This window comes from Limnospira indica PCC 8005 (assembly GCF_000973065.1).
GTDB classification, from domain to species: domain Bacteria; phylum Cyanobacteriota; class Cyanobacteriia; order Cyanobacteriales; family Microcoleaceae; genus Limnospira; species Limnospira fusiformis.
The window spans coordinates 3427732-3485402 of the sequence record NZ_FO818640.1; the positions used below are offsets into that span (position 1 = coordinate 3427732).

Sequence of the window (57671 nt, forward strand, 5' to 3'; positions counted from 1 at the left end):
TCGGATTTTGGGAATAGGTTTTCCCTTACGCCTTCCGTTCCCCGCTTCAATCCCAGATTTGTGATTTCTGAAACTGGGGGTAGCTATCGCCTTTACTCTTTCCCAAATCACCCCAAGTGGGTTGAAGTACTCCTCCTAAGTATACTTGGACGGTATTCTTGTGATTTCTTAAATGGGATTGACCTTGAGTTCCCTGCCTTGCTTAGTCTATACTCTAAGCGTTGGGACATATATACAGTTAAGGGGTTAGACTGGTTGAAGGTCTAATTTTCCCTCTAGGAGGTTATTTCAGGCATTGCAGCCTTATTTGACTCCTAAACGTCTCGCACATATGAGAGTATGATAACATATTTTAGCAATCAATAGCCATAAAATTTATGTTGTGGAAACCCATTGAAGATTTGCCATCCAACTGGCAAGATTTAGCTAGTAGTGAACTGCCACCTTTAGTCACCGTTTGGAACGAGCAAGCCGATCGCCTGCGTCAATCGGGAGAGTTTCAAACCTTTAGCGAAAAGCTGCGGCGGGAAATCGCCATTGAAACCGGAATTATTGAGCGTTTATACACCATAGATCGCGGCATCACTCGTTTGTTAATTGAACAGGGAATTAATGAAGCATTAATCCCTCACGGCTCTACAGATATTCCAGTTAAACAGGTCGTTTCGCTCATTAAAGATCAAGAGGCTGCCATTGAGGGATTATTTAATTTTGTTGGGGGTCAAAGAAATCTATCTACTTCTTATATCAAGGAGTTACATCAAGTTTTAACCCAGAGTCAGGAAAGCACAGAAGCCTTAAACCCACAGGGAAAAATCTTTAGGGTTCCCTTAATTAAAGGCGACTGGAAACGTCAACCCAATAACCCCCTCCGACCAGATGGCACAATTCACGAGTATTGTCCGCCGGAACAAGTAGCATCGGAAATGGATCTATTAATCACCTTACATCATCAACATCAAGAACAAAAAGTTCCCCCAGAAATTGAGGCGGCTTGGTTGCATCATCGATTTACCCAAATCCACCCTTTTCAAGATGGAAATGGTCGGGTTGCTCGTTGTTTAGCCAGTTTAGTTTGCATCCAAGCGAGTTGGTTTCCTTTAGTGATAACCCGGGACGATCGCTCCGTTTATATTGCCGCTTTGGAACAGGCAGATAGCGGTGATTTATCGAGTTTAATTAATCTTTTTGCTAAGAGTCAAAAGCAAGCATTTTTAAGAAGTCTTGGTTTGTCAGAACAAGTTTTATCAGAGACTAGAAGGACTCAAGTTATTGTCTCGGCTATTGCTGATAAATTGAAACAAAATCAGTTGGCTTCAGTCCAGGATAAATGTCAAAAAGCCGAAAGTTTCGCTACCATCTTATTTGATATTGCTTCTCAGCGATTCCAAGAAATTGCCGAGGACATTAAACTATCTGTTCAGAATATATTAACTGATGCCGCCGTTTTTACAATTGCAGCCCCAGTGGGCGACTCTCGATATTATTATCATCGCTATCAAGTGGTTGAAACTGCCAAACAATTAGGATATTTTGCCAACCTGCGGAACTATCATACTTGGATTCAATTGGTAATTAATATAGAAGCATCTATAACAGTTCTTCTTTCTTTTCATGTTCTCGGACATGAACACCGGGGGTTACTAATTTGTAGCGCCTGTGCTTATCATCGAGATCATGGTGAAGAAGGAGAACCAACTATTAGCGATCTTCAGCCTTTAACTGATTCTCCATTTCAATTTTCCTATGCTGATGAGCAAGAAAATTTAGTTCCCCGTTTCCATCAGTGGCTAGAAAATGTGATTTTCACTGGGTTAGAGTATTGGAACAAAAGCATTTAAAATTATTTTAAATAACCCCTTCCTGGATAGAACAAAATGCAAACAAATTGGCTAAGTTATAGTCTGATAACTTAGAAAAACCCGATTATTGCCCCTCCCGCCAATTATGAAAATGAACCCATGCACTCCTGATGCAATCAATGTTGCCCTGGTTGCTCTACTTTTAGCCTACTGCATAATCGCTCATTTCTCGCATAAAAGGCGGGTAAAATCCTAGCACAATATCTTGCTTGGGGACACCCAAGTTGACTAAATCTTCCGCCACATCATGCTCCGTTGAATTGCAAAAAATCCAAATTTTCTCATGGCGGATATCTAAATGGATGACACCCTGATGAATCCATCGCTGATGGTGCCAACCAAAATGGACAATTTGATAATGATTTCGTTGGGTATCAAAAATAGTCTCAACCTCAATCTCCTAATATGCTGGCTTACTTTGGGCATATTCAATCAACAATTCTTGCACAAATGGAAACTCCCCAGGAATTAGACACAGGGGGAACTCCAAAATACACAAGTTATGCTATAATTAGTTCCCAAACATGAACCTGAGTTGGGTAGGCAGGCTATGAGATTTATTAACCCCAAAACCGATTACGCTTTTAAAAAAATCTTTGGTTCGCCACAAAGCAAGAACATCTTAATCAGTTTTCTCAATGGTTTGGTCTATGATGGCAATTCGACTATTCAAGACTTAGAAATTATCGATCCTAGTTTGCCCCCTCAACTCGAAGGCTTAAAAGATACCTATCTCGATGTTAAAGCGCGGTTGAATGATGGCACATTGGTAATTATTGAAATGCAGGTGTTGAATGTGCAATCGTTTGGGAAGCGGGTTGTATTTAATGCGGCGAAAACCTATGCGTTTCAACTGCAACGGGGACAAGGATATCGATATTTAAAACCCGTAATTGCTTTAACCTTAACTGACTTTGAAATGTTTCCCGGACAAAATCAATTGATTTCCCGCTTTGTCTATCGCGAGAAGTTTGAAGGCTGGCACTACCCAGATAATGAGATGGAGTTAGTATTCGTTGAATTGCCGAAGTTTACCAAAGAACTGAACGAACTGGAAACCCTGACCGACAAATGGATTTATTTTATGAAATTTGCCCGATCGCTCTCTTCTATTCCTGAAAATATGGATGATATCCCCGAACTCAATCAAGCCTTTGAAATTGCTAATCAAGCTGGATTAACCCTAGAGGAATTGGAAGAGTTAGAGCGGCGGGAAATGTTTATTTATGACCAACAAGGCGCGATCGCATTGGGACTACAACAAGGGCGACAACAAGGGCGAGAAGAAGGGCGAGAAGAAGCAAAACGTGAGACGGCTCGCAATTTATTGGGTCAACTGAATGATGAGACGATCGCCCAAGCTACTGGATTAAGTTTAGAGGAAATTGCCACTTTACGGGAAGAGAGGTCTAGTGATTAGCTAAAGTTGAGAAAGAACCCCCAGTCTTTTGGATTTGTGACCATGAATGCTGTTGAAATCGAGGAAGCAGTTTCCCAACTCGCGGAAGCACCTTTTGACCCCGAAGCCTTCCCCTATAGCTTCCTGGAAGCCTTTGGGAATAAGGCGACCACCATCAAGCGCCTGAAAAGCGATCGCCACAGCACCAATCAATCGGACTTACCCGGTGGGGTACTTCAGCGCCACAATATCCATTTAAAAGTCTGCCCAGAGGGGGAAGTCACCGCCACCTTAACAGCCTTGCGCGAGAGTCCCGCCACCACTCGCTACAAAGTCAAGTTTATTCTCGCCACCGACGGCAAAAGTTTTGAGGCGGAAAGTTTGGTCGATGGGGAGACTGTCGCCTGTGATTACCCGGACTTTTCCGACCATTTCGGCTTTTTCCTGCCTTTGGCGGGGATTACCACCGTGCGGCAAATCCGCGAGAATGCCTTTGATATCAAAGCAACAGGTCGCCTCAATCGGCTGTATGTGGAGTTACTCAAGCTGAATCCAGACTGGGATAAAGCCGAAGGTCGCGAGAAGTTTAACCATTTCATGGCGCGGCTGATTTTCTGCTTTTTTGCGGAAGATACCAACATTTTCCACAGTGAGAAGTTATTTACAAATGCGATCGCCCAGATGAGTGCGGCCGATGCTGCCAATACCGATGAGGTGCTATCGGAGCTATTTCGGGCGATGGCGACCCCCCACAACCAGCGAGAAGCGGCTGGGATTCGCAATTGGGCGAATGTGTTTCCTTATGTGAATGGGGGGCTATTTGGCCCTCATCCCCTAACCCCTTCTCCCAAACCGGGAGAAGGGGGACAAGAAACTCTTACTCCCCTCTCCTCCTCTGGGAGAGGGGCTGGGGGTGAGGGCGCTCTGAATTTCCCTCATCCCCTAACCCCTTCTGTCAAACCGGGAGAAGGGGGACAAGAAACTCTTACTCCCCTCTCCTCCTCTGGGAGAGGGGCTGGGGGTGAGGGCGCTCTGAATTTCCCTCATCCCCTAACCCCTTCTGTCAAACCGGGAGAAGGGGGACAAGAAACTCTTACTCCCCTCTCCTCCTCTGGGAGAGGGGCTGGGGGTGAGGGCGCTCTGAATTTCCCTCATCCCCTAACCCCTTCTCCCAAACCGGGAGAAGGGGGACAAGAAACTCTTACTCCCCTCTCCTCCTCTGGGAGAGGGGCTGGGGGTGAGGACGAGATGAATTTCCCTCATCCCCTAACCCCTTCTCCCAAACCGGGAGAAGGGGGACAAGAAACTCTTACTCCCCTCTCCTCCTCTGGGAGAGGGGCTGGGGGTGAGGGCGCTCTGAATTTCCCTCATCCCCTAACCCCTTCTGTCAAACCGGGAGAAGGGGGACAAGAAACTCTTACTCCCCTCTCCTCCTCTGGGAGAGGGGCTGGGGGTGAGGGCGCTCTGAATTTCCCTCATCCCCTAACCCCTTCTGTCAAACCGGGAGAAGGGGGACAAGAAACTCTTACTCCCCTCTCCTCCTCTGGGAGAGGGGCTGGGGGTGAGGGCGCTCTGAATTTCCCTCATCCCCTAACCCCTTCTGTCAAACCGGGAGAAGGGGGACAAGAAACTCTTACTCCCCTCTCCTCCTCTGGGAGAGGGGCTGGGGGTGAGGGCGTTCCCCGTTTTAACAAAATTGCCCGGTCTTATTTGCTCCATGTCGGGAATTTGGACTGGAAAAAAATCAACCCCGATATTTTTGGCTCCATGATTCAGGCGGTGGCTGATGAGGAGGAGCGCGGCGCTTTGGGGATGCACTATACCAGTGTTCCCAATATCCTCAAGGTGCTTAATCCCTTGTTTTTGGATGATTTGCGATCGCAGTTGGAGGCGGCTGGGGAGAATCGCCGCAAGTTGTTGAATTTGCGCCAACGCCTCGCCAAAATTCGCGTCTTTGACCCCGCTTGTGGGTCCGGGAATTTTCTCGTCATTGCTTATAAGGAAATGCGGAAAATTGAGGCGGAAATTAACCGTCGGCGGGGGGAACCGGAGCGCCCTTCTCAGATTCCCTTGACCAATTTTCGGGGCATAGAAATTCGCCATTTTGCCGCAGAAATTGCCCGGTTAGCCTTGATTATTGCTGAGTATCAGTGTGATGTGTTGCATCGCGGGCAGATGTTGGCGTTGGCCGATTTTTTGCCCCTGAAAAATGATAATTGGATTACCTGTGGGAATGCCTTGCGCTTGGATTGGTTGAGTCTTTGTCCGCCCACGGGAACGGGGGTAAAGGTGCAGCGTCAAGATTTGGATTTGTGGGGGGAAACCCAAGACGAGGCGGAGATTGATTTTCAAAATGAGGGCGGAGAAACTTATATTTGTGGGAATCCGCCTTACAAAGGGAGTAATTGGCGCACGAAAGAACAAACAGAAGATATAGGTTTATTATTTGCTTCTAAAATAAAAATATGGAAGCCTCTTGATTATGTTTGTGGTTGGTTCATAAAAGCATCAGAGTATAGCAAGGTTACACCGACAGCAAGCGCGTTTGTGGCAACCAATTCAATTTGTCAAGGAGTACAAGCTTCTATTCTATGGCCACTCATTTATGAAAGTGGTCAAGAAATTTCTTTTGCTCATACGTCTTTTAAATGGGCTAACCTAGCGAGTCATAATGCAGGAGTTTCTGTTGTTATAGTTGGTTTCTGCAATCCTCCAATTAAAAACCGTAAACTTTATGAGATTGATAAGGATAGTGTAGTCAGCTTAAGAACTGTTGAAAATATCAATGCTTATCTTCTTAACGCGCAAAGTGTCTTTGTGGAAAGCACAAAAGTCCCTGTCGGTCTTGATTCTGTAATTACTGATGGAAGTGGTGCATTAGACGGTGGACATTTAATACTTAATCGAAACCAAAGAGACGAAATAATTAAAGCTAATAGTGGAAGATTCGCAAAATATATCCTTCCATATTTAGGTTCTGGAGAATTCATCAAAGGAAACCTGCGATGGTGTCTGTGGATTGAAGATGAGAACCTAAGTGAGGCTCTGGAAAATGCAGAAATATACAAGCGAGTCGATCAAGTTAGAAAATATCGTGAAAATTCTGGGACGAGAGCACAGACAGCAATTTCTCGTCCACATAAATTTGCTTGGATTAATAAGCGTAATTCACATCAAATTATTGTCCCAACAGTTTTTTCCGAAAGGCGCGATTATATTACTGCTGGATACTTGGATGAAAGCTATGTAATCAACAACGCTGCCAGCATAATTCAAGAGCCAAGTCTTTACATTCTTGCAATCATTTCCTCGACGTTACACTTATCTTGGGTAAGGGCTGTATCTGGAAAACTTGAAGATAGGATTAGATACACATCTTCTACTTGCTATAACACCTTTCCAGTCCCAACTCTCACGGAACAAAACAAGGCTGACCTCAACCGTTGCGCCGAAGATATCCTATTAGCGAGAGAACATTATTTCCCCGCGACAATTGCCGATATGTACGACCCCAAACGGATGGATATTGAATTCCCCCTAGTGCGGGAAGCGCACGATCGCAACGATGAAATTATCGAGCGAATTTACATCGGTCGTCGCTTCAAAAACGACACCGAACGCCTGGAAAAACTGTTTGATTTATATACAAAAATGACCAGCCAACCCACCCCAGCCCAAAAGTCTGCGAAACCGAAAACCAAGTCATAAAGCGATCGGGGATAATATAACAAATCCAACCCAATCCAACCAACTGACTGCCTAAAAACTATGACAGCCGCCGAAAAACTCAATCAACTGATTCAAACCCTTCCAGAAAACCAAATCCCAGAAGTCCAGGACTTCGCCGAATTTCTCCAGCAAAAACAACTCACCTCCATTCATCCTATTCCCTCTGGCACTCTGACTGGACTCCGAGGCATCGCCAAACGTCCCGAACCCGCCCCCAGTGATGATGAACTGCAAGTGCAACCCAACATCAAAGGTAGGTTGGGTGCAACCCAACATCAAAGGTAGGTTGGGTGCAACCCAACATCAAAGGTAGGTTGGGTGCAACCCAACATCAAAGGTAGGTTGGGTGCAACCCAACATCAAAGGTAGGTTGGGTGCAACCCAACATCAACCGTAGTATGTAGGCGAGATTCCCCCGTAGTCGCCGTGAGCCGTCGCTTGTACCCCCGCGCCCCTACTGTTGCCTGGTTCATGGGAAACAGTATGATTAACAAACAGCAAAGACTTGACTTTGTGCGACAATGTGGAGATAATAATAGGGGTGAGTTTGAAGGCGATCGCGATGGAAATCCAACGGGTCATCCTCACAAATTTTGGGCTATTTAAAAATCTGGAAATTTCCTTAGCACCCACCCAGCAAAACCCCAGCAATATCACCGTATTCGTGGGCAAAAATGGCGCGGGTAAATCCTCCATTCTCACCGCTTTAGCCACCTCTCTTAGCTGGTTCACTGCTCGTTTACGCACGGAAAAAGGCAGTGGCAACCCTATCCCAGAAAATTCTATACTTAATTCCGCTAATTTTGCCAGCATTGAAATCGAGGTTTATGATAATAATCATCCCTCAGAAAATGCCGACATCAGCCAGATTCATCATCAGTTTAAATGGACTTTAGCCAAAGCCCAAAAAGGGCGAAAATCCCCCTATAATAGTAACCTAAACGACTGCACTCGTTTGGCTAATATTTATCGTGATGACCTCAGCGATAATGACCAAACAAGCCTACCTCTAATTGCCTTTTATCCGGTGGAGCGCGTCGTGCTGGATATGCCCCTAAAAATTAGGACTAAGCACAGCTTTAAGCAATTAGATGGCTACGATAACGCCTTAAATCAGGGTGTAGACTTTCGCCGTTTTTTTGAATGGTTTAGAGAAAGAGAAGATACTGAGAATGAATCAGCAATTCCTCAAGACTTTTGGAACGAAATCAGACCTCTATTACAAACCGATTCAACGGTATGGCAACAATTGCAGCAACTAAATGCCTCCGCTAAAGATAGGCAATTAACGGCAGTTCGCACCGCCATTAGCCGATTTATGCCGGATCTGGACAACCTGAGAGTCCGTCGCAAACCTCGTCTCTATATGGCGATCGACAAAAACGGTGAAACCCTAAATGTCGCCCAACTTTCACAAGGCGAAAAATCTCTGATGGTTCTAGTTGGTGATATTGCTCGCCGTCTAGCTATGCTGAACCCCGCCCTAGAAAATCCTTTAACAGGTGATGGTATCGTTTTGATTGATGAAGTCGATTTGCATTTACATCCCTCGTGGCAGCGTAGTTTTTGCGATCGCCTCATCGACACTTTTCCTAACTGTCAATTTGTGCTAACAACCCATTCACCTCTTATCATCAGCGACTGTCAAAATATCTTGGTTTACACCTTAAACAATGGTGAATTGCAACAATTGCCTTCCCAGTATGGGCAAGATGCTAATACGGTTTTACTAGATGTCATGGATACCAGTATCCGTAATGAGACCATTGATACTGAACTGAACAATCTGCTAGATGCCATACAAAACGCCAACCTAACCGAGGCTGAACAATTGCTTTCACAGTTAACTGAGAAATTGCACGCCAATCATTTAGAATTGATGAAAGCCAAACTCCTGATCAATAAACAAAAATCACGTCATGCGAAAGATTCATAAAGGCTCCGAGCCACCTAATTTGACAGCATGGAAAAAGAAAAATCCTCACATCAACCGTAGGTTGGGTGCAACCCAACATCAACCGTAGGTTGGGTGCAACCCAACATCAACCGTAGGTTAGGTGCAACCCAACATCAACCGTAGGTTGGGTGCAACCCAACATCAACCGTAGGTTAGGTGCAACCCAACATCAACCGTAGGTTGGGTGCAACCCAACATCAACCGTAGGTTAGGTGCAACCCAACATCAACCGTAGGTTAGGTGCAACCCAACATCAACCGTAGGTTAGGTGCAACCCAACATCAACATCAACATCAACCGTAGGTTGGGTGCAACCCAACACCAAACCCCCACCACATAGGGACTGAGCCGATGTGATCACAATCACAACTAACCCAGAGTAACGATCGCATTTAGGTTGTTATGGCTATCATGCGATCGCCTTTGCCAATTCACAGAGTAGCCGGACTTTTATCACTGCCAACCTCAGTCAAATCTCCGATGATAGTAACCATCAACCTATTCGAGCTATCAAATCTCAATAGCTCATCTATCGTAGTATCTGATACATTTACGCGGCATTTTTCCGGTTGTTCCCGGACAATGCAACGATAGCACTATTACCCGTTAAGGTAACAGAGGCGGTATCCCGCAAAGCTTTTAGAAAGATTCCAAAAGCACCGTTCCAGTCCCGTGGTAGAGTGAACCCGCACTCCGGACATCGGAACACTTTTGAGCCACCTAGCTGGGAATGGACATGACCACAGTGAGTACAGGTTTTGCTGGTGTATTCTTCGGTCACATCTACAACTGTTCAGTTATTTCCGCGCTTATGTCTCAGGGTTAGTTTGAATCGATAATGCGCCCATGTCAGCATGGCGCGGGCAGTCTTAGACCTGATTAGACGCTTCACCTGACTGGCCATATTGGAAGTCTCGAAGGTGGGCCCAAAAATCAGGCTGTGTTATGGGATGCTCAGGGATGCGACCCCATCAACCAAGGGGTGGAAGTCCCACTAGGAGGCTATTTCGGGCATTGCATCCCTATTTCACTCCTAAACGTCTCGCACCCATACTTGGTATTGTAGCGCATCGCCCTAATTGGTTCAACTAATCTGCGATTAAATTAAGCTCTCAAAAGCAGGACCTAGGAATCTATAAGTATCATAACCTATAAGCACCTATTGTTAAAGCATCAAAATGCTGCAGCCATTGGTAGGGGAGAACCCCTATAATGGATCGGCAGCATAGACTTTTAAGGGCAATCAGCCAAGACTACTGAATGATATGGAAGTAGTAGCCAGCCACCACCAGGTTAATTCCTAACAGGACGATCGCCCAGAAAGTACGGAAGGGATAGGGAAATCCACCAGATTTATTAGCCATATTTTCAAAGTTCCAATGATTTTTGTCTATTAAAGCACACAATGCGATCGCTGTTAATCTATCCCCTCTCCTGAAAAAATCTCTATTTCTGTGACAGAGGCGATCGTCAGTGGTGCAGTATTTGCTATAATCGTCAAGTTGTCTCAACTCGCACATCCAAGAGTTCGGGTGTCTGTGGGGAATCTCCCTACAGATCGGCGCTTGGGTGGAGGATTAACCCGAAAAGGAGAAAAATTAATCATGCCAGTTATCAGTCTCGCAGATATGCTAGAGTCTGGGGTTCACTTTGGGCATCAGACCCGACGCTGGAACCCTAGAATGGCTCCCTACATTTTCACAGAACGCAACGGTGTTCACATCATTGACCTCGTACAAACCGCTCAATTGATGGATGATGCCTATGATTATGTCAGAAGCGCTTCTGAACAAGGCAAAAAATTCCTGTTTGTGGGAACTAAACGACAGGCTGCTGGTATTATCGCCCAGGAAGCTGCTCGCTGTGGTGGTTATTATGTCAACCAACGATGGTTGGGGGGTATGCTGACCAACTGGGTGACAATTAAAACTCGCGTAGACCGTCTCAAAGACTTGGAAGCGCGAGAAAATAGCGGTCAGTTAGACTATCTCCCCAAAAAAGAGGCGGCGGTTTTGCGTCGCGAAATGGGTAAGCTACAGAAATATTTGGGCGGTCTGAAAGGAATGCGCCGAGTCCCCGATGCCGTGATTATGGTAGACCAACGCCGGGAATATAATGCCGTCATGGAATGCCGGAAATTGGGGATTCCCATTATTGCTCTGTTAGATACTAACTGTGATCCTGACCTGGCTGATATCCATATTCCCGCTAATGATGATGCGATTCGTGCCATTAAGCTGATTGTTGGTAAATTGGCTGATGGTATTTATGAAGGCTGTCACGGGGTATCTGCTGTTGGCGCTGATGATGATTACGACGACGCGGATACCGATTACGATGACGAGGAATTCGGTGATGATTATGAGTCTGATGATGACTCTGATGATTCCTCTGATGATTAGGTCAATACAACTATAGTAGACGGTCTGGGGGGGCGCTATGGCTTCCCAGACTTCTACCGAGCCAGGTTTCGGTATTTGGTGAAACATTTGTTAAACTTTCCTAACAAGTGTTGGTTACTGGCAATTTAACTAAGCAATTAAAGGATTAAACATGGCTGAAATCTCTGCAAAGATGGTTAAGGAACTGCGCGATAAAACTGGCGCGGGTATGATGGACTGCAAAAAAGCCCTCAAGGAAAATGATGGCGATATGACTAAAGCCGCCGAATGGCTGCGACAAAAGGGTATCGCTTCCGCTGACAAAAAATCTGGGCGTGCGGCGACTGAAGGGATAGTCGGTAGCTACATTCACACCGGGGGTCGGGTTGGTGTTCTGGTGGAGGTTAACTGCGAAACCGATTTTGTCGCTCGTCGGGAAGAGTTCCAAGAGTTGGTGCGTAATATCGCCATGCAAATTGCGGCTTGTCCCAATATTGAATATGTCTCCGTGGATGATATCCCCGCTGCTCTGGTGGCTAAGGAAAAGGAAATCGAGATGAAACGTGATGATCTCGGTAACAAGCCTGACAACATTAAAGAGAAAATTGTCCAGGGTCGTATTGATAAACGACTCAAAGAGTTGTCTCTGGTAGACCAACCCTATATCCGTGACCAGAATATTTCCGTTGAGGAACTCATTAAGCAGACTATCTCTACTTTGGGCGAAAATATTAAGGTCCGTCGGTTTGCCAGATTTGTCTTGGGTGAAGGTCTGGAAAAAGAAGAGACTAATTTTGCTGATGAAGTGGCTGCCCAAACTGGTGGGAAGGCATAACCTATCGACTCTCAATTCCTAAGTTTTGGTGAAATTAACCCCGATCTGATGGCATAATCAGAATGGATCGGGGTTTTTTGTTTAGTGTTGCTCTAATGTTCCCCCTATTATAACTATGGCCGGATCTGTTAAACAAATTGAACAGGAGATCGCAGCCCTCGAAGATGCGATCGCTGATATTGCCCAAGAATTACATCAATGTTATAGTGATTATCTACAGGTTTTGGGTGAGGGCTTGCGACAGCAACTCATCCTGGCTACTTATCATTTATGCACTCAGGGTTATCCAGAAGCCTTTTTAAAGCTGTCTTTCTCGCGACGGCAAGAACTACAATCACAAATTCGCCATCAGGTTTCGCGATCGCAAAATCGGTTATTTAATCTAGTCCGTGCGCCGATTTCTCAGCAAAAACCAGATGAGAATGACCCCCAAAAATCCGAGGATTCAGAACCATCCCCAGAGACGGAAAGCCAAGAAAATCAAGATTTTCGCCCCTCAATTTCTCCTCTTAAATCCGTTTCTCCATCTAGTCCAAAACCCCTACTAATTACGCCCTACCATCTTCTGCGTTGGCAAGAAAACATTGACGAAGCCACTACTAAAATTCTGCATCGCCTCTCCCATGAGATTAACTTGCTGTTGCAGGAATATGCTATAATGCCCCCAGAGCTGCCTGTAGCCCTCATAGAAGCGGCTTCTAAAACTGAACCTCCCCTGGAAGCTACGGCGGGTAATACCCCCAATTTGTTGACTCTCATGGTGGAGACGGAAGATGAAAATGAGGAACAGACCTCCCGCGTCACTCAACTGATTACCGTTCATCTGCGGATATCGGAAATCGAGTTTTCTGACCCTAGGGTGATGGCTGGACGACAAAAAATCCGCCAGGTGGCTAAACGCCTCAACCAGTTGGGACGCAACTATCAGAAGAAATTGCGGGAAAGGGCTGTCCTACAGGCTGAGGCGGCTTGGCGTTCTAGTTGGTTCGATGAGTAGGGAGCAGTAAATGCGATCGCCTTTGATTGCCTACCTTGACCTACCTAGCTAGGCTAGAGTCAAGATGGGCTATCATAACCCATCACCACCATAATATCTCCGATTTCTGGGTTTGTCAAGTAGTTAATCTAAATTAATCCACTAATTCACCCTCAGAAAAACCCTAGTTGATCGGACTTCACCAGAGATAGTCATAGAAACCCGGTTTCTGGGAGTTGGGGGGAAACAAACCCGGTTTCTGGGAGTTGGGGGGAAACAAACCTGGTTTCTGGCAGAGTTTGTCCGACCTCACCAGAGATAGTCATATAAACCCCCTTTCTGGGAAGGGTTTATCAGACCTAGCGCAAATATGCTATATTGATTAAATAGTCATCTACTATGGTCATAAATAGCCACCATAGCCCATGGTTTCATGATATCTGCAATTTCTGAATTTGTCAAGTATTTGAGCTTGATTAATGCACCAATAAACCCTTATAATATCAACCAAGTTGGCAATCCAAATCAGTTAAAATTCATCACCTATGGCAATCTATGAACCCGATTGGTCTCGTCTCCAAAAAGCCCTCTCTGTAGAAGCAGAACGTGGGTTTAATAACATTCAGGGCAAAGAGTATAGATTTCATGAATTTTTACAAATCAGCATTGATAAACTCATCGAAATTATCCCCCTAGAAGCTCATGATTTGGGGCGGAAATTGGTGGGAGATTTTGCTATATATTCCCAACTTATCACCGAAGATAGACAGCATTTGATAGCCGAAACTCGCAACTTTTTACTCCAAGCCGAGCGTCTGTTAGAAGCTCAGAAAAAACTCGCCCAAAATCAGCCCTCAGAGCCATCCCCTCCCCCTCGCAGTCGCGGCATTACCCAGGAAGTTACCCCGCCAAAATCTCCCCAATTAGACCAGGGTTTAAAAGAACTGGTCGGGCCTAGAAATAGCGACCTTTTAGCCAGGCTGGGAATTTATACGATTTATGATTTACTCTATTATTATCCCCGCGACCATATTGATTACGCGCGCCAAGTCCCCATCAAAGAATTAGCACCTGGGGAAACTGTTACCATTGTCGCACAGGTGAAGCGGTGTAATTGTTTTAGTAGCCCCAAAAATCGCCAACTCACTATTTTAGAATTAATGGTGAAAGACGCAACCGGACAACTCAAAATTAGTCGTTTTTTTGCGGGAAATCGCTATAGCAATAAAGGCTGGCAACATAAACAAAAATATAACTATCCTCCGGGAGCCATTATCGCGGCTTCTGGGTTGGTGAAAAAAAATAAATATGGCATTACCCTAGATAACCCGGAATTGGAAGTCTTAGACCGGGTTGATAGTCGTGCGGCTTCCATGAAAATTGGGCGGGTTTTACCGGTTTATCCGTTGTCGGATGGCATTGGGGCGGATTTGGTCAGGAAGGCGGTTTTGGCGGCATTACCAGCAGCTAATAAACTCCCGGAATCATTACCTCCCAAATTGCGGGAAAAATATCAGTTAATTGAAATCTCGGATGCTATCACTAATATTCACTTCCCCCCCAACCGCGACTGGTTAGCCTCGGCTAGACGACGCTTAGTATTTGATGAATTTTTCTATTTGCAAATCGGCTTATTGCAGCGGCGACAAGTTTCTAAAACCAACGAAAAAAGCGCGGCTCTCCTCCCCCAAGGTGAACTCATCCAACAGTTTTATAAAATCTTGCCTTTTGAATTAACCAAGGCTCAAAAACGAGTGATTGGAGAAATCTTGACGGATCTCAATTCGGAAGAACCTATGAATCGCTTAATTCAAGGAGATGTTGGGGCGGGTAAAACTGTGGTGGCTGTGGTGGCAATGTTGGCGGCAATTCAAGCAGGATATCAGACGGCTTTGATGGCTCCGACGGAGGTTTTGGCGGAACAACATTATCAAAAATTGGTGGGTTGGTTGAATTTAATGCACCTTCCGGTTGAGTTGTTGACGGGTTCGACTAAGGCTGCTAAACGTCGCCAAATTCATGCTCAATTACAAACGGGAGAATTGCCGGTTTTGGTGGGAACTCATGCGTTAATTCAAGACCAGGTGAATTTTCATAAGTTGGGGTTGGTGGTGATTGATGAACAGCATCGCTTTGGGGTGCAGCAACGGGCTAAGTTACAACAAAAAGGTGAGTCACCCCATGTTTTGACGATGACCGCAACTCCTATTCCCCGCACATTATCCCTCACTTTACACGGAGATCTCGATGTGAGTCAGTTGGATGAATTACCGCCGGGAAGACAGCCAATTCAAACTACTATGTTATCTGGTCGTAAACGTCAGGAAGCCTACGATTTGATTAGCCGAGAAGTGGCACAAGGACGACAGGTTTATGTGGTTTTACCTTTGGTGGAAGAGTCGGAAAAATTGGATGTGCGATCGGCTGTTGAAGAACATCAAAAATTGCAAACTAAGATTTTCCCGGAATTGGCGATCGCTTTATTGCATGGTCGCATGAGTAGCCAGGAAAAAGAAGCGGCGATCGCTAAATTTAGGGATGGAGAAACTCATATCCTAGTATCGACAACTGTGGTGGAGGTTGGGGTTGATGTTCCTAATGCTACGGTGATGTTAATTGAAAATGCCGAAAGGTTTGGCTTGTCACAATTGCACCAACTACGGGGTCGGGTCGGTCGTGGCGCTCACAAGTCCTATTGTTTGTTAATGTCGGGGAGTTCCTCACCGGAAGCCAAGCAAAGATTACAGGTTTTGGAACAGTCCCAGGATGGCTTTTTTATTGCTGAAATGGATATGCAGTTACGGGGTCCCGGTCAGGTTTTGGGAACTCGTCAGTCGGGTTTACCTGACTTCGCTTTGGCTAGTTTGGTGGAAGATCGCGAGGTTTTGGAACTAGCCAGAGAAGCCGCACAAAAAGTCATCGAGAAAGACTACACCCTCGAACGTTGGCCGGCTATGGCGGCGGAGTGGAACCGACGCTATCAAAAAATGATGGGAGGATCGATTTTGACTTAGGTTGACACCAAAACCTATAGGGCTTGTCTTCGCTCCCGGATTAGCTTAATATATAGATGGCGGAAAGTCGATTTCATTACCCTTGGTAAGCCAAAATCTATGGGGGTCATTTTGTCGGGGAGTCGCCAATCGTCAACCCGTAAATCATCCGGGTGCAACAACGGAAAGGCGATCGCCTCTAATTCCCCACACAACCCTAGACTTTTCGCGGCCACTAGGGTGGGGACTAAATCCCATTGTACTCCTAACACTTCTACCATTGCCCTATCGAGTGCAAAAACGTCCTCAGAGGCTCCTAGCAAGCCCAACAAGCGCGGTTCCCCGTTACTCGGACCATTTCCCTCATGGGCGATAATACCATCAATAACGGTCAATTCTGGGGCGATCGCTCTAGCGGTTTCTACCAACATTCTACCAAAGCGATCGGCATCTTTTCCGGCTTCCATGTGCCACCAGGCCTTCATTTTCCCCGGAACACAACCAAACAGGTTTTTCACCCCCAGAGTCATTGTTAGCTGGGTGTGAGATTTCACCTTGGGGAGGTTAATCACAACGTCGGCTTCCATAGCCTCCCGACTTAACCGCAACCGTTCAAACTCTTGGGTATCGGTTGAATACTGGCGACCGTGAAATTCCACCACGGGTAAGTCTAACTCCCTAATTAGGGGTAAATAACCGTTGGCTTTGGCTACCCCTAAAGCACTCCCAAAGGCTGGACTATCTCCTAAAAATGGCTGACCACCTACTTCTTTAACTAACCTCGCCACCTCGGCTACTAATTCGGGACGGGTGACACATTCTTTGGTCGGACGAGAACCTGTTAATAAGTTCGGCTTTAATAAAACGCGATCGCCTGGTTTTACCCATCTTCTCACACCACCCCAAGGTTCCAATAAGGCTTCTAAAGAATGGCGTAAGGCTAAGGGTTCATAGGAACTTGCTTGAATTAAACTTACTAAAGGCATGGTTAATTATGACAATTTTTTAAAAATGTGAGATGCACCTGCGAATTAACTTAGACTACTACTGTACCCCAATTTTACCGACGGCTCCCCTTTGTAAGGCTGTTATCCTCTGAGCATTGGCGAAACTGGCTTGATCTCGAATTTGGGGAAGTGGCGGCTTGACTTCCACCTTAGTCACCTTAGCCATACAGACCAAAACGGTTTGATCAATCAAATGGAAAGTTACCCACCTTTGTGATAACATTTGGGGCAATTTTTGGGCTAATTCAGCGGCAGAAATTGGCAGACTGAAGGTTTCAACTGTACCACTTTCATAATAAAATGATATCTGTGGCTCCCCTGTCTCTGCGTGCATTGTCGCAAAAGAACCTTTAGGCATGATTGTTCCCTCAATTCAATTAATGTTTTGACAATATGAGGCTGAAGATACGAGAGCTTAAATTTTAATCTTTTTCGGTTGATTTCGTCAAACTTTCCCAGATGTGGCGATCGCATTACCCCTAAACTACTTAAAGCCTAGTAGAAGGCTACTAGGCTCTAAACCGACTGAGTAAACTCAGTTGACTCAAGCAGACGTTGGATAAGTTACTCAGAAAAATGATAGGATCTAAATTTGGTTAACAAAACTTGCAACAACCCTGACTCAGGGAACTCACCTTAGAAATCAAGCCGATACAGGCTCCGTTTATAGCACCGATCCCAAACAAACTCAACTTACGAGAGCCTCCAGGCCGGGAGTTTACCCCTTTGACGATGCCAACAAGTTATAGCTCGAACACACTGTTCAGACGCTGCAAGTGGACTCAAGCAGGCGGACACAGGCTCTAAGTCCGAAACTGGGTTACTCAAAGAATTAACTTCGTTTTGTGTCCCTATACTGGTAATATAGCACCATTTTGGGACTAGGCAAGCATAATTTACAAAGTTTTACAATAGGAGTGGCTAAAGACTATTTTATGGAGATTTGAGAAAGCGAACGGAGATGCGATCGCCCAATTGTAGCCCCAATTCCTCAGTTAGTCCCCCTCGCAACTCAATCACCTTGTCCACCATCACATTAGTAGGTCCATAGGTCGGACAAGGTTCAGCCTCGCAGGGGAGAGCATTAACCTGAATATAACGAACCACCCCATCACGCATAAAAATCATATCCAAAGGAATCTTACAGTTTTTCATCCAAAACTGTGCAAACTCAGGGCGCGCGAAGACAAATAACATACCGCGATTGTCGGGGAGGAAAGTCCGAAACATCAACCCCAAAGTCTGTTGTTCAGGAGTTCTCGCCACTTCGAGCTGAATTTCGCGATCGCCAATCATAGCTTTAGCCGTAATCGGTAGCATCTGACCCTGACTAAAAACTGGCACCATATCCTGTTCCAACTGATTAGGAGGAACAGACACCATTGGCGTATCACAGCCTACCAAAAACCAGGTAATAGTCACACAACTTAATCCCAATCGCCGCCAATCCATGCGCCAGCCCCCGGACCCACCGCCACTCAACCTAGGCATCCCGCAAAACATATCCTACACCTCTGACAGTCTGAATCAATCGTTTTTCCCCTTCCTCCTCAATTTTTAGTCGCAAATAGCGAATATAAACCTCAATCACATTAGACTCTCCCAAAAAATCATATCCCCAGACATTTTCCAGGATCTGTTCACGAGTCAAAACTTCCCGAGGATGCTCCATTAAATATTTGAGCAAATCAAATTCCTTCATGGTTAAATCGATCGCCCGATGGTTACGAATAGCGCGTCTGGTCGCCAAATCTAAGACCAAATCCGCAAACCGCAACATATCGGAGTGATTATCTTCCGATTTGAGATATAGCTTCACCAAATCGAGGAACTCTTCACAGCGATAGGGTTTGAGAAAATAATCATCAGCGCCTGATTCCAAACAAGCCACCCGGTCATCAACGGTATCACGAGCCATAAAGATTAATATAGGCGCAGTGCAGCCCATTTCCCGGAGATGGCGACACAGAGACAATCCCGACTCTCCCCCCAGCATCAATTCTATGACAATCAAAGCTGGTTGCAGTTCCGTTACCTGATGTAAACCCATGGCGGTATTGTGAGCCACTACCGGAAAGTAGCCGGACTCGTGCAAGTCATTACTGATATTTTCCGCCAACAGTTGATCACTTTCAATAATCAATATGGAGGCACGGGAATCTAGGGCGATCGCATTCATAGGGGAACAGTTTACCGTGTAAAATTAGTTAATTCGACTCAGTTGCCTCAAGGTAGTTCCACAGAAGTAGGTTTAGCAATATGAGGGAGTCCCCAGCCTAGTTTTTCTCGCAAAATTTGGAAAAATTCCGGTGGTTTCAGACGAATAAAACGAGCCGGAAAAGGCGATCGCTCAACTCGGACGTGATATTCTGGTAGAACATAACATCCGCCATTGCCATCAACCACCATCACCAATTGATTAGGACTAGCCGGGTAAATAGTCACCACTTCCCGGTCTGCATAAACCAAAGCCCGCGAAGCCAGAGAATGGGGACAAATTGGCAACAATTGCAGAACTCCCACCCCTGGCGTAACTACTGCTCCCCCCGCCGACAGACAATAAGCCGTAGAGCCAGTCGGGGTAGAAATAATCACCCCATCAGCAGCAATATCAACCGGAACATGGCGACCGATTTCTATTTCAAAATGGCACATACAGGTCATCGGTTCCCGGTGTAGCACCATTTCATTTAAACAGAGAGCCTCCCAGAGCAAACTTTCCTGGTGAAATACCCGCACCAATAGCATTGTCCGTTCTTCAACCAAATATTCCCCAGCCAACACCGCTTCTAAGGCTTGGGGTAACTGATTTAGATAAGTTTCCGTCAGAAATCCCATGTGGCCTGTATTTACCGCTAACATGGGGATACCCTGGGGCGCTAATTGTCGGGACGCAGAAAGAACAGTACCATCTCCCCCCAGGACAATAGCAAGACTCATATCGCGATCGAACTCTGGCGGCGCTAACCCCTCGATCGCAGTATGACACAGAGGGCGATCGGGATTAGAATAACCCAAAATCCCCCCCATTCCTGTCGCCACAAAAACATCCCAACCCAGGTTGGTTAACTTGTCCTTTAATTCAATGGCACTGCGACAAGCAGCAGCCTTAGCATCGTTATAAAGAATCCCTACTTTTGGCACGGGGATAAACTTAATAATGGTTGAGCAACAATCATTGGGGCAAATTTACTTAGCGCCCCATTTTACCACAATCAGCCAAATAACTGACCGATTCCATTAGCCTACTACAACAAAAGCCTACAGCCAAATCTTCTTACGATTTGAACGGGCTGCGCTTTTGTTTACGTTTTTTCTGTTTTTCTCGTTCATATTCCAGCTCTTTCAGTTTTTTCATGATCCGACCAAAGTATTCTTGCAGGTAACTTTCCAGGGTGGTATTTTCTTCTGGGTTGATACCTAGTATCTGATAAGTCTCATCCATTGACGCTTTCAGAGGTTGACCCGTCGCTAGAACTTCCACAAACGCCAGACGATCCGAAATGTTCAGACTCCACTGGAAAAATCGAGTAACTTTGCGGACAATACGGACAATGCTGTTAGGTGTGCGCGTGACTCTGGCTTGTTTCCCTGACAGTCTTTCGCACAAGCGGATAATTTCATCCGCTGTCCAAGCTCTCGAACCCACCACCGGAAACGTTTTATTTTCCGCTTCCGGAACTGATAACGCCCGGATCGTGATTTTAGCGATATCCTGAGTATCCATATAGGCGATCGGAGAACTTACCCCCGGAACCCATACAGACTGACCATCTAAAATCGGGATCGCAAATTGACCAATTAAGCCTTGCAGAAAGCCACAGGGTCTCAGAATTGTATATTTAAGACCAGATTCAGCTAAAAACTTTTCTGTACAGCGTTTAATCTCTAATAATGGCACTTGCGTATATTTTTCCGCATCCAGGAACGAAAAAAACACAAATCTTTCTACTCCTGCCGCTTTAGCAGCCTGAATCAGGGCCACTTTCCCTTTCCAGTCTACATCTTTAATACTCAGCGAATCTGTCGGGCGCGCCGTCGCCGCATCAATTACCACCTTTACCCCCTCTAGCGCCGGTTTTAAGGTTTCTGGATCACATAGGTTCCCCGGAACCAGTTCTGCACCCCACTCTTTTAGGAAAGCAGCTTTTTTGTAACTACGCGCTAAACAGCGGACCTGGTAGCCTTCATCTAATGCTCGGCGGGCTATCTGTCTACCTAGAGTACCTGTGGCACCAACAATTAATAATGTCATGAATAACCAATATGGGGCTTAAACTTTACTTAAAATACTATCAAAGATTATCTCATTTTTTTACAAAACTTCATAATTTGCTCAGATTAGAGTCCCCAGTGGGACTGCGCCAGCGGTCAATTATCCCCTATTGATTACCATTTGCCGGGTGGGACACACCCTACTTATGCCTTTATGGTCAATTATCAATTATCAAACAGGACTAGCGCCAATGGCTATAACTACCATTAGCGCCAATACCAATCAGCAACGGATAACTCCTTCCTGATTTACTTAGTGGGGTTCCGCCTCTGGTGACTATTCCCCACCTTGGATTTTTAGGAGGAGGAACCCGCCACCTAATCCCACCAGAATCAGAACAAAGGACAGAAACGCCGCATTGAAAATTTCACCAGCCATAAATTTGGGATCTCCTGTACAAGTCTAACAATTGTCCTATCTATTTTAGGGTGAACCGGTAGCGATCGCACCAAAAATAGGCATCAGCGCCACCCAGACCCGGTAACCACCCCCATTAACTCAAAGCAATCAGTTCTGTTGATACCCCCATCTCATCCAGCATTTTCTGGATTTCTCCACAGTAAATCGGGTTCATCACAATAATCTCATCCGGCTGATATTCCTTCAAAAATTCCGGCGACATAATTTCATGACCAACACCCGGAATAAACTGTCCGTGTCGGTGAGGATTAATATCCACAATATACTGCACCTGATTCTCAGTTTTTAAAGTCGTCAGAAACGCCACACATTTAGATCCAGAACCCCAAACTACAACCCGCTTTCCTTCTTCCTGGGCGGTTTTTAGATGTTCTTTCCAATGGTTGATTTTACCTTGCACATGAGTAGCAAAATGTCTCATATCCTGTTTTACTTGGTCGGGACTTTCCTCAAAAGGATGAATTTTACCCGACAAATCCGAGACAGGTTCCGCCTCAATTAACAGATATTGGTCACTATATGCTAAATATACATCCGTCACCTCAAACCCAGAAGCGCGGAATAAACGAGCCAAAGTTCCTGGTGTAAAATAAGAACAATGCTCATAGTAGATATCCTCAAAAGCCAAATCCTTGAGAACTCGACCCATATCAGGAATTTCAAAAAATACAGAAGTTGGGCGATTCCCAATTGAACGCCGCACCGTCCCCACAAATTCAGCCGTTGGGTAGATATGTTCTAAAGTATGGCGACAGCAGATAAAATCCCCCACATATTCAGTGTAGCGCTCTGAATAATAGTCTTGAATAAACCTAATGCGTTCCGTGGCTGGGCTTTGGACTCGTCCCACCACCGCCGAAGGGTCAATACCTACCCCTCGGTTATTCCCTAACTCGCACATTAGCACCAAAAAATCACCCTTGCTACAGCCGATTTCAACTACATCTTTATCACGGAGATTATACTTGTCAATCAGCCGATTCGCTAAATCCAGAGCAAACTGATTAAATGTCGGGGAAAAACTTTGCTGGTCTTCATAATTCGGGGCGTAGGCTGACCATTTAGAATCAAATGCCGTATTGGTAATAAAACCGCAATTTTCACAGTATCCTAACACCACATCCCCGCGCGGAAAATCTAAGGCTTCCTGTCGGGTTGGCATCATTAAACAACTATGAACAGGCACATCCCGCACCTCATAGAAAACCCACATTTCTTGATGACCGCAGTTCGGACAAGTATGCTCAACTAACTTCAACTCCGGTTCAGTATTCGCTACCTTAGCGACCGATTGACTACTCATATTTATCTCCTAATTATTTGACCGATAAACAACAATATGGGCGCTATTTAACTGACGATTTGGGGATAATCAATCTACAATTTTGGGCTCAGGTATGGGAATGATAAACTTACCACCCCGGTCTCGGTAAGCCTGTTGCTGCTTGATAATTTCTTCCGCAAAATTCCACGCCAAAATCAAAACATAATCTGGCTGGTCTTCTACTAATCTCGAAGGTGGTACAATCGGTAAATGATTGATACTCATAAAACGTCCGTGTTTAAAGGGGTTTAAGTCCGCCACATAATCTAACAGCGTTTTATCAATACCAAAATAGCTTAACAATGTCGTCGCTTTCGCCGCCGCACCGTAACCTACTACCCTTTTATCCTGTCGCTTTAAGTCCCACAGAATATTCAGTAAATTATCCTTAATAACTTCTATGCGATCGACAAAATCTCTATAATAGTCCATACGGTCTACCTTTAATTCCCTTTCCTGTTGAAGCAGAGATATCACCGAATCTTTAACCGCCTCTTTGGGTTCCACAAACAACCGCAAAGAACCCCCATGAATAGCCGTCCGCTGAATATCATTTAAATACAGAAAATGGCGGCGGAATAGCCTATCAAGGGCGGTTACTGAAAAATAGCACAAGTGTTGGTGATAGATAGTATCAAATTCACAATGATCTACTAAATCGACGACATACGGAGCTTCAATTACTGCTACACCATCCGGCTTTAATAGCGTATAAATACCTTCCACAAAGCCATTTAAATCCGGCACATGAGCCAAAACATTATTGGCTAAAAATACATCCGCTTTTTTGCCCTCAGAATGTAATTTTTCAGCTAAATCTTTAGTGAAAAAATCATGAATTGTGGTAACTCCTGATTCTCTGGCTTTTTCTACCGGACCCGTCGCGGGGTCAATCCCTAAAACCGGAATCCCTTGTTCCAGAAAGTTTTTCAGCATATATCCATCATTACTCGCCGCCTCAATTACCAGACTATTGCTATCTAATTTTCTGGATTTAATAATGTTTTGGGCGCTATCACCAAAATGCTTCAGTAAGGAAGGAGAAACCGACGAAAAATAAGGATAATCTCGACCAAACAGAATTTCCGGGGGAACACTAACCGTTATCTGAACCAGTCCACAGTCTGGACAAAATACTAAATCCAGAAGGGCTGTGTATTCGGGTTTATCAATATTCTCGCGGGTGATTAATCCATCAGCTAGGGGAGTATAGCCAAAGGAAATAATTAGTTCTAGGTTTTCCGAACCACAAGAACGACAGACTGGTATGGAATTAGGCATATTTTACAGATGTTTGATTGCTACAGGATGAGAATATTTTGACACGGACTGAATTAGGTAATCAGAAACCTATAGCTATTTGAGAGTTTTTAGGCAGTAATTAAGTTAAAAAGATTGACTAGCTTAACATACTTTTAACTACTATTAACTAACTGGTTTCTGATACCATTTTTTGATAGTCAGCAGATGATTTAAGCCTTGGCTAAGACATTTACCGGGCTTTTCCAACGCAAGCTATTATCTAAACTTCCTTCTCCAATGAGTTTCTGAATGTGAGCAATACGTTTGTAGCGTTCACCCTCAAACTCTTCGAGAGTCAGTCCAATTTTTTGATAAGCTGCGTAGAGTTCTGATGCACCACGACGGGCATTCCATTCTGGTTGAAATTCTGGTAAGGCTTCTAAAATCTTGCTACAATTTACCCGATAACAACGCTTATCTGGCCCCCCATCTTCTGCATATTCAATGATGCAATTAGGCACAATTTCTTCGACCATATTGGCTAGGTCGCGGATGCGGTAGTTATCCTCATTACGACCGACATTAAAGGCTTGATTATGCACTACTTCTCGCGGGGCGTGTAAGGTAGCAATGAAGGCGCGACAAATATCCTCAATATGAACAATTGGTCGCCAGGGAGTACCATCGCTCTTGATATAAACCCGCCCGGTAGTGAAAGCCCAAGCCACTAGGTTGTTTAATACTAAGTCAAACCGCAAACGGGGAGAAACACCATATGCTGTAGCATTACGCAGAAAAGTAGGACTAAAGTTGTCGTCTGCTAGTTTGCTAACATCTTGTTCAACCATTACCTTGGAAATACCATAGGGGGTGACTGGATTAAAAGGTGATTCCTCTGTTAGCCAGTCGTCTCCTCCTGCGCCATAGTTACTACAAGATGATGAGAAGATATAGCGACTTACTCCGGCTTCTTTGGCTAGTTTTGCTAACTTGACAGAAGCCTGATGATTGATTTCGTAAGTTAAGTCAGGATTTAGATTTCCTAGGGGGTCGTTTGACAGTCCCGCTAGGTGCAAAATTGCATCGAAACCCTCAACGTCTGAGGCTTCAATGTCGCGAATATCCTTACATATTTCGGGAATTTCTGTAATCCCTTCCCCAAATGTACACTGTTTGAATATTTCGCTGTCTAGTCCAATAACTTCATGCTTTTTTGCTAACAGCATTGGGACTAATATTGTCCCGATGTAACCCTTGTGTCCCGTCAGTAATAATTTCATCTTCTTCTCTCCAAGTTTTCCAAGGTGCTTGATTGGTTTCCCACAGTGCTTCTAACCGACGTTTATCTCGCAGAGTATCCATGCACTGCCAAAAACCGTCATATTGATAAGCCATTAATTGACCATCTTTGGCTAGGTTTTCTAGCGGTTCTTTTTCCCACTGCGTATCATCCCCAGTAATGTAGTCATAAATTCCGGGCTCTAGTACAAAGAAAGCACCGTTAATCCATCCTTCACTGATTTGAGGTTTTTCGGAAAATTCAACTACTTGATTTCCGTCTAGTTTGGGGAGTCCAAAACGCGCGGGGGGGCGCACGACTGTCATGGTGGCTAGTTTGCCATGACTTTGATGGAATTCTAATAGTTTCTTGAGGTGAATATCGGAGACTCCATCCCCCCAGGTTAACATAAATGTCTCATTATTTACATGGGAAACAAGTTGCTTTATACGCCCTCCAGTGTTGGTATATAACCCGGTGTCTAGTAGTTCAACTATCCAATCCTGACGGTAGCCTCCATCAATGTTAACTTTGCCTGTGCCTAGATTTACGGTGAGCTTATTACTGTTTAAAGAACAGTAATCTACCATGTATTTTTTAATGACTTCTGATTTGTAACCTAGGGCAATAATAAAGTCTTTGAAACCATGGTAGCCATAGTGCATCATGATATGCCAGAGGATAGGACGACCTCCGATTTCTACCATGGGCTTGGGTTTACTTTCTGTTTCTTCGGCGAGGCGGGTTCCCAATCCACCTGCTAGGATTCCAACTTTCATAGCTAGTATTCTAAGGGACTTTGGGTTGATACAATTTGAATCTGTCGAGTCGGGAATGAGCCTGAAAATTAACACACTGTTGAGTATAAGCTGTTGACTTAAATGGAAATAGAGGCTATTGTAAAATTTAACATCCTGATTGTGAAGATTTGGTAAAACGATCGCAGTTTATGAGAGACTGAACCTCAATAATAAAATTATGTTAAGTTGAGGGTATAAATGTTAAGACGTTTGGCGATTACTTTGGGAGATCCAGCCGGAATAGGGCCGGAGGTGGTTTTGAAGGCTTTGGCTAATTCGACTTGGACGGAAAACTGCGAGATAACTGTGGTGGGTACCCGTTGGGTGTTGGAAAATACCTATCAACAACTCAGGAAAACTACTCCAGCGATCGCTAATCCCGATCATCTCAATATTTTAGATATTAATGACGGACCCTCCCCATCCTCGATTAAATTTGGGGTCGGAAATGCCAGCAGTGGGGCGGCGAGTTTTGCTTATTTGGAAACAGCGATCGCCTCCACCCTCAAAGGGCAATTTCAGGGAATTGTTACCGGACCTATTGCCAAAAACCACTGGAAAGCCGCCGGACATGACTACCCAGGACAAACGGAACTTTTGGCGGTGCGTTCCCAAGTTAACCGCTACGGAATGCTATTTGTCGCCCGATCGCCCCATAGTAACTGGACTTTACGCACCTTACTCGCCACCACCCATATTCCCCTATCACAAGTCCCTCAAACCTTGACCCCTCAACTCCTAGACCAGAAACTAGATTTACTTATACTCTCCCTCAACCAGGACTTTGGTATTAAAACCCCCAAAATAGCCGTTTCTGGACTTAATCCCCACAGCGGCGAAAACGGTCAGTTGGGAACCGAAGAAAAAGATTGGCTAATTCCCTGGATACAACAAAAACGCGATCGCTATCCCCAAATTCAACTAGACGGACCTATCCCCCCCGATACATTATGGGTTAAACCCGGTCAAGCCTGGTATGGCCAAAACACAGCCGCCGCCCATGATGCTTACCTCGCCCTGTACCATGATCAAGGGTTAATCCCCGTTAAGCTAATGGCATTCGATCGCGCCGTTAATACCACCATTGGTTTACCCTTTATCCGCACCTCCCCCGACCACGGAACCGCCTTTGATATCGTCGGTCAAGGTATTGCTGATCCTTCCAGCTTTCAAGCTGCGATCGCCTTAGCCATAGAATTAGCCCATAGCGCGCAGCCACCATCCCCAGCCCATCCTATAACCTATCAGTAAACTGTTCTGGGGGATTTAGACAAACCCTAAGTAAGTCATTGACAGCAAATTCCGTACTACCGCGACCCATTCCCACCACACAAGAAGCATAACGCTCTGGTAGAAGAGAGCGACCGCAACCTTCCAATACAGTTAAAGGATTAGCCTCACTATTGCTCCTAGTAATATTAACCACACAATTAGCCAACTCCTGCGGGCGGCGGACATTCATACATCCCAAAACCGCCTCATCCCCAGCGATACCAGTATCACGAGTAATAAGAGTCACGCACTCACCAATATTTGTAGGTCTAATCGCCATACCACAAGCGGTCGCTGTAGCCCGAGGAGACACCCCAGCATCCTGCAATTGTTGCACACATCTAGCATAATCAGCCTCTGTCACCAATCGATAAGACGGGAAACCCTGAGCCGCCGATTTTACCGGAATCATAGCCCATACCAGGCTAACTACTGTCAGGGGAAGACCCCAAGCCAATTTTTGGGAATTCAACATTTGCCTAAATATAGCTAATCAAATTTTTGCTCATCATACCACTGCCCGTTTTGGAAAGCGATCGCTTCTGTCACTTGCCCTTTTTGGTTTTAAGAACTTATAATAGAAGGTTGGTGAAATTTTTATGTTGAGAGGAACTTAGATGTCTCGATATCGAGGACCCCGGCTTCGGGTTGCACGTCGTTTAGGGGATCTTCCCGGACTAACCCGGAAAACAGCCCGACGTGCTTATCCCCCTGGTCAGCACGGTCAAGCTCGCCGCAAACGTTCAGAATATGCAGTCCGTTTAGAAGAAAAGCAAAAACTGCGGTTTAACTATGGTTTGTCCGAACGACAACTGTTGCGTTATGTCCGCAAAGCGCGCCGCGCCTCCGGTTCCACCGGTCAAGTCTTACTGCAATACCTAGAAATGCGTTTAGATAACACCGTGTTCCGTCTGGGTATGGCTCCCACTATCCCCGCAGCCCGACAGCTAGTTAACCACGGTCATATCACCGTTAACGGTAAAGTTGTAGATATTGCCAGCTATCAGTGTCGTCCTGGCGAAACCATTGGCGTGAGAAATAGAGACAAATCTCGCGAAATGGTCAAAGCTAATCTTCAATATCCTGGTTTAGCTAACGTCCCTAGCCATTTGGAGTTAGATAAAAATAATCTCACTGCTACAGTAAATGGTGTGATTGAACGGGAATGGGTCGCTCTTTCCATCAATGAACTACTCGTCGTTGAATACTATTCCCGTATGGCTTAATTATTGGCATTCTCCCGTTACACAAAGTTGATAACGGGAGCATGATTTAATCTCAAATTAGGTTAACATTTTACGGCAATACGGTATAATACCAAGTATGGTGCGAGACCTTCGGGTATGAAATAGAGCTGAAATGGGCGTGGGGACTACCCGGTGAGGACTTCAACCCCTTGGTTGATTGGGTCGCATCCCTGGCCATCCCATAACACAGCCTGATTTTTTTGCCCCCCTTCGAGACTTCCAATATGGCCAGTCAGGTGAAGCGTCTAATCAGGTCTAAGACTGCCCGCGCCATGCTGACATGGGCGCATTATCGATTCAAACTAACCCTGAGACATAAGCGCGGAAATAACTGAACAGTTGTAGATGTGACCGAAGAATACACCAGCAAAACCTGTACTCACTGTGGTCATGTCCATTCCCAGCTAGGTGGCTCAAAAGTGTTCCGATGTCCTGAGTGCGGGTTCACTCTACCACGGGACTGGAACGGTGCTTTGGGAATCTTTCTAAAAGCTTTGCGGGATACCGCCTCTGTTACCTTAACGGGTAATAGTGCTATCGTTGCATTGTCCGGGAACAACCGGAAAAATGTCGCGTAAATGTATCAGAATACCAATTCCATTAACCACCAATTTGCGACATCGTGCGGCTGTATCCGTTGGGGGTTCCTGTGTCCCTGTCCTTAAAATTGATTTCCGGTTTTATACCTAGTAAATCCCTAACCTGTTTTTGTAGGTCCTCCACCGTAACACCCGACCGCAAAGCCGTTTTGAGGTCGATCTGACCTGTTTCGTTGAGTAAACAAGGCCTTAACCAACCATCCGCTGATAGGCGCATTCGGTTACAGCGATCGCAAAAACATTCCGACATTTGGCTGATAAATCCTAGGGTTCCCTTAGCGCCCGGAATTTTAAAAACATCTGCGGGTCCGTTCCCTCGCACCTGGGATTCTGCTAAACCCCAACGACCCCGAATTTGCTCTCTCAACGTTTCCGAAGCTACCCAACCGCGATCGCCAAATAACTGGCCATTGCCAATAGGCATAAATTCGATAAACCGAACGTGCCAATCTCGGTCTATCGTTAACCCCGCTAAATCTAGGATTTCATGGTCATTTACCCCCGGAATTACCACCACATTCAGCTTCAGTGGGTTGAACCCTACCCGATAAGCCGATTGAATTCCATCCCAAACCTGTCGCCAGCGATCGCGCCCACGATTACCAATAATTTGATTAAAAATCTCAGGATCTAGAGAGTCTAAGCTAATATTAATCCGCCTTAAACCTGCCTGGTAAAGAGATTCTGCCATCGGGGATAGCAAAAAACCATTAGTCGTCATTGATAGATCCTCCGTTTCTGGAAATCCCGCGATTTTTGACACTAATTCCGTTACCCCAGGACGCAGCAACGGTTCACCCCCCGTTAGACGAAACCTAGTGAACCCCACCGGGATAAAAACTTCCCTCAGCAGTTTCAGCAGTTCCCCGTTGGTCAGTAAGTTCATCTCTAGGATATAGTCAATTTCCGCACCCTCCGGCATACAATACTGGCATCGAAAGTTACACCGATCTATTAGGCTCACTCGAAGATAATCAACAACATTATTCATCTGGTTTTTGCTAACTTTTAAATTTGACCTTGCTCTACGCCCTAGATGCTAACACCGGAAACGAACGCTGGCGCTTCAGAACAGAAAATTGGATTGGCTGATACATTTACGCGACATTTATCCGGCTATTGCCTGACAATGCGACGATAGCACTATTACCCGTTAAGGTAACAGAGGCGGTATCCCGCAAAGCTTTTAGAAAGATTCCAAAAGCACCGTTCCAGTCCCTGGGTAGAGTGAACCCACACTCAGGACATCGGAACACTTTTGAGCCACCTAGCTGGGAATGCACATGACCACAGTGAGTACAGGTTTTGCTGGTGTATTCTTCCGTCACATCTACAACTGTGGTTCCAGTTATCTCGGCTTGATGTCTCAGGGTTAGTTTGAATCGATAATGCGCCCATGTCAGCATGGCGCGGGCAGTCTTAGACCTGATTAGACGCTTCACCTTGGCAACCATATCGGAAGTCTCGAAGGTGGGCAAAAAAATTAGGCTGTAGTTGTGAGTCAAGTAGTGAGCAATTTGTTTGTGGGCTTCATCAACTAGATTGCGGATTTTGGTTCTCATTCGTTGAGCCGCTTGCCTCATCCGTCGCCTCCTTGAACGACAGGGTTCCTTGGCGATTCGGCTCATTAAATCATCCAAATGTTGACATAGCCTAGTAATGCGTCCAATATCCCCGGAGCCCAATTCCAGAAATCGTGAACCATCAAACCCGGTTATGAAAGTTCGCACACCCGGGTCTAATGCAATCACGCCAGTAGCGTCAGTTGGGGTAACGGCAACTGGTTCAGGGAAAATCGCCAACCATCGACCTTTGGTAAACACCAACTGAGTCCCTTGCCCGCAAGTTTTAGGGATAGCTTCGGAAACCATGAAAGTTAATCCTTTCGTGAGCCTTGGATACCAACTCCCTGAAGAGAAATTAGTATTATTGAACTTAATCCCTTGAGAGCTGTCACGACAACTTCTAAACCTGGCATCAGGACTGGCGATCAAAGCCTGATAGGCATCAAAGATGGCATTTTGCCGAATGTGGCAGGGTGTTTCTTTGACCCATGCAGGCAAGTCGCTCTGCATCACTTTATTGCGTAACTTTAACTTGCTTAGTCGTTTACCACTCCGGGATAATGCAATTGCTTGGTTGTAGCAATACCGACAAGCGGCCAGCCATTTACGCCAGACTTGATTTAGCTCCGGGCTGGGGTAAATCCGGATCTTCTTTGACCTGAGTTTTGTATTTACTCCGTCCGTATAATCGGGAACTGAAGCAGTGGAGGATAGTGAGGATGTCCTCAACCATTTCTGGTTCTGGACTGAGACTTGTCTGGTTGAGAACCATGAGTGAACACCTGTTTTGCTCATAGAGCCATCGAAACAAGTCAAATCCCCATATTGCCAATCGGTCTGGGTGGGCAACGACAACCATGCCGACATCTCCTGACAAATGATGTCCCAGTAAGGCCAGCATTTTCTTTCCCTTGAAGTCGAGCCCGCCTCCGATTTCTGAGACGACTTCTGCTTCGGGGTAGAGGTTGGACAGTGCGGCCACCTGTCGGTTGAGGTCGGACTGCTGGGCGCGGCTACTAACTCTGGCATAGATAACGACTTTGCGTTTGTCACTGCCTGATTTGGCAGCAGTATATCACTCAACGTTGTATCGTCGTTGCCCAGCGGGGGTTCTGATGGTCTCGATTGAGCCATTGTCGTCCCATCTGCGGAGTGTTCTTTCATGGACTCCAAGGATTTGGGCGGCTTCCTTGGGTTTGACATATCTGGCAATAGGTTTATCCTCAACTCTTCTCGCTTATTATACCATATTGCCCTAAAATATTAACCTAATTTGAGATTAAATCATGCTCTTCCCCAGCCGTCTCTGAAGGCATTGTGCTACATTTAACCTTTTCAAACCTGTACAAAACTTATGAAAGCTTTACGCAGATTGAAAAAGTATCGCATTGTCTTGGAAGACAACGGCAGTAGCCTGCAAAGCACGAAGCATAATGTTTCGTGCGCCTACCCAATCACGGGGTGCTGTATAACCGCAATTAGGACATTTAAAAACCTTACTTCCCCCTAGTTTCTCATGGATTTGACCACAATGGGGGCAGGTTTTAGAGGTATAACTTTCGTTACAACGAACCACTAACACACCTTTTCTTTCTGCTTGTTGCATGAGATGTTTAGCAAATCTGTAGTGACTCCAAGTTAACAAGTTTCTCACTGACTTAGAGTTGAGCTTTCTACGAGATTTCAAAACCATTTCACTCGAATTAAAAGTAGGAAGAAAGATAAGTTTATAGTGATTAACCAAGACATGAGCGACTTTCTTATGTAAATCATCTACTAGGTTACGAATCCGCTCCCGCATTCGATGAGAAGCTTTACGCATTTGATCTCGTTTTCGTTTAATTTTACATTGGCTAATCCGGCTCATTAAAAGGTCTAAATGGTAGCAAAGGCGATTGATTTTGCCAATATCATTAGTGGCAAATTCCGTAATTGATTCACCATCATAACCCACCAAAAAGGAGCGCACACCAGGGTCTAAAGCCATAACTCGCTTTTGCTCTGTTGTTTCTCGCTCTTGATACTCTGGAAAACAACCATACCATTTACCCCTGGCATACTTTAATTGCGTTCCATAAAGGCAATTCTTAGGTATAGCTTGAGGTGAAGTAAAGGTTAAACCTTTAGTTAAACGGGTATACCAAGTTCCATTTTTAAAGTTATTTACCTTGAATTTAATGATTTGAGATGGTGCCCGGCAGGACTTGAATTTGACTTGACCCCCAGCCGCATTAGCTTGTTTAAAAGCATCGAAAGCATCGGCTACTGCTTCCTGTAATTGATGTCCTGGTAAAAATTTCACCCATTCCGGTTTTTCACTATCTCTGACTAACTTTTGGCAGTCAAAACAGGTCCCTTGATAGCCATGTTTCAAAGTAGCAATGGTATAGTTATAAATCCACCGATAAGCAGCTAACCAACGTTTCCAAACAGCGTGTAATTCTTGACAAGGATACAATCTCACCTTCCTCAAGCTGTTCGGAGTCATCTTGCTTGTCTGATGACGGGGTTTCTTTTTGAAGTTCTTTACGGGCTGGTTTTTCGTACTTTCGTAGTCCGTAAAGCCGAGCAGAGAAACAGTGGAGGATGGACAAGATATCGCTAACGAGTTCTTGTTCTGGAGAGAGACTCTTTTTCCTGAGAACCACGAATTAACATCCACTTTTTGCACATAACCATTCAATGAGTGGAAATCCGAAACGGACAAGCCTATCGGCGTGAGCGATGACAAGTGTGCCGATATTTCCTTCGTATATTCGTTCCAATATAGCGAGGAATTTTCGCCGTTTAAAATTGAGTCCACTGCCAACTTCTGTAAGAATTTATGCTGTTGGGTATGCTCTGCGTAGAAATTCAGCCTGTCTAATGAGGTCATCCTTTTGGGAATGGGTGCTGACTCTTGCATAACAGACAATGGGCTTTTGTTTCTCGGCTTCTTCGATGATGTATCTTCGTTGGTTGCCAACGGTACGAACGGCTTTAATTGCGCCGAGTTTTTTCCATCTTCGCCAGGTGGCAACGCTGGGTGTAACATATTTTGGCACTTTAACTCCGGTTATTGTGGTTGTTTGCATAGTACAAGGTTTTTGGTTTGTGTGTAGGTTTGAATAAGTTTTTTGTTACTAGCAAGCACGTCCTGTGCTGTCCTGTGCTGTCCTTTTTCCCCCAACTTGAATTATCAAGCTAGGAATTATGTTAACTTTTGTAACTTTTGTGAAAAAATTGGCCTTTTTGGGGGGGAGGGGTTGCCTTTGGCTGGGGTTGCTGCTATACTTCTAATATAATGGAATATTTGTAATTTTTTTATTTTTGCCAATGTTTAATTATTTAACAATATGTAAATATTGTAACCGCGATCGCCACCTTTTGTCAACCCCTAGGTTGGGACTGTCTAAAATTGAATAAAAAATCAAGACAGCGGCAAAAAAAAGCCCTCAGCGAATAGCCAAGGGCGAGTTAAAATCAAATAGCGTATAGCTAAACAGCCGCCGCCACTTTTTCACCTTTTCCGACCAAGCGTTCATAAGTGGCTCGCATTTTCAGACCGACCAGAACTTGGAACAGTCCAGTGCCATCATTAGAACCGGGGTAGTCTTGGTGTTCCCGCAACAGATGGGTGAGTTCACCGTAGTATTTGGTAGCAATATTGCTCATGTGACCTTCAACATAGATCATCTCTTCGAGGTTATCGAACTTCCCATCCACCTCTAGTACAGAGACCTCATTTCCATAGTAACCATCAGGCCCATAGAACATCTTGATACCGGGATAAGAACAAGTCAGCTTACGACCGCAAGGAGTCCAGTGGATAGTTGATCCCTCATCAAACAGATAAGCCGGTTCAAAACCTTCTACTCCATCGCGCTGCATGAGGCGTACCCGTAGGACTTTGTGTTCCTTATCATCAGGAATCAATTGGGTAGGTAGAATTTGGATGACCACATCTGCATATTGCTTCTGAGGATCGATATAGGCTTCAAAGTCAGGACGACGAGCATTAATAGAAGCCAGAACATCCTCATAGCGGTGTCCCCGTTCAGCCATATCCCGCTGTATTTTCCAGGAGATTTTGACCTCATCACTAATATCGAGGTAAACGCTAAAGTCTAACAGACCTCTGACACGCTCATCATACAAGGGGTGTAGACCTTCAATAACCACAATGTGATTAGGATCGATACGTTCTGGCGGATCGATCAGACCAGTTTCATGGTTATAGATAGGTTTATTGATAGATTGACCACTTTTGAGCGTTTTAATCTGCTCATACATCAGGTCGAAATTGTTAGCGCGGGGGTCGAGAGCGGTAATCCCGGTTTCCTTACGTTGCTTGCGATCGAGACTATGATAATCATCTAAACAGATGACCGTAACAAAATCTTCTCCAAAGATGTCTGTTATACGACGCAAAAAGGTAGATTTTCCGCACCCGGAATCCCCAGCAACACCAATTAAAACTACGCGATCCGGCTGATTTACCATAGGTTCCCTCTAAGCAAAAAACTGTTTACAAGCTCAACCACTCTATTTTGAGCAGGACAACCCAGGCCAGTGTCACAATTGAGAATTGGCGACTACCCATGTAGGTATAGCCAATCTCGATCGGTAGACAGCTTACTGACTCCCCACTGACACAATGGCCTGGTTATCTGGTAAGCTAAGTATTTTATACTAACTTTAGATATTGATTTTACCAGAAGGGGATCATCCCTACAAGATGTAATCGTTCTCACTTATCGCGAGAAAAATTGAAGCCAGAATAGGGGTTATTGACTTCGCAAGTGGTGTGGGGCTATTTTAACATCAATTGCCAGCCTGATTGAATTTAGTTTAGGGGAAAATTTCGGTAACTACCCGATCGCCCTGATTTCTGCCAGTGACCACGACAGTTTGAGTAGAAAATTGTCCGGTGGCCACTTCTCCCCGCAGAGTCATCTGGGGGTCAACTTGGCGGTAAATTACATCACCTTCAGCTTTAAATGCTTGTTGTGGTACATACCAGGTGAGTAGATCAGCATTAATTTGAGCCTGTGGGTTTTGAGCCACCCCCAGAACATTACCAATCAGGTTAAAAATTTGGTTGTCCAAATCTCCCCAACCCTGATCACCCGAAAAAGTCAATTGCTGTTGGCGATCGATAATAGTAATTGGCCCTGGGGAATTAAGAGTTTGTTCTTGGTAGTTCCACTGTAATTTATCACTGGAAAGCTGTAATGGCGGGTTAGACAGGGCAATCTGAACATGATCTTTGAAAGTGGCTATAGCTGTAGTTAAATCTAGTTCGGCACTTTTAGCGACAGCGCGATCAGTAACCACCATATTTTCTAGGCGATCGATTTCCACCCGACGGTCAGAAATAAATCTTTCTTCTTCCCATCGCCAGATGACATGATCAGTGCGTAGCTGCACCCCTACTTCCTTAAAGTTGATCACCACTTGGTTCCAAAATTCCACGCGCTTGTCATCGTTGAACAATTGGACCTCAGTAGCGATCGCCTGCATTTTTTCATGTTCTCCGGTCACATTGTCACGAACAATCAGAATTTGCTCATTAACAATCCATTCCAACTCTTGACCGCGCAAAACAATACCATTTTCCAGATCAACCGCGACAATATCATCTCGGAGAAACAGTCGCTGACCATCTTGGTGCAGTTCTCCCTGTTTAGCTTCGATTTTATAGCGTAACTCACCCTTGACAAACAGTTCCCCCACAGGTTCAGTCACTGTGGCAATTTTCTGATCTTGACTATAACTTGCTTGTTTAGCCTCTACCTGCCACAGCAGTTGGCCATCTTCGTCTACTTGTTCGAGTACCACATCTTCCAGGGTGAGGGTGTTCTCAAACTCTTCTGAGGGTGGCTGGTCCCCAGAAGTAGTTGGTTCTGAAGGTTGGGGGGATTGACACCCTACCCAGTCCCCCGCCAGAAATTACCAACATCAGCAACAGAATTGCGCCCAGACGAAAACTGGGTATTTTCTGCTGGCTGGAGTTTGAGTTATTAAATATCACGCGCCTTCAACCTTTCCATCAATCAAACTGATGCTTGATAGCGGACGGTAGCTATATCCAGGACTGCGGGGAGTTTTTTGAATTTCGTCTTTGATCGCTTCGAGATCAATATAGCGATCGGCCACATTAATTAGGCTATCGCTAGTCATCGCGCGCAAACTAATCACTTCCACCCGCACACCTCTATAGCTGACACAATCGACCGCATAAGCTAAATCGCCATCACCACTAACTAGCACCGCCGTATCATAAGCACCCACTAGAGCGATCATATCTACGGCAATTTCTACATCTAGGTTAGCTTTTTTAGAACCATCTGGCAGTTGTACTAAGTCTTTAGCAACCACCCGATAGCCATTGCGACGCATCCACAGCAAAAATCCCTGTTGCTTTTCATTAGTGCGATCGACCCCGGTATAGAAAAACGATCGCAATAACCGGGAACCACTGGTTAGCCTGCACAGTAATTTGGTGTAATCAATTTCAATCCCTAATTGCAAAGCCGCATAAAACAGATTCGAGCCATCGATAAATATGGCCACACGCCCTCGATTTTCTAAAATCTGTTCAGGGGTGAATATGTCGTTACTACTGTTGTTGATATGATTCAACATGATTTTTAAACCTCATTTATGATTTTATGATGCCGCTCAAATAGGTGTATATCAATCCCACATGGAGTTGTCAATAATTCAGGAATTAAATCGGCTCCCTCCTCTCTGTAAGTCTCCGGGAGATAAATTGATCAGACCACAGAGCTGGGTAATTCCAGCTTTTTAAAAACTGGTTTAGCTTCTCCCAGGACTTGCTCGCTTGGTAAAATACCCCAGTGAGCATGGCTATCCAAAGCCGTGATTTTGGCTGACAATTCAGGGTCTTGAAAATCCAGGGAGTATCCCAGTTGCTGGTAGACAGCGGTGCTAAGATTTGGCACAATTGGCGCTAATAAATAAGCCGATTGTCGGACGGACTCAAGCACGGAGTAGATCACTTCCATCAGGGCTGATAGTTCCCCTTGTTTATACAGTGACCAGGGTGCTTGTTCGTCTACATATTTGTTACCAGCCTGAACTAGAATCAGAACCGCCTCACACACTTGGCTAAACGCCAGTTTTTCATAGAATTGACTAACGCTGTTACCGAGGGAACTACCAATGGATTTTAGGTGATTGTCTGTCTGGATATGATCTACAGCGATCGCCGGAACTCTACCTTCAAAGTATTTGGCAGCCATTTTCATAGTCCGGTTAAGTAAGTTTCCCAGATCATTGGCGAGGTCGGCGTTTAGGGTATTAATAAATCTGGTCTGATTATAATCACCGTCTTGTCCAAATTCTATCTCCTTTAAGAAATAGTAACGGACGGCATCGGTACCAAATTGGTTCACCAACTCTACGGGATTAAGTGTATTCCCTAAACTCTTACCCATCTTTTTACCATCTTTAGTTAGAAAACCGTGTCCAAAGATACGACCAGGTAAAGGTAAGTCGGCAGACATTAACATAGCTGGCCAGTAAACAGCATGGAAGCGTAAGATGTCTTTACCAATTAGGTGCAGGTCTATCGGCCACCATTTAGCGATCGCTTCAGAGAGGGTAGGTTCCGAGTCGGGATCAACTAGGGCGGTGACATATCCTAGTAGTGCATCAAACCAAACATATAGGGTTTGACTGGGATCAATGGGAACTGGGAAACCCCAGTCAAGATTCACCCTAGAAATGGAGAAATCCTGTAATCCTTGGTTGACAAAACTGATAACTTCATTCCGGCGACTTTCTGGCCCGATGAAGTCGGGGTGATCATGATAAAGGGCTTCTAGCTGTTTTTGATATTTTGACAGACGGAAAAAGTAGTTCTGCTCGTCCCTCCATTCTACTTCTTTATTCACGTGGATGGGGCAATATTTCTCGTCTATTAGTTCCCGTTTTTCTTTGAACTCTTCACAGCTGACACAATACCAGCCCTGTTGTTGGCTCAAATATATGTCGTCATTTTGCCACACCCGCTGGAAAAATTCTTTGACGATCGCCTCGTGACGGGGGCTGGTGGTCCGACTAAAACGATCATACTGAATTTCTAGCAGTTTCCACAGACTCTCAAAACTGCTGACTATCCGATCACAGTGAACTTGAGGAGAACATCCCGCCTCCTCGGCTGTCCGTTGAATTTTCTGGCCGTGTTCGTCGGTACCAGTAATTAGCAGCACTTCATATCCCTGTAGTCGCTTCCAACGGGCGATCGCATCGGCGGCGATCGTCGTGTAGGCGCTGCCAATATGGGGAACGTCATTCACATAATATAGGGGTGTTGTTAAGGAAAACGTCTTTTTAGTTTTTGGTGTCACATCCATGACTGATATACAAGTTTCTCTCTTAAACTGATCTTACTTAGGTTTGATCTGCCTTCGGGGCGGAGTCGGTTACCCTGACACCCGAACCCTGTCACGGGTCAAAACAGCCAAAATTTTGATACTGTTTTGACCATTCAAACTAAAGCCTATAAATGATAATACTTTTTAAAAAAATGTTAAAAATTCTCAACGAATTCTTAACTTTTTCATCAAGATCTACAAACTCAATGGAGATACCAGCGCGATCGATTCACCGGGTCGGAGCGGTTGATTGGCAGATTTACCGCCAACTGTAGTTAGCCACTTATCCCCGTCTGTCTAGTGGTTTCCGCCGATGGTATAGATAGATCTCAATGACTGTGGAAAGAAGGTAAAGTAATGTTAAGCTAAAATGAGCTAATGGGATCAACTACCTGAGATCAACCATTATATTTCCCCAATCTAGCCAACGATGTATTTTTTGAACTCTACACCCGGTCAGTCGCACCTACCTCTATTTTTGTTTTTACCCGGGATGGATGGTACGGGTCGTCTCCTACGAACCCAACAGCGCCGACTGTCTCAGTTTTTTAACCTGCGCTGTTTGAGTATTCCTCCCGAAGATCTCAACCATTGGGATGGATTAACCGATCGCACTGTGGATTTAATTCAAAAAGAACTCAGCCTCAACCTCAATCAAGATATTTATCTATGCGGGGAGTCCTTCGGCGGTTGTCTGGCGATGAAGGTGGCTATGAAAATTCGTGCTCAACTCAAAGGTCTGATTTTAGTTAACCCGGCTTCTGCTTTTAAGCAACAACCTTGGATAGAATGGGGATCACATTTGACGGACTGGCTACCTAGTTGGTTATATCCCCTGTCTATGATCGGATTCTTGCCGTTTCTGGCTAAATTGCCAGGAATTTCTCCGAGCGATCGCCAAGCCTTGTTAGAGGCTATGCAATCAGTCCCTCAACGTACTTCCAGTTGGCGCTTGGGACTGCTGCGATCGTTTGATATTCAACCAGACCAACTCCGTCAACTAGATTTACCCGTTTTGGTGATTGCCAGTGGTTCCGATAGACTGCTACCCTCCATTAGAGAGGCTCAATTTTTAACCAGGAAGCTACCCAAAGCTAATATGGTTATCCTCCCTAACAGCGGCCATGCTTGTCTGTTAGAAACTGATGTTAACCTTTGTCAGATCATTCGAGATCATGATCTCGGTCAGAGTTTAACTAAAACCCAATTGGTTTGCCCAAATTAGGCACAGAAAAATTGTTGAGGCTAATTCACAGGCTATATGACCACAACTTTTAAGAATCCACCCATTGGACCAGCATCGCGACTGGTCAATGGTATTTTATCTATTAAACCCCTAGCTAAGTTCGCCAAACATCAAGCCCGCCAGATGATGATTGATCGGGCTGAAAAAATGGGGGTTCCGTGGCGCTCTCATGCCAATACCCTCCTACAGAGAGACTGGTCGGCAGAATTTCAGCAGGTGAATAGTTCTGCTCTGGCTTACCCAGAATATTATTTAAGGTCTTTTCATGCCTATGATAACGGAAATTTAAGCTGGCAGGCTGCTGTAGAGGTGGAAGTGGCGGCGTTGGCGGTTCACGCCAAAATCTGGCCTGATGCTGGGGTGGCGGGAGACGATCGCCTACGACAAAGTTATCATCATGTACTACAGCAGGTCTTACCCGAACCGCCCAAAGCTATTGTGGATCTCGGCTGTAGTGTCGGATTAAGTACCAATACCATGCAGCAGATCTATCCTGATGCTACTATGGTAGGGGTGGATTTGTCCCCCTATTTTTTGGCGATCGCTGCCTATAACACTAACCAAAAGTCCTCCGATCACCCCCCCACTTGGGTACACGCCCCCGCTGAGGCTACAGGTCTACCAGACCACTCCTTTGATTTGGTTTCCCTTTGTCTGGTTTGTCATGAACTCCCACAAGAGGCGACCCGAAATATATTTAAGGAAGCCCGCCGCCTATTGCGCCCTAACGGACATCTGGCGGTTATGGATATGAACCCCCAATCAGAGGTATTCGCTAAGATGCCACCCTATATCCTCACCCTCCTAAAAAGTACCGAACCCTATCTCGATCAGTATTTCACCCTAGATCTAGTTGAAACCTTCAAATCAGCAGGTTTTCAGACCCCTACCATTGTCTGTAACAGTCCCCGTCATCATACGGCGATCGCCAAAGTCAATGGATAATTAATAATTAATAATTAATAATTAATAATTATTAATCGTCGGGGCGGGTTCTGCTAATTCCTCGGCTGCCACCGAGAAGATGAATAAACCCGCCCTTTGGGGGAGAGGGAGAAGGCTGGGAGATGAAACCCGCCCCTGGGTAGAAGATTATTTTTTATGGCGTAATTAAGAATGTTGAACGCTGAAGATTTTTACAGCGAATCGTTTTATCTAGCCAATAACCCTGATGTAGCGCAAGCAGTTGATTTGGGAGTTATTAGTAGTGGCTTTGAACATTTTATCGAGTCAGGTCAGTTTCAGGTTAGACAACCGACACCGCTTTATGATGAATTGTATTATCTGACGACTAATCCTGATGTGGCGGCGTTGGTAAATGTAGGTGCGATCGCCAGTGGTTTTCAACATTTTATTAATTTCGGTCAGCGGGAAGCGCGCGATCCCAGTATTCTATTTAATACGGATTTTTATATAAATGAATATCCCTTTATTCAAGCAGCCATAGAAGCCGGAGATATCACAGCGATCGAGCATTTTGTGAAAGCCGGTCAATTTGAGGATTTTCGCCCTAGTGTATTGTATAACCCTAATTATTATTTAGCCCGTAATCCTGATGTGGCGGCGAGGGTAGAACGTGATGAACTGACCGGGATCGAGCATTATTTGGATATTGGGGCGGCTCAAAATCGTGATTTTAGTGCTTTTCTGGAGGTGAATGGTTCCAGTTTTCCCAACCGTGTCGCTAGTGGAGATACTAGGGAAAACAGCACAATTTTAATGGCGCGTAATACTGTGGTGGGTCCGATTACTTTTGAAACAGCCACCGACCCTAATTTTGATAATGTGGTTTCCACACTGACTACTAATAATTCTGATCCGACGGTTCCGGTTAAGGTATTTGTGTCTGATTTAACGCCGGGGACACCTTATTTTTATCGGGTTACTAATGCTATGGGGGAGAGCGATCGCGGTATTTTTCGCACTCCTTTATCTTTGGGAAGTCAAGGGGGTTTAAGGTTTGGGGCTGCTGGTGATTCTCAGGGTGAATTAATGCCTCATGTCGCGGTGAGAAATGCCCCAGAACGTGGTCTGGATTTTTTTGTGCAGTTAGGAAATACAATTTCTGCAAGTACCGAATCTCCTGATTTACCCGGTGTTTCTCAGGCGGAAACTTTGTTAGATTTCCACACAAAACATAATGAGATTTATCGGGAGCGTATAACTTTAAATCCTTGGGCAAATCTGCGGGTAGCAACTTCTATGTTTGGTGTATTGAATGATGGGGAAATAATCGATAATTTTGCCGGGGGTAGTCTGGGGGAAGATGGAGAGGGTGATTGGTTGAATAATAGCGATATTTTTGAGACGGCGTTGGCGGGTTTTTTAGATTATCAACCTCGGCGACGGGAAAGTTATGGAGACATTAGCGATCGCCGGACCGCTAACCGAGAACAACTGTATCGCGCTACGACCTATGGAGATGATGCGGCGGCGTTTTTGTTGGATGTGCGATCGTTCCGGGATGCCCCCTTAGAACAGGTCGCCGAAACTTCTTTTCCCGAAGATATTGAGGCATTTTTGCGGGATTCTTTTGATGCTAATCGAACCATGTTGGGACGAACTCAGTTGCAACAGTTGCAGTTAAATTTACTGGGCGCACAGGCGGCGGGTTTAACTTGGAAGTTTATATTTTCTCCGGTCCCTATGCAAAATTTGGGGATTCCGGGTGCAAGCGATCGCTGGGAAGGATACGCGGCTGAACGAACTAGACTGCTGAAATTTATTGATGATAATAATATTGATAATGTCGTGTTTGTGTCGGCGGGAGCTGGGGGAACTGTAGTTAATAATTTGACATTTGCTGAGGAGTTTGGGGGGCCACAAATTCCTATCAATGCTATGGAAATTACCGTAGGTCCGGTGGGGGTACAAACCGATTTAGGATCGGGTCTAGTGGGGGCTACTTTGGGTCCGGTGGCTGTTGATGGGGCGACTGAATGGCAACTAACCCGACAAGGAAGGGCTACTTATGAGGGGTTACAGACGCGCTGGGAACGCGATCGCCTGGTGGAGAATCTCCTAAATACTCGCCTTGAGGATATGGGTTATAATCCTATTGGTTTGGAGGGTTCGGGAATTGATGCACAGGAAATAGTTCCGGGTTCCTATTTTGCCGCTCATACTTTTGGCTGGACCGAGTTCGTCATTGATACCAATACTCAACAGCTTAGGGTGACTACTTATGGGGTCGAACCTTATACACAGGTCGATGTCCAAAGGGTTCCGGCGCGGGTAATTAATCGTCAACCCCAAGTGGTCAGCGACTTTGTGGTAAATCCTCAATAATTGGGCTTGAAAAATTTGATATAAGGCACTATAACAAACGGTAAAAATTCATATGAAATTTATGTTTGGCGGCGATCATGATTAAGTCGGGTCGCTTTTGGGCAAGCGCTAGGAATCTACTCCATGTTAAAACTTCATCCCCCTAGGTCACAGAGAACAATGAAAAATTTTGTGGTTAGCCAGTTTAACACTTTTGGGTTGGCGTTTTGGGTTGAAATTATGACCGAAATGCCTCGATGTACCTATTACTTTGGGCCGTTTCTTACCGAAGATGAGGCGGAACAAGCAGAACCCGGTTATATTGAAGATATTCAAGGTGAAGGTGCCACAGGTCTACAGGTGGCAGTTAAGCACTGTCAGCCTGATATTTTGACTGTGGCAGCCGATCTTGATCAAAATTTTGATCACCCCCTACAGTGGGCATAGTGGCTTAACTTGGGCGGGACAGGTCACCGGATATCAACAATATCAGGATGGTTTTTGATCCAGTTATCGATATCGGTGATCACTTGATCGGGGATCTCCCAAGGGAATAAATGGGCTGTGTTGGGGTAGCAGTTAAACTGCGAATTGGGTAAGTTTGCCGCCGTTTCTTGACTGGAGATGGCGGTAATATGTCGATCGCATTCTCCGGCTAATATGAGACAATGACAGCTAATATTTCCCAACTCAGCTAGACGGTTATATCGGTTTTTTAATGCTTGTCTCAGGGCTATGGTTGCTGGTCTGGAGGTTTGTAAATAGGCGGGTGTGGCTTGTTTGGCTATGTATTTATAGGCGGTGGCTGTATGCTGTTGGATTAAGTAGCGAAATAGCGATCGCTTACCGAAAAGGTTGATATTCCACTGACTAGCTGGCCAGATCCAATTAATTATACCCGCAATTCCCGTTAATAGATTATCTAGCCATGAAATCGGAGGATGGTTCCCACGGGGATAGGCGGAAGTCGCCACTAAAATTAATCCCGTAAACCTTTCCGGGTTTGTTAATGCTAATTCTAGGGCGAGTATACCTCCCAAAGACCAGCCGATAATTAAACATTTATCTATTTTTAAGCCATCTAAAAGCTGTTCGATATCCTGGAGATGATCGGTCATCTCAAAGGGTTGTTTAACCTGACTTTTCCCATAGCCTCGCAGGTCTGGGGCGATGGTTTGATAGTTTTGGGATAGGTGATCTGTAAAAACTGACATACAGCCTCCTGACCCAGGATGACCATGAAGACACAGTATCGGAAATCCTTGACCGCGAATTTCCGAGTTTAAGGAAACAGCTAAACTCATCAGTTTATAACTGCCCTCTCATGATAATATGTTCGGCAATACCAGCGATCGCTCTGCGGACTTGGGGAATGTTTCCGGCTGAGTTATCGGTAATGGTAATAATATACCTTTCCCCGTCAATACTAGCCGCTAAAGTCGTGCCAATTACCCTAGAGTTTTGACCGGTTTTTTCCCCTAACCACTGCGCTTTTAATCCTTGTAAGGCTTGATAACCAATTTCGCGATCGTACTGATGACCTAAAGCGTCAATTAATAGTTCCGAGTGGGGGTGTTCATAGTTGTAGATTTCTACCATCATTTCCGTGAGTTCATCACTGGTCATGCTATTGCGACCTCTACCGGGTCTAAAAGGCATGATCCGATCGCCCATGAGTTTAAATTGCACCCGCGTTTTTTGATAACCGTGTCGTTCTAGTAGTTTATTGATATAATCGGCACTCAAATAGTCGATAAGTTGATTAGTAGCGATATTACTACTATGGTCAATCATTTGAGCCATTAACATTTGGAGAGAGTAGGATTGGCGGGCGCGAATTGAGGAAGCATCTTCGGTAAAATTCCCCCCCTCGACATAGATTTCTTTATCAAAACTCACCTGTTCCTCAGCCGCTTTGTGTAATAAGGCGATCGCCACAGGAACTTTAATTAAACTCGCCGGACTCGCCGGAGTTTGACTACCCCGTAAACTAGCACAATGGCGGTTTAAATTACAAACGCTGATGGTCGCATTACGCGATAAACCACTCCTAACTCTAATTTCTTCTAAAATTTCCGATTGAGCGTTTCTTAACTGGAATTTGAGGCGATTATAGTTTTCTTGATACTCGGCAATTTTCGCGGTAGCTTGTCGGCTTAAAAATGAATCCTGGGGAATTTCCTGTAAATTAGCGATCGCCCTCTGCCAAAAGGTTGCCATTTGTTGTCTAGTTTCCCAGGATATCTGAGAACTTTTGCCAATATCTACCGCTTGATTGGCTAAACTTATCGCTTGTTTCCAATTATCATTAGCCCGCTGTTCAATCATGATTTGAACTTCTACGTGGCGCAATTGTTCGATTATCTGCTGAGAAGGTTCCCGCCTATGGTTAGGAAATAATGACATTAATTGACGGGAATTACCTGCTGATTCTGGGGGGTTTTCTAGGGTGTATAATAACTCGTCCCGGAGGCTAATCAATTCATTGAGAGAAGTAGCCCCATATAATGCTGAGGATGACCCTAGCATAGGTAAGGCTGGAGTTAAGCCAATACTGACAGCAATGGCAACAGCACCCAGCCACCGGGTTTTTGACTTGAGTGGGTTTAATAAACTGCGTTTGGGACTGCCTAAGTAGGGAAAATTGGTCGATTGTGCAGCCATTGTTTCTGCTCTATAAAACTTAAACAAAACGGGACATAGCCGGATCTTGATGTTTATTTCTTGCTTCGTCCGGGACTGTCGGCAGCACCCCGTCCACAAGTGTAATCGTCTGAACCAGGCGATTTTTCTAAATTTCTACTGGCGTTCAAATCTCTATCAATCTTCAGGCCACAGTTTGGACATTCAAAAGTCCGACGGACTAGGGGCATTTTTTGACGATAACCGCAATTAGAACACAGTTGACTGGATGGATAAAATCTATCGGCAATAATCAACTTTGAACCATAACGTTCTGCCTTGTAACCTAGTTGACGACGGAACTCATAAAATGAAGCATCAGCGATAGAACCCGCCAAACCATGATTTTTCAGCATACCTGACACATTCAAATCTTCAATGACTACTTGGCTGTGGTTCTTAGCCAAGAAAGTAGTTATTTTATGAATGGTGTCCCGCCGAATGTTTGCTACTCTTTGATGTAGCTTTTGAACTTTTAATAGACATTTGGCCCAATTTTTCGAGCCTTTGACTTTGCGACTTAAATGACGTTGTAATCGAGCTAGTTTTTGGGTGGCTGCTTTATAAGCCTTGGGACTAGAGAATTGAGTCCCATCGGAGCAAGTCGCCCAATTGTTAATTCCTAGGTCAACCCCGATTCTCTCTCGATATTTCGGTGTAATTTCTGGCGTGATTTCTACGAAAAAGCTCATATACCAGTCACCTGCTTGGCGCGTTATAGTGACTTTCTTAACCCAACTTTCGGGTTGTGCCTCAAATGTAGAAACCCAGCCCACAAAAGGCAGCTTATGGCGAGTTCCTGACAGATTGAATGGCTTTCCGGAATTGTCAAGCGTAAAACTATCATGGTGGCCTTTCTTCTTAAATTTAGGATAACTGCTTATTCCCTTGAAGAAGCGCTTAAAGGCATCCCCTAGATTAATGAAGGCATATTGATAAACTTTAGAAGACAATTCAGACATCCAAGGATATTGAGGTTTTACATAATGAGTAAAAACCTTTTTGATGGAGTTGACGTTAGGCTTGAGTCCCTCTTCATAAGCTGACCTCCATAAGTGTAATCCCCAATTAAACACGAACCGAGCATAACCCGCGTGTTTGGCCATCAAGGTAGCTTGACGGTCATTGAGTTTTAGTTTTGTCCGGAAAGCTTTGTAAGGCATGATTGGATTTTACCATGAAGAATCCGACTTAATGAGTATGTCGTCAGGGAAATTTGGCATGGTCTGGGGTTTGACCGTATATTCATTATCGTATATTCATTATTGAGTTGCGAATCTTTTGGGGTATTGTACCTTATTGTCATAAGATGTCAAGCAAATCTTGGATTAAATTCTTGCTCCTCATCACCAACAGGAAGGATCATAGCAGCAACTGTCGCCATAGTGCGATCGCCTAGGGAAAAATTCCCAGTTTTTTGTGATCATCCTGAGATATACTGAGGAAACATTCAATCAGTCGGGACAGTGACATCAGAAACACCAAGCCTAGGGGGATCGGATTTACCCCGAAAAGAATCTGTTGTATCGACGCTTGGGGACGATTCCTCAAATCGATGGTATCTAGGGCTGGAGGTGGGGACGACCGGAATATCAGCCGCACTTTTGGATCGCCTGACTGAGGCTGTTTACCCTATATATTGGCTGAGTGATTCTCAGGAGAGCGATCGCATTTTTCGCCTTCCCAGTCGCGTCTACCTGCATCGAAAATCCGGCGGCGAAATAGGGGAAACAGAAGTTTTACAAGGATTTAAACCTTATCTTAGTTGGGCTATCCCCCATCATTTTGGTGAGGATTATGCGCCCTGTCCCCTGCTTCAGGTATCCCCAACCCAAAAGTTATTTTTAGGGACGTTTAAGCAGGCTTTACAGTTGCTATTATCGACTATTTCTCCTCAAGGTGGGGGTGACAATATAGACAGCGAAGATGGTGATTTGACTTTACCGAAAAACTATCAATCTGGTGCTAATGGTTTAACTGATCAGGAATTCAAAACCGCTTATATGAGTTTATCCGGGGTGGTGGTAGGATGTCCGACTCAGGCTTCCCATGCTTATGGTTTTAATGTGCGGGAAACCATTTTGGCGGCGGGTTTGGTCAAGAGTCCCTCTCAAATTTGGATGGTGGAAGATGCGATCGCTACTTGGTTAAGTGAATGGGAACCGAAAATAGACGAACCTACCTTAATTATTGATGCTGGTGCTGCTACCACCGAGTTAATGGTGATGGGAATATCTCAGGAGCATGATTTAACTTATGCTGACTGTTTTGGTGTCAGTGTGACCTATGGTGGCTATGATGTAAATTTGGATATTATCTGTCAATTTTGCGCCGAAAATATGATTGATTGGGATGGTTCCTATTTAGTCCTACCTACTCCGGGAACATCCCAACGCACTCACCGCGATCGCCTTCAACAAAAGTTAGTTTTATCAGCTTTAATCGATGCGATAGAATCCCAAAAACCCAGTTTACAAGCTGGCAAAAATGTGACTATTTCTCTACAGGAAAATCAAGTCAAAGTTACCGCTAATGAGTTAGATCGTCGCGTGTTAGTTCCTTTTGTGAAGAACCTCAACCGAGAGTTCAATCATCTGATTAGTAAAGTTGGGGTTTCGACCGTCGGAATTAAAAGGGCGATTTGTCGGGGTGGTAACGGTTCATGGTCGGTGTTGAGTCAATGGCTACGCCAAAAGTTACCTAATGCTAGTATAATCTCAATTACTGACCCAGAATCTTGGTGTAATTATGCGATCGCCCAAGGTTTAGCCAGACTTCCTTTATTTCCCGAATTGTTGAATTATTCTAGCCAACAATATGGGGATTATTTCTTGTTGGGTGAACTGCTGCGAGTGTTTGGGGATTTACCTTTATCTATCCCAGAGGTGATGACTCGTTTAGAAGAAAGAGGCGTGAATACTCGTTGCTGTAAATCTCAGATTTTAGCTATCCTCAAAGGTCAACTACCCGTCGGGTTCATTCCCTCGGAATTAGACACCCCCCTAATTGTTCCCATATCTAAACATCCTCAAATCGATATAATTAACCAAGGTGCGATTTTTTACCAAGATGTTGACTCTAGCTATTTTGTCAACCTAGAAAGGTCAGAAATGTGTCTACAATATCTTCAGCAACTCTCACGGGAATATCACCAAGTGTTAACAGAACCTTTGGCGATCGTCCAATGGTAGGGAAGCAGCCGGGGGTAAGTCTGAGTTTAACTGCGTATTCTCATCGATAAACTAATCCGATTTAACTTTTCGTTGACTTCCAAAACCTTGACTTTCACCACCTGTCCGACCCGGACAATTTGTTGAGGGTCTTCCACAAAGCGATCGGCTAATTGGGAAATATGAACTAACCCATATTGATGGACTCCTACATCTACAAAAGCCCCAAAATTAACCACATTAGTAACAATTCCCTCTAACTCCATTCCCGGTTTTAAGTCCGACACCTCTTTAATATCATCCCGGAAAGTAGCATATTTAAACTCAGCGCGTGGATCACGTCCAGGTTTCTCTAATTCGGCGATAATATCCTTGAGGGTAGGTAAGCCGACCGTATCTGTTACATAGCGTTTTAAGTCGATTTTTTTGAGTTTTTCAGCAGTTTTGCTAATCGCATTTAAAGGGATTTCCACATCCGCTAAAATTTGTTCAACTACCGAATAACTTTCCGGGTGAACCGCCGTATTATCTAGGGGATTAACACCCCCACGAATCCGCAAAAATCCCGCCGATTGTTGAAAGGCTTTCGGCCCTAATTTCGCCACTTTTAAAAGCTGTTTACGATTTTTAAATGCCCCATTTTCATTGCGATATTTAACAATATTTTGGGCGATAGTGGGAGTAATTCCAGACACAAAAGTTAAGAGTTGTTGGGAAGCCGTATTTAATTCAACTCCCACATAGTTGACACAACTTTCTACCGTTTCATCAAGTTTTTTCTTGAGTAATTTTTGGTCAACATCATGTTGATATTGTCCGACACCAATCGATTTGGGGTCAATTTTAACTAATTCTGCTAACGGGTCTTGGAGGCGGCGACCAATACTAATCGCCCCCCGAATTGTCAGATCTAAATCAGCAAATTCTTCCCGCGCGACATCACTCGCCGAATAAATAGAAGCACCAGACTCGTTTACCATTACCGTAATAGGTGGAGATTCTAAAGAGGCGATCGCCTGATTAACAAACTCTTCCGTTTCCCGTCCAGCCGTACCATTTCCAATAGCAATTAATGCGATTTTGTACTTTTTAATTAAGTCTTGAATCGTTTTGGTCGCTTGTTGACGTTGTGACTGTGACTGGTGGGGAAAAATTGCCTGATATTCGCAAAACTTGCCAGTTTCCGACAATACCGCCACTTTACAACCTGTCCTGAAACCAGGGTCAATAGCTAAAGTAGGCTTCATTCCCGCTGGTGGAGATAGTAATAATTCCCGCAAATTAGCTTCAAACGTCTTAATAGATTCTAGGTCTGCGTAGGATTTGCGATCGCTCCTAATTTCACTAATTAACGAATTTTTCATCAGACGATTAAAAGCATCTTTAATCATATCCTGATAAAACTGGCGAATCTCCCGATTTTTACTGCGAATAACTTGAGATTCCAAATGATGCAGCACCAAAGACTCATCAAAATCTAAATCCACCTTGAGAACCCCCTCAGTTTCTCCCCGGAATAATGCCAACAGGTTATGGGGTTTAATATCCATCACATTTTCCCGAAAATTCCGATACATTTCAAATTTAGTCGAACCTTCTGGGTAATCATCTTTAATCTTGGATACAAACGCACCATCATTGATTAAAAAATCGCGCACATCTGCCCTTAAATGCGCCGTCTCTGCCACCTGTTCCGCTAAAATATCGGCGGCTCCAGCCAGGGCATCTGCCACCGTTTTAACCCCCTTTTCTGCATCGATATATTGAGCCGCTTCTGACTCTAGGGAAACCTTGGGCGCTTGGGGTTGGTTAAGGGAACTAATCAACTCAGCTAGGGGTGCTAATCCTTTTTCCTTAGCCATAGTGGCGCGGGTGCGACGTTTGGGACGGTAAGGAAGATATAAATCCTCAAGTTCCGTTTTTAACAAACAGTTCTCAATTTGGGTCTGTAGTTCATCCGTGAGTTTTCCCTGAGAGGCGATCGCCTCCAAAATGCTATTTTTTCGTTCCTCAAGTTCAGTTAAATAACTATATCTTTCCGCCAGAGTCCGCAGTTGAATTTCATCAAGGGAACCCGTCATTTCTTTGCGATAACGTGCAACAAATGGAATAGTCGCCCCTTCCGCAAATAATGCCAATGTATTTTCAACTTGAACCCGTTTTAACGAAAGTTCCTGAACTAGAATTTGAGTAATATTAAGCATATAATCTGAACCGACTTGATTTTGTGACCTGAGCTTGGTATACAAAATTATTGTAAATGCTACCCTCGCCAATAGTACAGTCAAGGTCAGTAGAGCCTGTTCAGAAATCATCTGATCACCTCTCAAAGTCCCTCTCCCTCTCTGGGATCCAGATTTAGGGTGAGGGCAATGTATTAAGCGACTGGTGAACAAGCTGTATCTCCCACATCTGATAGTTAAGATATGAGTTCAGGAATATTTTTGGTTTCACTCTTGATTCGTCCCCTCCAGCGTTATGGCTGGCTATCCCTGCTGCTGTGGCTGCTGATGATGTCCCCAGCAGCCGCTTCCGTGTTAATGCGGGTGGCGATAACCACTGACAGCAATCAAATTAAAGTCGGAAGTTCCACCCCAGCAACAGTGCGCGACGGTAGCGGTAGGGTCTTGGGACAAATTCCCAATATGGGCGCAACTGTCGCCCAATCTGCATCTGGTCAGGTATCCCTCAGTCAATGGAAAGCAGGTCAAATTTGGGTCGAACCCTCCCAAAATGGCAAAGTATGGATAGGTGATAATTGGTATCGGGGGCGGGTGTTATTAGTCCAGCGCAATGGTGGGCTAATGGCTATTAATTATGTCGATCTCGATCAGTATCTCTACAGTGTCCTAGGGGCGGAAATGGGGGGAAATTGGCCCCAGGAAGCCCTGAAAGCCCAAGCTGTGGCGGCGCGGACCTATGCACTGTATAAGCGCCAAAATAATAGCAGTCAGATTTATGATTTGGGGGATACTCAAACCTATCAGGTCTATCGCGGTGTGTCTGGGGAGTCGCCAGGGACTCAGACGGCGGTTAGGGCGACAGCAGGTCAGGTGTTAACTTACAATGGTCGGGTGATTTTGGCTGTTTTCCATTCTTCCTCTGGGGGTCACACCGAAAATGTTGAGGATGTCTGGGAAAATCCCTTACCCTACCTGCGGGGGGTTCCAGATTTTGATAGTGGTTCTCCCGTCTTTGAATGGACAAGGACTTTTTCCACTAATGACCTTAGTAACCGCATTTCAGGAGTTGGTCAAATTTCCTCTATGACACCAGAAAGAACCTCCGCTTTTGGAAGTGTGATTTCCATGAGAGTGGTCGGAAGTGGCGGAACTCGCACTATTAGCGGTGAGCAGATCGCTAGGGCTTTGGGGTTGCGTAGCACCAGATTTAGGGTGGATCGTAACAATGCTTCTGGCAATTTTGTAGTCACTGGTCGCGGTTTTGGTCATGGTGTGGGTTTGAGTCAATGGGGGGCTTATAGTTTAGCTAATGCTGGATATAATTATCAGCAAATTCTCGCTCATTATTATCGAAATACAACTCTCGCTAGAATCCAAGTCCAATAATAATTAATAATTAATAATTAATAATTATTAATTATTAATTGTGGGGGCCCGAACTCCCCACGACCGGATTAATAAACCCGCCCTATCCCCGGTAATTAATTGACAATTGACAATTGTAGGGGCGGGTTCCGGTGTCAACTCAACTCCCCACGACCGGATTAATAAACCCGCCCTATCCCCGGTAATTCATTATTAATTATTAATTGATAATTATTAATTGTAGGGGCGGGTTCCGGTGTCAACTCAACTCCCCACGACCGGATAAATAAACCCGCCCTATCCCCGGTAATTAATTGACAATTGACAATTGTAGGGGCGGGTTCCGGTGTCAACTCAACTCCCCACGACCGGATAAATAAACCCGCCGTATCCCCGGTAATTAATTGACAATTGACAATTGTAGGGGCGGGTTCCGGTGTCAACTCAACTTCCCACGACCGGATAAATAAACCCGCCCTATCTATCCCCGGTAATTCATTATTAATTATTAATTATTAATTATTCATTGCCTATCAACTATTAAATACTGCGGAGGGCGACGATTGGATCAAGGGCGGCGGCGCGTCTGGCGGGAACTACACCGAAAAATAAGCCAATACCCCCAGAAACGCTGACCGCGACTGCGATCGCACTTGTGGAAATTCCAGCTTCTAAAGGTGTTAGTATTCCCACCATTAACACACCACTAACACCTAAACCTGTACCAATTAATCCCCCGGCTACAGATAAGATAATCGCTTCAATAATAAACTGAATGAGAATATCATTTTGGGAAGCGCCTATAGCTTTTCTCAGACCAATTTCCTGGGTTCTTTCTGTGACGGAAACTAACATAATATTCATAATTCCAATTCCCCCAACTAACAAGGAAATCGCCGCCGTGGCTGCTAACATCAAGGTTAAAGCGCCAGTAATTTGTCCGAGGATATTCATTAAATCCTGTTGATTACGAACCGTAAAATCATCTTCATCAGTAATTTTATGTCGTAAACGTAGCAAATTCTCAATTTGAAATTGTGCCGCCCTCATCTGATGTGCTTCTTTAATAGAAACGGAAATAAAGGTAACTTGTAAACCATAGGGAGAACTGCGCCCAGTAATGCGATTAGCCACGGTGGTAATGGGGATAAAAGCATTCATATCCTCATTACTTCCTAAACTTGAACCCTTGGGTTGCATGACTCCAATTACCTGCAATGTAATATCTTTGAGTCGGACTTGTTTACCGATGGGGTCTTCATTACCAAATAATTGTTCTGCTATTTCTGAACCGAGGGCGACTACCTGTTCATTTCGCTGAATATCCAAATCAGAAATAAACCGTCCTTTGGCAATATCAAAGCTGCGGACACTCATATATTCTGGGGTAGTGCCAATTATAGAAGCGGAGGCATTCCTACTCTGATAAGAGATTAATTCACTAGCTGTTAAGGAAGGGGCAACGGCTTCGACTGAGGGGACTTGTTCAGCGATCGCCAGTGCATCTTCTAGGATTAAATTTTGAGGGGGATAAACAGGTCTTCTCTGGGCTTCCGGGCTACCGGGTACAATAAATAATACATTAGGACCCAAGGAATTAACTTGATTTTCGACAAAGGTTTGCGCCCCTTCTCCAATACCTATCATAGCAATAACTGAGGCATTACCTATAATAATGCCTAACATAGTTAGACTGCTTCTCATTTTATTAGCCAATAATGTCGCCGAGGACATTTTGATACTTTCTACAATATGCATAATTAGGGATAAGTAGTTAAGGATTGAGATGCTATTTTATTGTATAATATCTTCAAGTTTTTGTCCGGGTGGCAATTCAATAAAAACGCGATCGCCTGTAGTAACTCCTTGCAAAATCTGGATTTCATTACCAATTTGTGAACCGATAGTAACCGGTTTAAATTCTGGTTGACCTTCCTGGTTAGGAATGAGTACACCGGTATTTCCCCGATTAGTAATAATCGCCACAGTCGGAACCACAACAGCTTGATTAAGTTGGCGACCGACAAACCGTAAATTAACATTCATTCCCGACTGTAATACATCCTGTCCGGTGCGAATATCAATCCTGGCTTGAAACAGGGTAACATCCCGTTCTTTAATAGCTTCCGGGGCGATTAAATGCACTGCACCTTCAAAGACCTGATCTGGGTAAGCATCGGCGACAATTTCCACCTTTTGTAATGGTTCAATTTGGACAATATCAGTTTCGGGGATTTTGGCTAAAACTTCCAAATCCTTAGCCAAAGCGACAATTGAAGTAGAGGTAGCAGAACTAGCATCAGAGGCGGAAGTAGCCGGAGTGACAAAAGCGCCCTCAACGGCATATCTTTGAGTAATAATTCCGGCAAAAGGCGCACGAATATTAGTATCTTCTAACAGCACTTGATAATAGCGCAGTTGACTTTCAGCCTCGCGGACATCAGCTTCAGCGGCGGCAATATCTTCAGGACGAGTGCCATTTTCCAACTCATTCAACTGACTGCGCGCCTCGGTCACATCAGACTCAGCCTGTCTGATAACTTCAGGACGAGTGCCATTTTGTAACTGTCGCAAATTCTGACGTTCCTGTTCAACGGTAGCTTCCAATCGTTCAATTTGCGATCGCCTATTTTCCTGAAGTTGTGCTAGTCGCTGTTTAGCCTCATCCTGTAAAGCCTCCAAGCGGCGTTGATCTCGCCTATAGCCATCCAAAGTATCCTCAGAAACAGCCCCCTGACTTTTCAATTCTTCATAGCGCTGTACCCGTCCTTGAGCCAATTCCAACTCAGCTAAATTGGCTTCTATTCTTGATTGGGCTTGGTCAATTTCATTTTGCAGGCTCCCCGATCGGGCATCAAATAAGCGAATTTCCGCCTCTCTAAGCCTCGCAGATGCCACGGCAATTTCTTCTTGGCGTGTTCCAGCCTGCAACTCTGCTAGGCGTGCGATCGCGCGTTCTAGGCGGGCTCTGGCGCTCGCAATGGCTTCGGGACGGGAGCCTTGGCGCAGTTTTGCCAAATTGGCTTGGGTGCGTTCTAACCTGGCTTGCGCTTGTAGCCGTTGCGCTTCGAGTTCGTTACTCTCCATGCGCGCAATAATTTGACCGGCTTCGACACGATCGCCCTGTTCAACGTACAATTGAGCTAAACGCCCTTGAGTTTTGGGACTCAAATTGACCCGGCGCACGGGTTGTACAACTCCACTCGCCCTAACGGTTACAGTCAGATCCTTGGCTTCCACTGGTACAGTCAACGCTTCCACCATTTGTAGTGAGTTAGGCTTGCGATGATAGACTCGGTGCGCGACCATGGGAACGGCGAGAATTCCTAAAGCCAGCAGTGCGATCGCCCACCATTTTGGTCTACGTCGGGGCGGTTTTGCTACTGCTGGGGGTTGGAAGTCATGCTTCACGAGACCGTTAGGGGACTCGGTTTCGGGTTTGGGATCTGTTAACATTATGGTTCCTCTCGATCCACGAACTGACCAACTCGATGATTATTTGCGATTTAATCTGATCAGTTAGTCATATATCAATTTTATCAAAATTTTAGGTAATTGGAAAGATGGACTCTATGTTTCCGGTGAGTATTCCGGTCGCGCCAGAAGGCTACAAATCAGGTTTTGTCGGCATTATCGGCCGCCCCAATGTGGGGAAATCAACTCTGATGAATAAGTTGGTAGGACAGAAAATTGCGATTACTTCTCCTATCGCTCAAACTACTCGTAACCGCTTACGGGGAATTCTTACTACTGAGTCCGCTCAAATTATTTTCGTCGATACGCCGGGAATTCATAAGCCACATCATCAGTTAGGTAAGGTGTTGGTAAAGAATGCCAAATTGGCGATCGCCTCGGTGGATGTGTTAGTCTTTGTGGTGGATAGTTCGGTGATGTCGGGGGGTGGCGATCGCTATATCGTCGATTTACTGACTCATACTAAAGTCCCCGTGATTTTGGGTTTAAATAAGTGGGACTTACAGCCAGATCAATATGAGGCGATCGACCAGAGTTATCAGCAGTTCGCTGAAGCTAATCAATGGCAAATGGTCAAGTTTTCTGCCTCTACTGGTGCGGGGCTAGAAACATTACAAAATCTGTTAATTAACAGTTTAGATCCCGGTCCCTATTATTACCCTCCCGATTTAGTGACTGACCAACCGGAAAGGTTTATTATGGGTGAGTTAATTCGTGAACAGATTTTGCTACACACC

46 protein-coding genes and 4 pseudogenes (1 of these 50 running past the window's edge) are annotated in these 57671 nt (G+C 45.0%); 19 read left to right on the forward strand and 31 right to left on the reverse strand.

The window, feature by feature from the left end; translation table 11 throughout:
• The first annotated feature begins 377 nt into the window (after positions 1-377).
• On the forward strand, positions 378-1841 hold the full coding sequence (locus tag XZ46_RS14935) for a Fic family protein (protein ID WP_006625075.1): 1464 nt from the start codon (positions 378-380) through the stop codon (positions 1839-1841).
• A gap of 163 nt (positions 1842-2004) precedes the next feature.
• Here the strand turns inward: XZ46_RS14935 and XZ46_RS29645 are convergent, their stop codons facing one another.
• The gene (locus tag XZ46_RS29645; RefSeq protein ID WP_228116600.1) at positions 2005-2259 is read right to left on the reverse strand and encodes a XisI protein; all 255 of its coding nucleotides are present in this window, start codon (positions 2257-2259) and stop codon (positions 2005-2007) included.
• Between the two features lie 153 nt (positions 2260-2412).
• Between XZ46_RS29645 and XZ46_RS14940 the strand changes: the two genes are divergently transcribed.
• From XZ46_RS14940 to XZ46_RS14955, 4 genes are all read left to right on the forward strand, one after another.
• Positions 2413-3282: an Rpn family recombination-promoting nuclease/putative transposase gene (locus XZ46_RS14940; RefSeq protein WP_008051557.1), complete on the forward strand. Its 870-nt coding sequence runs from the start codon at positions 2413-2415 to the stop codon at positions 3280-3282.
• Positions 3283-3324: 42 nt separating this feature from the next.
• A complete protein-coding gene (locus XZ46_RS14945; protein ID WP_008051558.1) occupies positions 3325-6969 on the forward strand; it encodes a DNA methyltransferase in 3645 nt (1214 codons plus the stop codon).
• Between the two features lie 60 nt (positions 6970-7029).
• Positions 7030-7275: a DUF2281 domain-containing protein gene (locus XZ46_RS14950; protein ID WP_008051559.1), complete on the forward strand. Its 246-nt coding sequence runs from the start codon at positions 7030-7032 to the stop codon at positions 7273-7275.
• 238 nt (positions 7276-7513) lie between these two features.
• Entirely contained in the window at positions 7514-8926 is a 1413-nt protein-coding gene (locus XZ46_RS14955; RefSeq protein ID WP_228116349.1) for an AAA family ATPase, read from the forward strand.
• A gap of 571 nt (positions 8927-9497) precedes the next feature.
• Here the strand turns inward: XZ46_RS14955 and XZ46_RS29650 are convergent.
• Positions 9498-9890 (reverse strand): annotated as a pseudogene (locus tag XZ46_RS29650) (zinc ribbon domain-containing protein); the annotation flags it as partial.
• Between the two features lie 310 nt (positions 9891-10200).
• On the reverse strand, positions 10201-10467 hold the full coding sequence (locus XZ46_RS37860) for a photosystem I protein PsaX (RefSeq protein ID WP_241270824.1): 267 nt from the start codon (positions 10465-10467) through the stop codon (positions 10201-10203).
• Positions 10468-10551: 84 nt separating this feature from the next.
• Here XZ46_RS37860 and rpsB point away from each other — a divergent pair, with 84 nt between their 5' ends.
• The 4 genes from rpsB (at position 10552) to recG (ending at position 16153) form a co-directional block, all read left to right on the forward strand.
• Positions 10552-11349, forward strand: coding sequence for a 30S ribosomal protein S2 (rpsB, locus tag XZ46_RS14965; RefSeq protein ID WP_008051562.1), 798 nt, complete (start codon positions 10552-10554; stop codon positions 11347-11349).
• A gap of 151 nt (positions 11350-11500) precedes the next feature.
• Positions 11501-12163 (forward strand): translation elongation factor Ts, encoded by a 663-nt coding sequence (tsf, locus tag XZ46_RS14970; RefSeq protein ID WP_008051563.1) that lies wholly within the window; start codon positions 11501-11503, stop codon positions 12161-12163.
• 115 nt (positions 12164-12278) lie between these two features.
• Positions 12279-13160 carry a hypothetical protein gene (locus XZ46_RS14975; protein WP_006668769.1) on the forward strand — a complete coding sequence of 294 codons (882 nt, stop codon included), beginning with the start codon at positions 12279-12281 and terminating at the stop codon, positions 13158-13160.
• A 524-nt stretch (positions 13161-13684) separates the two neighbouring features.
• Complete coding sequence (gene recG / locus XZ46_RS14980) at positions 13685-16153, forward strand: ATP-dependent DNA helicase RecG (protein ID WP_008051564.1); 2469 nt, start codon at positions 13685-13687, stop codon at positions 16151-16153.
• A gap of 14 nt (positions 16154-16167) precedes the next feature.
• Here the strand turns inward: recG and XZ46_RS14985 are convergent, their stop codons facing one another.
• From XZ46_RS14985 to rfbF, 11 genes are all read right to left on the reverse strand, one after another.
• Entirely contained in the window at positions 16168-17118 is a 951-nt protein-coding gene (locus XZ46_RS14985; RefSeq protein WP_008051565.1) for an Npun_F2552 family protein, read from the reverse strand.
• 58 nt (positions 17119-17176) lie between these two features.
• A complete protein-coding gene (locus tag XZ46_RS14990; protein ID WP_006625056.1) occupies positions 17177-17497 on the reverse strand; it encodes a hypothetical protein in 321 nt (106 codons plus the stop codon).
• Positions 17498-18072: 575 nt separating this feature from the next.
• The gene (locus XZ46_RS14995; protein ID WP_006625055.1) at positions 18073-18591 is read right to left on the reverse strand and encodes a DUF192 domain-containing protein; all 519 of its coding nucleotides are present in this window, start codon (positions 18589-18591) and stop codon (positions 18073-18075) included.
• A gap of 31 nt (positions 18592-18622) precedes the next feature.
• The gene (gene nblR / locus XZ46_RS15000; RefSeq protein WP_008051568.1) at positions 18623-19318 is read right to left on the reverse strand and encodes a response regulator transcription factor NblR; all 696 of its coding nucleotides are present in this window, start codon (positions 19316-19318) and stop codon (positions 18623-18625) included.
• 47 nt (positions 19319-19365) lie between these two features.
• Positions 19366-20283, reverse strand: coding sequence for an NAD(+) kinase (locus XZ46_RS15005; RefSeq protein ID WP_008051570.1), 918 nt, complete (start codon positions 20281-20283; stop codon positions 19366-19368).
• Between the two features lie 133 nt (positions 20284-20416).
• A complete protein-coding gene (locus XZ46_RS15010) occupies positions 20417-21394 on the reverse strand; it encodes an SDR family oxidoreductase (protein ID WP_006625052.1) in 978 nt (325 codons plus the stop codon).
• Between the two features lie 297 nt (positions 21395-21691).
• Entirely contained in the window at positions 21692-21793 is a 102-nt protein-coding gene (petM, locus tag XZ46_RS15015; protein WP_006618540.1) for a cytochrome b6-f complex subunit PetM, read from the reverse strand.
• A 115-nt stretch (positions 21794-21908) separates the two neighbouring features.
• Positions 21909-23138 carry a class I SAM-dependent methyltransferase gene (locus tag XZ46_RS15020; RefSeq protein ID WP_008051574.1) on the reverse strand — a complete coding sequence of 410 codons (1230 nt, stop codon included), beginning with the start codon at positions 23136-23138 and terminating at the stop codon, positions 21909-21911.
• A gap of 69 nt (positions 23139-23207) precedes the next feature.
• Positions 23208-24440: a class I SAM-dependent methyltransferase gene (locus tag XZ46_RS15025; RefSeq protein ID WP_006625050.1), complete on the reverse strand. Its 1233-nt coding sequence runs from the start codon at positions 24438-24440 to the stop codon at positions 23208-23210.
• A gap of 191 nt (positions 24441-24631) precedes the next feature.
• Positions 24632-25627: an NAD-dependent epimerase/dehydratase family protein gene (locus XZ46_RS15030; protein ID WP_006668760.1), complete on the reverse strand. Its 996-nt coding sequence runs from the start codon at positions 25625-25627 to the stop codon at positions 24632-24634.
• A complete protein-coding gene (gene rfbF, locus XZ46_RS15035; RefSeq protein ID WP_006668759.1) occupies positions 25605-26459 on the reverse strand; it encodes a glucose-1-phosphate cytidylyltransferase in 855 nt (284 codons plus the stop codon). The genes XZ46_RS15030 and rfbF overlap by 23 nt, the downstream gene beginning before the upstream one ends.
• A 219-nt stretch (positions 26460-26678) precedes the next feature.
• On the opposite strand from rfbF, the gene pdxA reads away from it, so the two are divergent.
• Positions 26679-27731, forward strand: a complete 1053-nt coding sequence (gene pdxA, locus XZ46_RS15040; protein WP_008051579.1) for a 4-hydroxythreonine-4-phosphate dehydrogenase PdxA — start codon at positions 26679-26681, stop codon at positions 27729-27731.
• Here the strand turns inward: pdxA and XZ46_RS15045 are convergent.
• Positions 27715-28227, reverse strand: coding sequence for a hypothetical protein (locus tag XZ46_RS15045; protein ID WP_006668757.1), 513 nt, complete (start codon positions 28225-28227; stop codon positions 27715-27717). The genes pdxA and XZ46_RS15045 overlap by 17 nt on opposite strands.
• A 142-nt stretch (positions 28228-28369) precedes the next feature.
• Between XZ46_RS15045 and rpsD the strand changes: the two genes are divergently transcribed.
• Positions 28370-28978 carry a 30S ribosomal protein S4 gene (rpsD, locus tag XZ46_RS15050; protein ID WP_006625045.1) on the forward strand — a complete coding sequence of 203 codons (609 nt, stop codon included), beginning with the start codon at positions 28370-28372 and terminating at the stop codon, positions 28976-28978.
• A 206-nt stretch (positions 28979-29184) separates the two neighbouring features.
• A pseudogene (locus XZ46_RS29655) lies at positions 29185-29577 on the forward strand (zinc ribbon domain-containing protein); the annotation flags it as partial.
• A gap of 22 nt (positions 29578-29599) precedes the next feature.
• Here XZ46_RS29655 and moaA read toward each other — a convergent pair.
• From moaA to metG, 9 genes and pseudogenes are all read right to left on the reverse strand, one after another.
• A complete protein-coding gene (moaA, locus tag XZ46_RS15055) occupies positions 29600-30589 on the reverse strand; it encodes a GTP 3',8-cyclase MoaA (protein WP_008052103.1) in 990 nt (329 codons plus the stop codon).
• A gap of 106 nt (positions 30590-30695) precedes the next feature.
• Entirely contained in the window at positions 30696-31811 is a 1116-nt protein-coding gene (locus tag XZ46_RS15060) for an RNA-guided endonuclease InsQ/TnpB family protein (RefSeq protein ID WP_228116571.1), read from the reverse strand.
• Positions 31768-32376 (reverse strand): annotated as a pseudogene (locus tag XZ46_RS29665) (IS607 family transposase). Before XZ46_RS29665 ends, XZ46_RS15060 begins: the two are co-directional and overlap by 44 nt.
• 150 nt (positions 32377-32526) lie before the next feature.
• Positions 32527-33651 carry an RNA-guided endonuclease InsQ/TnpB family protein gene (locus tag XZ46_RS15070; RefSeq protein ID WP_008054634.1) on the reverse strand — a complete coding sequence of 375 codons (1125 nt, stop codon included), beginning with the start codon at positions 33649-33651 and terminating at the stop codon, positions 32527-32529.
• A 7-nt stretch (positions 33652-33658) separates the two neighbouring features.
• Positions 33659-34207 (reverse strand): annotated as a pseudogene (locus XZ46_RS29670) (IS607 family transposase); the annotation flags it as partial.
• Between the two features lie 433 nt (positions 34208-34640).
• Positions 34641-35645: a phosphoribulokinase gene (locus XZ46_RS15075; protein ID WP_008055552.1), complete on the reverse strand. Its 1005-nt coding sequence runs from the start codon at positions 35643-35645 to the stop codon at positions 34641-34643.
• 348 nt (positions 35646-35993) lie between these two features.
• Complete coding sequence (gene lptC, locus XZ46_RS15080) at positions 35994-36983, reverse strand: LPS export ABC transporter periplasmic protein LptC (RefSeq protein ID WP_008054679.1); 990 nt, start codon at positions 36981-36983, stop codon at positions 35994-35996.
• Between the two features lie 189 nt (positions 36984-37172).
• Entirely contained in the window at positions 37173-37790 is a 618-nt protein-coding gene (locus XZ46_RS15085) for a LabA-like NYN domain-containing protein (protein WP_006625038.1), read from the reverse strand.
• A 131-nt stretch (positions 37791-37921) separates the two neighbouring features.
• Positions 37922-39526: a methionine--tRNA ligase gene (gene metG, locus XZ46_RS15090; protein ID WP_008048638.1), complete on the reverse strand. Its 1605-nt coding sequence runs from the start codon at positions 39524-39526 to the stop codon at positions 37922-37924.
• A gap of 451 nt (positions 39527-39977) precedes the next feature.
• Between metG and XZ46_RS15095 the strand changes: the two genes are divergently transcribed.
• From XZ46_RS15095 to XZ46_RS15110, 4 genes are all read left to right on the forward strand, one after another.
• A complete protein-coding gene (locus tag XZ46_RS15095) occupies positions 39978-40772 on the forward strand; it encodes an alpha/beta fold hydrolase (RefSeq protein WP_006625036.1) in 795 nt (264 codons plus the stop codon).
• 36 nt (positions 40773-40808) lie between these two features.
• Positions 40809-41738, forward strand: a complete 930-nt coding sequence (locus tag XZ46_RS15100; RefSeq protein WP_006625035.1) for a class I SAM-dependent methyltransferase — start codon at positions 40809-40811, stop codon at positions 41736-41738.
• 171 nt (positions 41739-41909) lie between these two features.
• Positions 41910-44081 carry an alkaline phosphatase D family protein gene (locus tag XZ46_RS15105; RefSeq protein WP_006625034.1) on the forward strand — a complete coding sequence of 724 codons (2172 nt, stop codon included), beginning with the start codon at positions 41910-41912 and terminating at the stop codon, positions 44079-44081.
• 159 nt (positions 44082-44240) lie between these two features.
• Positions 44241-44507, forward strand: a complete 267-nt coding sequence (locus XZ46_RS15110) for a DUF1816 domain-containing protein (protein ID WP_046319329.1) — start codon at positions 44241-44243, stop codon at positions 44505-44507.
• Positions 44508-44530: 23 nt separating this feature from the next.
• On the opposite strand, the gene XZ46_RS15115 is transcribed toward XZ46_RS15110, so the two are convergent.
• The 3 genes from XZ46_RS15115 to XZ46_RS15125 are packed head-to-tail and all read right to left on the reverse strand — an operon-like array spanning position 44531 to position 47905.
• Complete coding sequence (locus XZ46_RS15115) at positions 44531-45364, reverse strand: alpha/beta fold hydrolase (RefSeq protein ID WP_008048643.1); 834 nt, start codon at positions 45362-45364, stop codon at positions 44531-44533.
• Positions 45365-45368: 4 nt separating this feature from the next.
• Positions 45369-46724: a serine hydrolase gene (locus XZ46_RS15120; RefSeq protein WP_008048644.1), complete on the reverse strand. Its 1356-nt coding sequence runs from the start codon at positions 46722-46724 to the stop codon at positions 45369-45371.
• Positions 46725-46777: 53 nt separating this feature from the next.
• On the reverse strand, positions 46778-47905 hold the full coding sequence (locus XZ46_RS15125) for an RNA-guided endonuclease InsQ/TnpB family protein (RefSeq protein WP_008048645.1): 1128 nt from the start codon (positions 47903-47905) through the stop codon (positions 46778-46780).
• A 303-nt stretch (positions 47906-48208) separates the two neighbouring features.
• Between XZ46_RS15125 and XZ46_RS15130 the strand changes: the two genes are divergently transcribed.
• Positions 48209-49933, forward strand: coding sequence for a hypothetical protein (locus XZ46_RS15130; protein ID WP_228116350.1), 1725 nt, complete (start codon positions 48209-48211; stop codon positions 49931-49933).
• 26 nt (positions 49934-49959) lie between these two features.
• Here XZ46_RS15130 and XZ46_RS15135 read toward each other — a convergent pair whose 3' ends face one another.
• Complete coding sequence (locus tag XZ46_RS15135) at positions 49960-52116, reverse strand: Tex family protein (protein ID WP_008048647.1); 2157 nt, start codon at positions 52114-52116, stop codon at positions 49960-49962.
• A gap of 222 nt (positions 52117-52338) precedes the next feature.
• Between XZ46_RS15135 and XZ46_RS15140 the strand changes: the two genes are divergently transcribed.
• Positions 52339-53481, forward strand: a complete 1143-nt coding sequence (locus tag XZ46_RS15140) for a SpoIID/LytB domain-containing protein (RefSeq protein ID WP_006670779.1) — start codon at positions 52339-52341, stop codon at positions 53479-53481.
• Positions 53482-53639: 158 nt separating this feature from the next.
• On the opposite strand, the gene XZ46_RS15145 is transcribed toward XZ46_RS15140, so the two are convergent.
• The 3 genes from XZ46_RS15145 to XZ46_RS15155 form a co-directional block, all read right to left on the reverse strand.
• Entirely contained in the window at positions 53640-53903 is a 264-nt protein-coding gene (locus XZ46_RS15145; RefSeq protein ID WP_008048653.1) for a hypothetical protein, read from the reverse strand.
• 97 nt (positions 53904-54000) lie between these two features.
• Positions 54001-55218, reverse strand: a complete 1218-nt coding sequence (locus XZ46_RS15150; RefSeq protein WP_006625025.1) for an ABC transporter permease — start codon at positions 55216-55218, stop codon at positions 54001-54003.
• A 36-nt stretch (positions 55219-55254) separates the two neighbouring features.
• Positions 55255-56916 carry an efflux RND transporter periplasmic adaptor subunit gene (locus tag XZ46_RS15155; RefSeq protein ID WP_008048655.1) on the reverse strand — a complete coding sequence of 554 codons (1662 nt, stop codon included), beginning with the start codon at positions 56914-56916 and terminating at the stop codon, positions 55255-55257.
• Between the two features lie 107 nt (positions 56917-57023).
• On the opposite strand from XZ46_RS15155, the gene era reads away from it, so the two are divergent.
• Positions 57024-57671, forward strand: the 5' portion of a protein-coding gene (gene era / locus XZ46_RS15160) for a GTPase Era (protein WP_008048657.1). 285 nt of this gene lie beyond the right edge of the window; the window shows 648 of its 933 coding nt (coding positions 1-648); it begins with the start codon at positions 57024-57026; the stop codon falls past the right edge of the window.

What these genes read in the sequence shown, in the direction of transcription:
- XZ46_RS14935 (WP_006625075.1), top strand. Translation starts at nt 378, where the DNA reads ATGTTGTGGAAACCCATTGAAGATTTGCCATCCAACTGGCAAGATTTA.
- XZ46_RS14940 (WP_008051557.1), top strand. Translation starts at nt 2,413, where the DNA reads ATGAGATTTATTAACCCCAAAACCGATTACGCTTTTAAAAAAATCTTT.
- XZ46_RS14945 (WP_008051558.1), top strand. Translation starts at nt 3,325, where the DNA reads ATGAATGCTGTTGAAATCGAGGAAGCAGTTTCCCAACTCGCGGAAGCA.
- XZ46_RS14950 (WP_008051559.1), top strand. Translation starts at nt 7,030, where the DNA reads ATGACAGCCGCCGAAAAACTCAATCAACTGATTCAAACCCTTCCAGAA.
- XZ46_RS37860 (WP_241270824.1), bottom strand. Translation starts at nt 10,467, where the DNA reads ATGTGCGAGTTGAGACAACTTGACGATTATAGCAAATACTGCACCACT.
- rpsB (WP_008051562.1), top strand. Translation starts at nt 10,552, where the DNA reads ATGCCAGTTATCAGTCTCGCAGATATGCTAGAGTCTGGGGTTCACTTT.
- tsf (WP_008051563.1), top strand. Translation starts at nt 11,501, where the DNA reads ATGGCTGAAATCTCTGCAAAGATGGTTAAGGAACTGCGCGATAAAACT.
- XZ46_RS14975 (WP_006668769.1), top strand. Translation starts at nt 12,279, where the DNA reads ATGGCCGGATCTGTTAAACAAATTGAACAGGAGATCGCAGCCCTCGAA.
- recG (WP_008051564.1), top strand. Translation starts at nt 13,685, where the DNA reads ATGGCAATCTATGAACCCGATTGGTCTCGTCTCCAAAAAGCCCTCTCT.
- XZ46_RS14985 (WP_008051565.1), bottom strand. Translation starts at nt 17,118, where the DNA reads ATGCCTTTAGTAAGTTTAATTCAAGCAAGTTCCTATGAACCCTTAGCC.
- XZ46_RS14990 (WP_006625056.1), bottom strand. Translation starts at nt 17,497, where the DNA reads ATGCCTAAAGGTTCTTTTGCGACAATGCACGCAGAGACAGGGGAGCCA.
- XZ46_RS14995 (WP_006625055.1), bottom strand. Translation starts at nt 18,591, where the DNA reads ATGGATTGGCGGCGATTGGGATTAAGTTGTGTGACTATTACCTGGTTT.
- nblR (WP_008051568.1), bottom strand. Translation starts at nt 19,318, where the DNA reads ATGAATGCGATCGCCCTAGATTCCCGTGCCTCCATATTGATTATTGAA.
- XZ46_RS15010 (WP_006625052.1), bottom strand. Translation starts at nt 21,394, where the DNA reads ATGACATTATTAATTGTTGGTGCCACAGGTACTCTAGGTAGACAGATA.
- petM (WP_006618540.1), bottom strand. Translation starts at nt 21,793, where the DNA reads ATGGCTGGTGAAATTTTCAATGCGGCGTTTCTGTCCTTTGTTCTGATT.
- XZ46_RS15020 (WP_008051574.1), bottom strand. Translation starts at nt 23,138, where the DNA reads ATGAGTAGTCAATCGGTCGCTAAGGTAGCGAATACTGAACCGGAGTTG.
- XZ46_RS15025 (WP_006625050.1), bottom strand. Translation starts at nt 24,440, where the DNA reads ATGCCTAATTCCATACCAGTCTGTCGTTCTTGTGGTTCGGAAAACCTA.
- XZ46_RS15030 (WP_006668760.1), bottom strand. Translation starts at nt 25,627, where the DNA reads ATGCTGTTAGCAAAAAAGCATGAAGTTATTGGACTAGACAGCGAAATA.
- rfbF (WP_006668759.1), bottom strand. Translation starts at nt 26,459, where the DNA reads ATGAAAGTTGGAATCCTAGCAGGTGGATTGGGAACCCGCCTCGCCGAA.
- pdxA (WP_008051579.1), top strand. Translation starts at nt 26,679, where the DNA reads ATGTTAAGACGTTTGGCGATTACTTTGGGAGATCCAGCCGGAATAGGG.
- XZ46_RS15045 (WP_006668757.1), bottom strand. Translation starts at nt 28,227, where the DNA reads ATGTTGAATTCCCAAAAATTGGCTTGGGGTCTTCCCCTGACAGTAGTT.
- rpsD (WP_006625045.1), top strand. Translation starts at nt 28,370, where the DNA reads ATGTCTCGATATCGAGGACCCCGGCTTCGGGTTGCACGTCGTTTAGGG.
- moaA (WP_008052103.1), bottom strand. Translation starts at nt 30,589, where the DNA reads ATGAATAATGTTGTTGATTATCTTCGAGTGAGCCTAATAGATCGGTGT.
- XZ46_RS15070 (WP_008054634.1), bottom strand. Translation starts at nt 33,651, where the DNA reads ATGACTCCGAACAGCTTGAGGAAGGTGAGATTGTATCCTTGTCAAGAA.
- XZ46_RS15075 (WP_008055552.1), bottom strand. Translation starts at nt 35,645, where the DNA reads ATGGTAAATCAGCCGGATCGCGTAGTTTTAATTGGTGTTGCTGGGGAT.
- XZ46_RS15085 (WP_006625038.1), bottom strand. Translation starts at nt 37,790, where the DNA reads ATGTTGAATCATATCAACAACAGTAGTAACGACATATTCACCCCTGAA.
- metG (WP_008048638.1), bottom strand. Translation starts at nt 39,526, where the DNA reads ATGGATGTGACACCAAAAACTAAAAAGACGTTTTCCTTAACAACACCC.
- XZ46_RS15095 (WP_006625036.1), top strand. Translation starts at nt 39,978, where the DNA reads ATGTATTTTTTGAACTCTACACCCGGTCAGTCGCACCTACCTCTATTT.
- XZ46_RS15100 (WP_006625035.1), top strand. Translation starts at nt 40,809, where the DNA reads ATGACCACAACTTTTAAGAATCCACCCATTGGACCAGCATCGCGACTG.
- XZ46_RS15105 (WP_006625034.1), top strand. Translation starts at nt 41,910, where the DNA reads ATGTTGAACGCTGAAGATTTTTACAGCGAATCGTTTTATCTAGCCAAT.
- XZ46_RS15110 (WP_046319329.1), top strand. Translation starts at nt 44,241, where the DNA reads ATGAAAAATTTTGTGGTTAGCCAGTTTAACACTTTTGGGTTGGCGTTT.
- XZ46_RS15115 (WP_008048643.1), bottom strand. Translation starts at nt 45,364, where the DNA reads ATGAGTTTAGCTGTTTCCTTAAACTCGGAAATTCGCGGTCAAGGATTT.
- XZ46_RS15120 (WP_008048644.1), bottom strand. Translation starts at nt 46,724, where the DNA reads ATGGCTGCACAATCGACCAATTTTCCCTACTTAGGCAGTCCCAAACGC.
- XZ46_RS15125 (WP_008048645.1), bottom strand. Translation starts at nt 47,905, where the DNA reads ATGCCTTACAAAGCTTTCCGGACAAAACTAAAACTCAATGACCGTCAA.
- XZ46_RS15135 (WP_008048647.1), bottom strand. Translation starts at nt 52,116, where the DNA reads ATGCTTAATATTACTCAAATTCTAGTTCAGGAACTTTCGTTAAAACGG.
- XZ46_RS15140 (WP_006670779.1), top strand. Translation starts at nt 52,339, where the DNA reads ATGAGTTCAGGAATATTTTTGGTTTCACTCTTGATTCGTCCCCTCCAG.
- XZ46_RS15150 (WP_006625025.1), bottom strand. Translation starts at nt 55,218, where the DNA reads ATGCATATTGTAGAAAGTATCAAAATGTCCTCGGCGACATTATTGGCT.
- XZ46_RS15155 (WP_008048655.1), bottom strand. Translation starts at nt 56,916, where the DNA reads ATGTTAACAGATCCCAAACCCGAAACCGAGTCCCCTAACGGTCTCGTG.